The sequence below is a fragment of the Halomonas sp. OfavH-34-E genome, from assembly GCF_024124525.1.
Lineage (GTDB): Bacteria > Pseudomonadota > Gammaproteobacteria > Pseudomonadales > Halomonadaceae > Halomonas > Halomonas litopenaei.
Genome location: NZ_JAMXRY010000034.1, coordinates 1 through 56,418 on the forward strand (window position 1 = coordinate 1; position 56,418 = coordinate 56,418).

A 56,418-nucleotide genomic window follows, 5' to 3' on the forward strand; every position below is an offset into this window, starting at 1 on the left:
GCCACCCAGCGACAGCACCAGTCCCGCCAGGCCCAGCCCGTCCGGGCGCTCGCCGAACAGCGAAAGCGTCATCAACAGCGTCACCGCCGGGGTCAGCGCGATCAGCGCCGAGGTCGGGGTCACCCCGAAGCGCCCCAGGCACGCCACGAAGAAGCCGTAGCCACCGAAGGTGGCCAGCACCACCAGCCAGCCAATGGTCAGCCAGGCGTCCAGCGTCGCCGGAGGCAGCGCCGGCAGGCCTGGTTCGAGCATCACCGCCGCCAGCATGAACACCAGCGTTGCCGCGCTCAGCTGCAGCGCCAGGCGGGTGATCAGTGACAGCGGCACCACACCGCCATTCTCCTCGCCGGGCCTGGCGGTCGCCGGCGGCGTCAGGATGCTGCCGATCGATACCGCGGCGACCGCGACCAGCGGCAGCAGGTAGGCCCACCAGGGGGCGCCGCCGACGCTGCGCATGTCGCCAGCGATCATCGCCATAGCGCCGAGCGTCGCTACCCCCATGCCCCACCATTGTGCGCTGTCGCTGCGCTCCTTGAGCAGGTGCCGTGCCAGCAGGGCCGCCGCCAGCGGCTGCAGCGCGCCGATCAGCGCCGCCACCGAGGCGCTCACACCTTCGGCCACCGCCACCAGCATCGTCAGCAGGTAGACGCCCACCGTCAGACCACCGGTGAGCAACTCGTGGCCTGCCTGGCGCCAGCTCGGGCGATGCCCCGGATGGCCCAGACGACAGACCACCAGCGCCCAGGCCAGCAGGGTCGCCAGGGCAAAGCGCCAGGCGTAGAGCCCCATCACCGGCACGTCCAGGTCCACCGCCATGCGACTGCCGACGAAACCGCTGCTCCAGCAGACCACGAAGCCCGTGGCGACCATCAGGGCACCCGAGTGCTTGCCCAGCTGCCGGGGAAGCTGGTGTAGCAGGGGGATCAGGCGGGGTAGCAGCGTCTGCATGGGGCCTCCTTGAGCACGGGTGGATGACGGCAGCGCTGGATAGAGGAAGCGCTGGATGAGCAGTCTGCCGTGGTGCTAGCCTTTCGAGTAGCGAAACGTTTTTCACGCTGACTTAAATAATATTGAAGTCTTCGGGTAGGGTGGTCTGGCGCCATAGGGGGGAGCAACGATGACCGAGAACACGGGAGCGGCGCTGGATCTGGAGGCGCTGCGCAGCTTTGTGACGGTGGCCCAGCAGGGCAGTCTGGCGGCGGCGGCGGAGTTGCGACACCGCACCGTCAGTGCCTTGAGCATGCAGATCAAGCGCCTCGAGCAGCGTCTCGACGCGCGCCTGCTGATCCGTGGGCCACGCGGAGTGTCGCCGTCGCCGGCCGGCGAGGCCTTGCTGCAGGAGGCGCGTGAGCTGCTGCGCCAGCACGACGGCCTGGTGGCGCGACTGACCGGACAGGGACTCAGCGGGCGGGTGCGCTTCGGCATGCCGGAGGGCTACGCCCCGCATCTGGTCGAGCAGGTGCTGCCTGACTTTCTGGCCAGCCACCCCAATGTGCTGCTGGAGGCGGTCACGGCGCCCAGCGGAGAGCTGGCCCGGCGCCTGGAGCGCGGTGAGCTGTCGCTGGCGGTAGCGCTGGACCGTCCGCATCAGCTGACCAATGGCGAAACGCTGTGGCAGACCTCGCCGGTGTGGGCGGCGTCTCGTGAGTTTCGCATCGCCGACGAGGCGCCGTTGCCGCTGGCGCTGCATCCGCTGGACTGCCCATTCCGATCGCTCGGGGTCGAGGCCCTGGAGAGTCAGGGGCGCGACTGGTACGCGGTCTTCACCAGTACCAGCATCCATGCGGTGGAAAAGGCCGTGGAAGTCGGCCTGGCCGTGAGCATCCTCGATCGCCAGCGGCTGACGCCGCGCATGCGCGTGCTGGATGAGGCCGAGGGGCTGCCCCACCTGGGTACCAGCGACGCCTGCCTGTACTTCAGCCGGCGCATCGCCGCAGCCTCATGGCCGGCGGTGGAAGCCCTGGCTGGGCTCTTGCGCCAGCGTCTGAGCGGTGCAGGCCCCTGGGCTGCGAATAGCCGCGAGGCCAGGCCGCTGGCACTGGGGTGAGATGAACGAGAGCGGTGAGACGCAGGGAGCGGTGCGACGAACAGGAGCCAACGCCTTGGGGCAAGGTTGACCAGAAGCCTCGATGGCCAGAAAAAAGAAAACCGCTCCCGGGGGAGCGGTGAAAGGACCGTGACTAGCAATGAGGAGGAGAAACCAGATAGCGACTGGCAATGTCTGGTATCTGGTGTCGGCGGCTCATCAACGCCGACAACCTCAGCGTAAATCATTCTCATTTTCTTCGTCAAGCGTAACGAGAATATTTTTTATTAAGGCGGTGTGTCCGCTCACACTCGCTGGCTTTCTGCCAAGGGGAACGCATGCGAGGGGCGGCGCCAAGACAGCAGGCGAAACCGGGCGGAGGCTCGGGATGGCGGAATCAAGCGGTGGCAGGACGTCGTGGGCAACGAGGCGAAGGAGCGCTGGCCGCGGGACCGAACCAAGCGGCCATGAAAAAGCCGCTTCCAGAGGGAAGCGGCGAAAGGACCGTGACTAGCAATGAGGAGGAGAAACCAGATAGCGACTGGCAATGTCTGGTATCTGGCGCCGGCGACTCATCAACGCCGACAACCTCAGCGTAAATCATTCTCATTTGTTTCGTCAACACAAACGAGAATCTTTTTTAATAAAGCCTCGCCTGGCCCCTCAGGTCAGCTGCATCCACAGCGGCAGGCTGATCATCGCCGCCAGGGTCTGGGCGGTGATCAGTCCGGCCATCAGCTCAGCGTCTCCGCCCAGCTGGCGTGCCAGAATATAGGCGGAGGTGGCGGTGGGCAGGGCGGCGTACAGCAGCGCCACATCCTGGCTGACAGGGTCGAGGCCCAGCAACCACGCCAGCACCAGCACCAGCGCCGGCATCAGCACCAGCTTGACCAGGCTCGAGACCCACAGGCCAAGATCGCGCCTCAGCAGGGCCTGGGGTCGCAGTGCCACCCCTACGGCCACCAGCCCCAGCGGCAGCGCCGCTCGTCCCAGCAGCTCCAGGGTTCCCGCCGACCAGCCCGGCAGGCCGACCCCCGAGAGATTGAGCCCGATGCCGATCAGGCAGGCGAGGATCAGCGGGTTCTGGGCCAGGGCGAGCAGTGAGCGCCACAGACCCGAGCGGCCGAGGGTGCCCGCGGCGATAAAGGTCAGCACGCACAGCACATTGACCGTGGGAATCATCAGCGCCAGGGCCACCGCTGCCACCGTGGCGCCCTGGGGACCGTGCAGCGCAGCGGCGCCGGCGACGCCGACATAGGTGTTGAAGCGCACCGCGCCCTGGAAGACAGAGGTAAAGGCGGCGGCGTCGAGATTCAAACGGGGCTTGAGCCACCACAGCAGGGCGGAGAGCACCAGCATGGTGCCCAGCAGCACCAGGGCGAGCCTGGCCACCGGTACCTGGCTGATGTCCGCCCTGGCCAGGGTCGCCACCAGCATGGCGGGAAACAGCAGAAAGTAGATCAGGCGCTCCATGCGCGCCCAGAAGTCCCCGCCGGGGATGCGTCCGACACCCAGCACGGCGCCAAGCAGGATAAGCAGAAAAAGCGGGCCCAGGGCCGCAGTGATGGAGGCCATGTACGTTCCTTGTCCGGGCGAGGCCGGTGGCAGAATAGTGCGCCGTCGAGCGTGAGCAAGCGCGCGTTGACGGCTGCGACATTGTCGCGCAGGGGGCGTCGGAGTTTTGCTGATAAGCTTACCCTACGCCCATTCCCTTTGGAGGCCGCCCTCCGACATGCATTCGCGCCAGTCCCCAGCCTCGCGCGGCGCCCGTCGTCCTCGGCTTCGCCTGCTGATCACAGTAACCGTGGTCACCTTGCTGATCGCCCTATGGTACCTGCTGCGCTACGAGCTTGGCGATCACCAGGAGACGACCTGGTATCCGGCCGCGCCCGGCTGCGATCTGCACCAGGGGCCCTGCGGCGTCGGCCTCGAGGAGGATGAGCGGCTGACCCTGGCGATCCCGGTGGAGGGCGACATTCGCCCGCTGGAGTCGTTGCCCCTCGAAGTGCGCGTCGACGGCGTGGAAGCGCAGAACGTACGGGTGGTGTTCGAAGGGGTCGGCATGGACATGGGCGAGCATCGTTTCCACCTCGACGCCGTGCAAGGCGGCGAACCGGGCCGCTTTCAGGGGGTGGGACAGCTCGGCATCTGCACCCGTGAGCGCATGACCTGGCGTGCCCGGGTCAGCTTCGATGCGCCGCGTGGGCGTCTCGGAAGTACCTTCGATCTGGACGTGGAGCGAAGCCTGCCATGACCCGACGGCAACGACAGCAGCAACGACGACACGGCTTCGATCGACGGACCCTGGGGCTGGTCCTGGCGGCGGTGGTGATGCTGGCGGCGGCCCTGTTGTGGACCTTCAAGCCCTGGCAGCCTGCCGAGCAGGACGGGCTGGTCGCTGGTGAGATACGCCTGGCGTCGACCGTGGGCGACTTTGCGCTGAGTGATCTCGATGATGACCAGCTGGCGGTGATCTTCTTCGGCTACACCTGGTGTCCCGACGTCTGCCCCATGAGCCTGGCGGTGGTGCGCCAGGCGCGCCAGGCACTGCCCGAAGAGCAGCGTCGGCGGGTGGTGCCGTTGATGATTTCGGTGGACCCCGAGCGTGACACCCTGGAGCGGTTGTCGGAGTACCTTGAGGCCTTCGGCGACGACTTCATCGGCGCCACCGGTAGCCAGGCCGAGCTTGCCGATATCGGCAAGCGCTACGACGTCGTCTGGCGCAAGGTCGAGACGCCGGAATCCGCCGTGGAGTATCTGGTGGATCACTCGGCCTCGCTCTATCTGGTGGACGCCAGCGGCGAAATCATCGAGCGGGTATTGCACGCCCCGACCCCGGGGCCGCTCTCGGCGGCGCTGGATCGGGCGTTGAACTAACTTCCTGCCAAGCCTAGGCCTCTAGGCAAGCAGGCGCCTCAGGGCGCCTGCTGTAGCCTGTCGAGGGCGCTCAACCTGCCCGCGCTCTTGGCAAATCCCTTGCCACGCCTCAGGGCGCTTCCTGCAGTCTATCGACCATTTGCATCAGGGCGCTGACCTGACGGCCGTCCCGGCTGTCATGCAAAGGGTCGCGCTGCCAGGTACTCTCGCTGAACCCCCACCAGTCCCAGCATCCCTTGGGATTGGCCAGGCTGGCCTCGGCCTGGGGGTAGAGCACCACCAGGTCGTTGCTCTCGGCGTAACGGTTCAGGCCGCTTGCCCGAGTGAATGGCGTCGCCGCGCCTTCATCGTCATCCACGCCCATCTGGCAGCCATGCAGCGCCACCACCAGTGCGCAGTCGCCGCTCTCGCACTGCTTCGGCAGATAGACAAAGCCGGTGTCGGCGAGTCCCTTGGCGTCGAACTCGCTCTGGTCGAAGGCCAGCAGGCGCTGGTCGTCGGCCTCGCCGGCGGGCGCCAGATCGTCCCACCACCAGCCCAGCGCCTCGCCGGCCAGGTCCAGGCCGCAGTCGAGCAGGAAGGGCGCACCGCCCTCTTCGCAGTCGGCCAGGTCCGCCTCGCCAGCGGCGTCCAGCGCCGGCCAGCCGTGCCCCGCGCCGTCCTGAAACACCGCCTTCAGTTGATCATCGTCGGCGAGCCAGTCACGCCATTGTCGAGCGGCGGCGTGTCCGACGTCGGGATCGATGGTGCCATCGTCCTCACCGTGCCAGAGATACACCTTGAGGTCGTCGAGCGATTCAGCGCTACCCGCGCGATCAAGCTCGCGGTAGTCCGCAAGGCGGCTGTCGATCGCCGCCAGGTCGGGGTCGCCAAGGCGAGTGAACATGCACTGACCCAGCGCCACTCCCAGCTCGCCCCGGGCACAGCCCCAGGGGCCGGCGGCGACCAGCCCGAGCGCATCGAAGCGCTCGGGCCAGGCCACCGCCAGCTGCGCGGCCATGTAGCCGCCGGACGAGACACCGATGGTGGCCAGACGGTCCTTCGAGAGACCCAGCGCGGGCAGGGCGTCGGGGGAGTCGGCCGTGGCCTGAGGTGCCAGCACGAAAAACGCCAGCCCCGCGAGGAGGCTGGCGTTGGCACGACTAAGGTGAGTCATCGACTCAGCCTTCGTCGCTGGGGTTCACGTCAAGCAGCTCGACCTTGAAGATCAGGGTCTCGTTGGGGCCGATGGGGCCCTGGCCACGCGCGCCGTAGCCCAGCTCCGGCGGAATCACGACTTCCCAGGTGTCGCCCACGTTCATCATCTTCAGGGCTTCCTGCCAGCCCTCGATGACCTGGCCCACCTGGAAGGATACCGGCTCGCCGCGCTCGTAGGAGCTGTCGAACACGGTGCCATCGATCAGCTTGCCTTCGTAGTTGACCTGCACGGTGTCGCCGGCCTCGGGGGAGGCGCCGTCACCTTCCTCGAGCTCCTTGTACTGCAGTCCGGAGTCAGTAGTGGTGACGCCGTCCTTGTCGGCGTTTTCGGCCATGTAGGCCTCGCCTTCCTGCTTGTTGGCGTCCGCCTGCTGGGCCATCTCTTCGGCACGTTGCTGCTGTTCTTCAGCGCGCTTGGCCATGGCCTCTTCCTGGAACTTGGTCAGGGCGGCGGCGATCTCCTCGTCGGTCATGTCGAGGCCGTCGTCGGCGAACACGTCCTTGATCGCCTCGCTGAAGGCATCCGTGTCGAGGTCTTCCACGTCTTGCTTGATGCTCTGGCCCAGGGTCACACCCAGGCTGTAGCTAAGCTTTTCCTGGTCGCTCTCGGGGGCGGAGAAGGCCATGGGAGCGGCGCCCAGCAGGGCGATCAGGGAGGCGGAAGTCAGCAGTGTCTTCATGGAAATCCTTGGCTGGCGCGTTGGCCGTAGTGTGAATGTCGTTGTTGTGACTGTAACAGGGGCAAAAGGGTTCCGCACCCGCCGCGCGTTACCCCCTACGAGGCAGGCCCGGGCATGACCCGGGCCTGTGGTTGCGGCTGCGTCTGTGCTAGCCGTGATGAGTGTGGCGCTAGACCACCAGGGTCGGACACTGCGCCGACCCCGACACCCGCTGGGCGACACTGCCCAGGATCAGGCTGGCGTCGCCGTTGGTGCCCTGGGCGCCGATCACGATCAGGTCGCACTCGCGCTTGCGAGCGAAGCGCACGATAGTGCGCGAGGGGCGGCCTCCCTTGACGAAGGCGCGCACCTTTTCCAGCGGCACCCCCAGTTCCACCGCGTGGTTCTTGGCGTGCACGGCGATCTCCGAGGCGTACTCCTTGAGGGCATCGTCGGGCAGGTCCAGCTTGTCCGGGCGAACCATCGACAGGGAGGCCTCGAGCAGACTGTGGTGCTTGAACACGCATAGGATGTAGAGCTCGGCGCCGGTCAGGTACTGCAGCCCCACGGCCTTCTCCAGCGCCTTGAGGGCGCCCTTGGAGCCGTCCACCGCCACCAGGATTCGATTGAACATCGGTCTCTCCTCAAGCTTGGTCTCCGCGCAGCTGACAGACGCCGCCTAGCGGAAGGCGACGTCGCGCAGGAACAACGCAATCTGCGGGAACATGATCAGCAGAGCCGCGGCCAGGATCAGCAGGAACACGAACGGAGGTGTGCCCTTGATCACGTCCAGATAGGGCCGCTTGAAGATCGCGATGGCGGTGAAGATGTCGCAGCCGAAGGGTGGCGTCGCCGAGCCGATGGCCACTTGCAGGGTGATCAGGATACCCACCAGTACCGGGTCGAGTCCGGTGGCCTCGATGGCCGGCGCGAAGATCGGCGTCAGCACCAGGATGACCACGATTGGGTCGACGAACATGCAGGCGACGAAGAAGGCGATGCAGATGGCGATCAGCACGCCCGTGGGACCCGCTTCGTTGATCCCGGCCGCCTCGAGCATGGCCTGCGGGATCTGGGCGAAGGAGATGATCCACGAGAAGCCGTTGCCCACGGCGACCAGGATGAACACCACTGCGGTGATCAGGCCGGTGGACTTGGCGATGGCGTAGATGTCGTTCATCTTCAGCGATCGGAACACCACGAACTCCAGCAGCACCGCATAGAGCACGCAGGCCGCGGCGGCCTCGGTGGGGCTGAAGATGCCGCCGTAGATGCCGCCGACGATGATCACCGGGAAGCCCAGCGGCCACAGCGCCTGACGCACCGCGGAGAGACGCTCGCTCCAGGACGCCTTGGGCTCGGTGGGGACGTCGCGGATCACCGCGTAGAGCACGCAGTAGATGGAGAACATCAGCAGGATCAGCAGGCCTGGCCCGATGCCGGCGATGAACAGCTCGCCGATGGAGGTGCCCGAGATCACGCCATAGATGATCATGCCGATGCTGGGCGGGATCAGAAAGGCGATGTCACTCGAGTTGATGATCAACGCCAGGGTGAAGGAGTCGGAGTAGCCGGCCTTGAGCATGCGCGGGCGCAGCGGCGAGCCCACCGCTACCACGGTGGCCTGGGTCGAGCCGGACACGGCGCCGAACAGGGTGCAGGAGGCCGCGGTGGATACCGCCAGGCCGCCCTTCACGTGGCCGATGAAGGCCATGACCATGTTGATCAGGCGCTCTGCCGACTGGCCGCGGGTCATGATGTCGGCGGCGAGGATGAACATCGGCACGGCGATCAGCGAGGCCGGCCGGATGCCCGCCATCATCTGCTGGATCAGCGTGTCCATCTGGTCCAGGCCGTTGAACATCATGAAGAAACCGATGACCGCCGCGGTGATCAGCGGGATCATCATGGGGAAGCCCAGCAACAGCAGGGCGATCATGGTGGTGACCATTATGGTTGTCATTGGGGCTGTCCTCCTGCTGCCACCGTCGCGTCACTCATACTTCGGTCTCCGTATCCTTGTAGCCATCCAGCACGCCGGTCGACAGGTAGACGTCGCGGGAGGTCAGGTTCTTGATGGCGGTGAGCAGGTACTGAATACCGGTGATCAGAAAGCCCAGCGGTACCCACAGGTAGATCCAGAAGATCGGGATGCCAAGGGCGGGCAGAATGCGTCCCTTGTCATACAGGTCGACGATGTAGATCACCGAGTAGTACAGCAGGAAGAACATCACCAGAGAGGTAAACAGGGAGATGAAGATCATCAATGCCTTGCGGCCACCTACCGGCAGGGCATCGTAGATCGCCGACATGCGAATATGGCGCCCGTGGCGCGCCGCATAGCCGATACCGGCAAAGGTGATCATGATGATCAGAATGCGGTTGATCTCGCCGCTGAAGAAGATGCTCTCGCCGAGCACGAAGCGGCCAACGACGTTGGCGATGGTATTGGCCGCCATCAGCAGCACACCCACTGCAAGAATGATGGCTTCCAGCTTGCTGATCCACGTATCGATGGTGCCCAGAAAACCAGGCAACCCCGAGTGGTAGTGCTGTTCGGATTCTTCTTCGGTCATGATGGGATCCTTGGTCGGGAATTCCGGGAGAAACGCACGTACCTGTATCGCAGCGTACGCCCTCTGGGTCGCGGTTCGCAGCCATCTGGTCAACGCTGGATGCACGCAGCGCGCCTGGCGTGGCGGCGACTGTCGGGTCGCTATTCAGGGCTCTGGAAACACAAAAGGGGCAGCCGGGTAGGGCTGCCCCTTTCGGGAGCGATGGCTCAGACGAGGATTACTCCTCGCCGGACTGAACCGCTTCCAGGTCAGCCTTGAACTGGTCGAGCAGTTCCTGACCGCCTTCACCGGTCATCTCGATGAACTTCTCCTCGACCTGCGGAGCGCGATCCTTGAAGGCCTGGATCTGTTCGTCGTCCAGGCGAGTCACGGTGACCTCGTCAGACGCTTCCTGGATCTTGCCGAGTGCTTCTTCGGCGAGGCCCTGGATGTGCTCGATGGTGGTGTCGTAGGCGGAGTCGGTGGCGTCCTGGACGAGTTGCTTGTCCTCGTCGGACAGGCCGTCATAGAAGTCCTGGTTGGCCATCATGGCGGTGGTGAACCAGCCGTGGCCGGTGAAGGTCAGGTTCGGGGAGACCTCGTACAGACCGCCGGACTCGATCCAGAAGATCGGGTTTTCCTGACCGTCGATGATGCCGGTCTGCAGACCGCCGTAGACCTCACCCCAGGGCAGCGGCGTGGGGGTCGCGCCGAAGGCGTCGTAGGTCTCCGCCAGCAGCGGGTTGGTCATGGTGCGGATCTTCTTGTTGTCGAAGTCCTCCGGCGAGGTGATCGGCTCGTCGGCGGTGACCACCATTTCCCCTTCCGGGTACATCTGCATCAGCTTCAGCCCGTGCTCGGCGTAGAGCTCGGGGAACATCTCGTTGATCGCCTTGCTCTCGTCGAAGAACTTCAGCACGGTTTCTTCGTCGGTGGGCAGCAGGTAGGGAATGAAGAAGATCTGGGCTTCGGGAATCAGCGCGCCGGTGAAGCCGGGAGACTGGTTGACGAACTGCAGGATGCCGTTCTGGGTCTGCTCCATGATGTCGTCGGATTCGCCCAGTTCGCCGAAGCGGTAGACCTGGACGGAATGGTCGGAATTCTCCTCGACGTACTGCTTGAACGCCTGGGCAAAGACGTCCTGGACATCGCCCTCGTACTCTTCGTGGGCGTAGCGCCAGTTGTCGGCCATGGCGGTGGAGGAAAGGCCCAGCATCAGGGCGCCGATGCTGGCGGTGGTCAGCAGCTGTGTTGCCTTCATTCTTGTGGTTCCTCTGCAGGTGTTGGAGCTATGGGCGGATCGCGCTCGCCTGTTGTATTGCTTCGTGTCTCGCTTCGGAATCTCGGACCTTGTGCTATTGGCGCGAACAAGATCGATCATGCAAAAAATGCAGGAATTCTCATGCAGTTAACGTCAGGCTAGCGCGCTGCCGGAAGAGGGTCAAGCTGGCTTTCCACGCTTCTTATGGCCATAAGTTGCGTTTTTTTCTGCCGTTGTTGGCTAGAAAGCAGCACATTTTCTAGACCTTGGAGTCTGGCGGGTATCGGCGAGAAAGCCAGTTCGTTCAGGCTAATTTTCATGAGCATCTGCAGGCATTGTTGCTCGGCTTCGAGCTCCGCCTGCTTGATCCGCGAGCGAACGCTCGCCACCTGCGGGTCGGCTTGCGCCTGGGGCTTCAGATCCCTGCGCAGTCGGCGCAGAGGCTGGGTGACCTCGCGCTGCCAGGCGGCGACCTGCGACGGCAGTGCACCGGCCTGGGCGCCCTGTTGATACAGCCAGCAACGCCACAGCAGTTCACACACATCCCAGCCGTGCTCATCCTGCAGCGTCAGGCAGGCTTGCTCGACGCCTGGCCGGGCATAGATTGCCAGGGCGAAGTCCCATAGCGGCGAAGTCGCCAGGCGAGGGCGCAGGCGAGCGGTGAATTCGGTAGAATCGGGGTCCAAGACGATATCCTTCTTTTATTAGAGAAGCTCGCGGGTGCCCGGCCCGGCGGGCTCATCCCGATGGAGCCGTGATGATTGCACTGCGCCAAGTAACCTTGCAACGCGGCGCCGAGCCGTTGTTCGAGGGTGCCGACCTGACCCTGCACGCCGGCCACAAGGCCGGTATCGTGGGCCCCAATGGCGCCGGCAAGTCCAGTCTGTTTGGCCTGATCCTCGGCGAGATCGGCGCCGACAAGGGCGCGGTCGAGATGAGTGGCGGCCAGCGCATTGCCCATATGGCGCAGGAAGTCGAGGCGCTGTCTCGCCCCATCATCGAGTACGTGCTCGACGGGGATGCGGAACTAAGGCGTACCGAGGCTGCCCTCGCCTCTGCCCAGGCCGACGGTGACCACCACCGTGAGGCCGAACTTCACGGCGCCATCGAGGCGCTGGACGGCTACAGCGCGCCAGCCCGCGCGGCCCAGTTGCTGGTCGGGCTGGGCTTCGCCCAGCACGATCTGGACAAGCCGCTGTCGGCGTTCTCCGGTGGTTGGCGCATGCGAGCCAACCTGGCGCGTACCCTGTTCATGCCCTCCGACGTGCTGCTGCTCGACGAGCCGACCAACCACCTGGACCTGGACGCGCTGCTGTGGCTAGAGCAGTGGCTGACGCGCTATCCCGGCACCCTGTTGCTGATCTCCCACGACCGCGACTTTCTCGATGCGGTGTGTGACCACATCGTGCACTTCGATCGTCGCAGCCTGGTGCTCTATCGGGGCAACTACACCACCTTCGAGCGGACTCGGGCCGAGAAGCTGGCGCTGCAGCAGGCCCAGGCCGAGAAGCAGCAGGCGCGTCGCGAGGAAATCGAGAAGTTTGTCGCCCGCTTTCGCTACAAGGCGACCAAGGCGCGCCAGGCCCAGAGCCGACTGAAGATGCTCGAGCGCATGGGCGACATCGCCCTGGCCCACGTCGATTCCCCCTTTCACTTTACCCTGCCGGCGGCGGACAAGACGTCTCATCCGCTGCTGGTGATCGATGACGCCAGCCTGGGCTATCGTCGCGAGGACGGCAGCGAGCGCACCCAGCTGTCCGACGTGAAGCTGACTCTGCTGCCGGGACAGCGCATCGGTCTGCTCGGTCCCAATGGCGCGGGCAAGTCGACCCTGATCAAGTCGCTGACCGGCGATCTGCCGTTGCTCTCTGGCCGTCGGGTGCCCGGCGAGCACCTGGCGGTGGGCTACTTCGCCCAGCACCAGCTCGAAGGGCTCGATCTCAAGGCGACCCCCTTCACCCACGTGCAGCGCCTGTCGCCCCAGGCCGCCGAAAGCGATATCCGCAACTTCCTGGGTGGCTTCGGCTTTCCGGGAGACGACGTGTTTGCCCGGGTCGAGCTGTTCTCCGGCGGCGAGAAGGCACGCCTGGCGCTGGCCCTGATTGCCTGGCAGAAGCCCAACCTGCTGCTCCTCGACGAGCCGACCAACCACCTGGACCTGGAGATGCGCGAGGCGCTGACCGAGGCGTTGGCGTCGTTCGAAGGGACGGTGATCGTGGTATCCCACGACCGCCACCTGCTCAAGGCCACCGTCGACGAGTTCTGGAAGGTCGCCGACCATCGGGTCGAACCCTTCGATGGCGACCTGGAGGATTACCGGGCCTGGCTCAAGTCACGCCTGGAAAGCGATCGTCGCGCGGCCAGGGAAGACAAGGCCGACAGGGCCGAGGCTGGCCAGGCCGCCCCGCGGGAGGATCGCAAGGCCTCGCGCCGCGCCGCCGCCGAGCTGCGCGAGAAGCTCAGGCCCTTGAAGCGCGAGCGGGACAAGGCCGAAAAGGCCATGGAGAAGGTCCAGGCTGAACTCGGCGAGGTGGAAGCGCAGCTCGGCGACGCTGAGCTCTACACTGACGCGGCGCGCAAGCAGGAACTGACCGACTGTCTGGCGCGCCAGGGCGAGCTCAAGGCGCGCCTCGAGGAGCTGGAGGCCGACTGGCTCGCCGCCGAAGAGGCGCTCGAGGAAATGAACGAGGCGCTGTCGGGCTGAGCCACGCTCGGTTCGATAGCGCCTCGGGTCGCTGGGTCGCCCGATAGCCGGGGCGAGTGGGCGTGGCGAACGGCTATTGCGAGTCGCACCGGGATGAGGCGGGCACGCTTGCGGGAGCCGTGTCGCTGGCTTCCATGCGCGCGGCCAGTCGCTCGCGCTCGGCCTGCTCGTCGGCCAGGCTCTTGTGAGGCAGCAGCAGATTGAGCAGCACGGCGGTGAGCGCCGCCACCACCACGGGTGATCCACCGATCGCCATCTCGATCGTGTCCGGCAGCGCGGCGATGGCCTGCGGCGCCGCGGCGAGCCCGAGGCCCAGCGCCAGCGCCAGGCTGGCGATGGTCATGTTGCGCCCGGACAGCTCGTCGCGGGTCAGCAGCTGGATACCGGTCATGGTGATCATGCCGAACACCGTGATGGTGGCGCCACCGAGCACCGGATAGGGAATGGTGGTCATCAGCGCGCCGAACTTCGGCATCAGTCCCGCCGCCAGCAGAAACAGCGCCGCCAGTGCCAGCACCGAACGACTGATGACCTTGGTCATGGCGACGATACCGACGTTCTGGCTGAACGACGCCGTCGGCAGAGCCGCGAACAGGGCACCGACCAGAGTGCACAGGCCGTTGCCCAGCAAGCCCCCGGACAGCTCCCGATGGCCCAGCTCGCGATTCATGCCACCGATGGTGGTAGCGGATAGATCACCGATGGTCTGCACCGAATTGACCACGCAGATGATCACCATGGACAGGATCGCCACCGGCGCGAATTCGAGCGTCACGGGGAGCGGGCGCGGCGCACTGAACCAGGCAGCCTGATGCACCGCAGTGAAGTCCACCATGCCCAGCGCGAGTGCCAGCGCGTAGCCCACCACGATGCCGCAGATGATCGCGGCGAGCTTGATGAAGCCCCGCCCGAACTGGGAAATCGCCAGCACCACGGCCAGAGTGACCAGTGCCACCAGCCACTGCCTGCCGCCACCGTAGCCAGCGCTGCCCTTGCCCCCGGCCATGTAGTGGATGGCGATGTCGTAGAGCGACAGGCCGATCACCAGCACCACCACCCCCGCCACCACCGGCGGAAACAGGTGACGCAGCGGGCGTATACCGAACCCGACCAGCAGCATCGCCGTGCCGCCGATCAACTGGGCGCCGAGGATGCCGCCGAGGCCATACTGGGCGCCCACGGCGGTCAGGGTGGGCACGTAGGCAAAGCCGACACCGAAGATGGTCGGCAGGCGAGCACCGAAGCGCCAGACGCCGAACAGCTGGATCAGCGTCGACAGCGCCGAGGCCACCAGCGAAATCTGGATCAGCAGCAGGGTTTCGGCGGTGGAGGCGCCGATGGCACCGGAGACGATGATCGGCACCGTGATGGTACCCATGATCATGGCGAGGAGGTGTTGCAGCGACAGTGGCAGGGCACGGCTCAGCGGTGGCCGGCCGTGGAAGTCGAAGACCGAGACGCTGACGGGGTAGCGGGCGTTGCTCATGGATACGATCACCGGTTGTTTTTGTATACAGGTGATTGTGGTAAATGTTTCCATAAACATCAAGGTGAGACGAGATTAGACGAGAGAGCCTGGTTTACCGCCCCGCCGACATCGCGTTGCGATCGGGCTTCCAAAGATCTCAAAGGTGGCAGGACGCCGCGTTCGCTGCCTATTGGCACCCGGCTCTCGGCTGTCGGTGTCAGCTTTCGAGCAGAAAGGTCACCGGCCCGTCGTTGATTAATCGTCCTGAAGGTGAGCTGCATGTTGGCGCTCGGCGCCAGGAGGGGGCTCTCAGCTCTCCAGGAGAAAGGTCACCGGCCCGTCGTTGATTAGTGCCACCTGCATATTGGCGCCGAACTCGCCGCTGGCCACCGGCGCATGGCGCTGGCGGGCCTGATCGAGCAGGTAGTGAAACAGACGATCGCCTTCGGCCGGCGGCGCCGCGCTGGAGAAGCTGGGACGCAGCCCCTTGCGGGTATCCGCGGCCAGGGTGAACTGGGATACCAGCAAGAGGCCACCGCCGGCCTGCTGCACATTGAGATTCATCTTGTCCTGGTCATCGGCGAACACGCGATAGTGCAGCAGCTTGTGCAGCAGGCGGTCGGCCGAGGCCTCGTCATCGCCTTTTTCCACCCCGACCAGGGCCAGCAGGCCGTGGTCGATGGCGCCGACGGTGCGATCCTCGACCTCGACACTGGCACGGCGGACACGTTGGATCAGGGCTTTCATGCAGGGCTTCCTCTGGCAATAGGTGGGGGGTTACACACAGCAGGGCCCGCTAGCCTAGCACGGGCCTGCCTGGCCAGGCGTCAGCGCCCTAGCAGAGCGTCGCGGAAGTCGCGGTCCAGGGGATCTTCACCGAGCCAGATGGCGAACATGGCGTTGGCAAGCGCCTTGTCGTTGGAGCGGTACAGCGGGGCACCATTGAGCGCCAGGATCAGGCTCTCGCCATCCCAGGTCAGCGAATAGCGGTCGCCCGGCGTGACGGAGCGATAGCTGTCGACCAGCGCGGTCAGCGGGCGGCGAATCGACGGAAAGTCCACGGCGCCGACCTGCTCGCGTACGGTATCGAGGGTGGTGCTGGCGAAGTCATCGGCCTCGATGGCATGGAAGTAGTGCAGCACCAGCCGGCGCGGGACGTCGGATTCGGGAGCGGGGCGGGGGTACCCCGCGGCCTGGTAGTAGGCGCCGGCGTAGGCGTCCCACACCAGATAGGTGAAGAGCCCGTGGCCGATCATCTCGTAGCGCCGGCCGTCGTCGATCTGGGTGGCAAAGCTAGCGCTCTTGACGCTGACCTGCTGCGTCGACGTCTGGGCGTTGGCCTCGGGGGGCGCGGCCATGGTCAGGGTCAGACAGGTGATCAGGCTGACGGCGGCAAGCAGCCGAACCAGCGGGTGCTGTCGGGGTTGTCGCGAAGGCATGATGAAACTCCCGTGACATGATGTTGTACACATCATGGCGCGAGATATGACTTATGTACAGTTTTTGTAGAGTGTTCTTCCCGTGACTACCAGGCGCGGCACAGCATGATGTCGCAACGGGGCTCCGCCAGCAGACGCTTGGTGATCTGACTGCGTCGGCCCGCCTGACTGCGGTTGCCCAGCGCCAGCAGATCGGGAGGCTGACGGCGCAGATGGGCGATCAACACGTCCAGGGGGTCGCCCTGTTCCAGCACCAGTTCCAGTTCCGGCACCCGATCGAATTCCGCCATCAGGTGGTCGATCTCCTGTTCGAGCTGCTGTCTAAGTCGGATGACCTCACGATCGCGCCACTGGGCGAAGTCGGTATCGGAGCCGAGTTCGCGCTCGCCCGGCACGTCCCAGGCGTGGAGCAGCTCGAGGCGGGATTCCGGAAAGTGTCGCAGGGTCTCGCGCAGGGTGCGACGGCAGGTCAGGGAGAAGTCCACCGGGACCAGGATGTCGTTCCACGGCTCTGCGGGGGGCTGGCTGACGGTCAGCACCGGACAGGGGGCGCTCAACAGCACCCGGGCCAGGGTGGTGCCGCCGATCAGGTCAGGGTGTCCGCGCTTGCGATGGGTGCCGAGGATGATCATCTCGGCGTTGCGATCGTGGGCCTCACGGATGATCTCGGCGTAGGGGGCGCCGGTCACCGTCTGCACCAGCAGCGGCGGTTCGGCCAGTGCGTAGTCCTCGCGCAGGTCGGTGGCGATGGCGTGGATGTCATCTACTACCGCACCTTCCAGGTCGCGCAGCACCCGGTGGGGCAGGTAGGGATCCAGCACGTGCAGTACATCGAGACGGGCGCCCATCTCGTTGGCCAGGCGGATGGCGCGGCCGAAGGCGGAACGGTTTTCTGCCGACAGGTCACAGGCAAACAGCAGGGTGCGAGTCATGGCTCTGCCCTCACGACGCCAGTGGGTGAACCTTCAGCATGGGCGGACGTGCCGATTCGCGCAAGCGACGGTGTCGTCAGTCCCTGTCAGTGCACGATAGCGCCCGTCCTGCGCTCGGATCAGATCAGACTGGGCATTTCGTGCCCTCTACTGCCCGCCAACGCCAGCCACTGCCTCCTGCCGCTACCACCAGGCGTGGAAGTGATGCACCGGGCCGCGCCCCTGGCCCACCGACAGCCGCCGGCTGGCGTCGAGCGCCTGGTGCAGCCAGCGCTTGGCGTCGCCGATGGCGTCGATGACCTGCGCCTCGTCGGCGTCCTGGGGCAGATGGGCCAGCTTGGCGGCGATCGCCGAGGACAGGGCACAACCGGTACCATGCAGGTTCTGGGTATCGATGCGCGGCGCCGGCAGCCAGCGATCGCCACCGGGCGAGGCCAGCAGGTCGGGACAGCTATCACCATCGAGATGGCCACCCTTGAGCAGCACATAGGGGGCTGACAGTTGCTTGAGCGCGGGCAGCATTGCCTCCATGGCATCGGCGCTGGTGGGCGGCTCGACCCCCAGCAGTACCGCCGCCTCGGGCAGGTTGGGGGTGATCACGTCGGCCAGCGGCACCAGCACATCACGTACCGCGCTGATCCCGGCTTCATCGACCAGGATGTCGCCGCTCTTGGCTACCATCACCGGATCGAGCACGATCCAGCGGGGACGCCTGGCCTCGAGCGCTTCACGCAGGGTCTCGGCGACCTCGCGGCTAGCGACCATGCCGATCTTCACCGCGTCGATGCGCACGTCGTCGAGCAGGTGATCGAGCTGCACCCGGATGCTCTCTGCAGCCACCGGGTGCACCTCGCGTACCCCACAGGTATTCTGCGCGATCACCGCGGTGATGACGTTGGTGGCATAGGTGCCCAGGGCAGACAGCGTCTTGAGGTCGCCCTGGAGGCCGGCGCCGCCAGAAGGGTCGGAGCCGGCGATGGTCAGCGTGTGAGGGATGGATACGGCGTGGGACATGAAAGACACCCGAAAGTCAGCAGAAGACACAGAATACAAGAGGCGGCGCTGAGAGAGCCAATGTCGAGCGCATCATGCTGAGTCTGTTTGTCATGGCGTTTGCCAGCGCCACCCTGCTGCCCGGAGGGTCCGAGCTATGGCTGGCCGGGCTGTGGTGCCGGGGCGAAGCGCCGCTGGCACTGTGGCTGGTGGCCACCCTGGGCAATACCCTGGGCAGTCTGGTCAATGTCGCCCTGGGCCGCTACGCCACCCAGTATGTCGATCGTCGCTGGTTTCCCGCCTCCCGGGCGGGACTGGCACGAGCCCAGCGCTGGTATCGCAAGGGCGGAGAAGCGAGTCTGCTGCTGGCCTGGCTGCCGGTGGTGGGGGATCCGCTGACGGTACTCGCGGGAATCGCCCGGCTGCCGTGGTGGCGTGCCACGCTGTGGATCGTCGTCAGCAAGGGCGGGCGCTACGCGGTGCTGCTGTGGTTTGCCGAACGCTATTTCAGCTGCGGCTGATCACTGCTCGAGAGTCGACACGATGTCCGCCTGTGCCCCGAAAACGGACAGGGGCCGCGCGAGGCGGCCCCTGGGTGCTTGTGTCGGCAATGCTCGACACCTTCTGGATGGGTTACTCCTGGCCGAAGTCAGTGCCGCCGTCCGGGTTGCGGGCGTTGTAGTAGGCCTGCTCGGAGATGGCGTGGTAGTTCACCACCTTGTCCTGGAAGTCGCGGTACGACTCGTAGATGCGACCGGCGATATCGCTGGAGTCAGCCAGTTCCTGCACCACCTCGGCGGAGATCTCTTGAGCCTGGGCGAGCACGTCGTCGGGCAGCTTGCGCAGCTGGACGTCGTGTTCGTTGATCAGGGTGGCCAGGGCATCGTTGTTGCGCGCGGTGTACTCGTCCAGCACGTCCTGGTTCACGTCGCGCACCGCGGTGCGCAGGATCGCCTGAAGGTCGGCGGGCAGCTCGGCCAGGGCCTCATCGTTGACGATGGCCTCGAACATCACCGTCGGCTCATGCCAGCCCGGGTAGTAGTAGTACTCGGCGGCCTGATGCAGGCCGAAGGCCAGGTCGTTGTACGGGCCGATCCACTCGGTGGCATCGATGGCGCCGGACTGCAGCGAGGTGAAGATCTCGCCGCCGGGCATATTGACGATGGCCACGCCCATGCGGTTCATGACCTCACCACCGAGGCCCGGCATGCGCATCTTGAGGCCGTCCAGGTCGTCGACCGAATTGATTTCCTGGTTGTACCAGCCGCCCATCTGTACGCCGGAGGCGCCGGCGGTCATGACCTCGACGCCGAAGTCATCGTAGAGCTCGTTCCACAGCTCCAGGCCGCCACCATAGTGCAGCCAGGCGTTCATTTCCTGGGCGTTCATGCCGAAGGGCACGGCGGCGAAGAACTGGGCGGCGGGCGCCTTGCCCTTCCAGTAGTAGGAGGCAGAGTGGCCCATCTGGGCGGTGCCTTCGGCGACGGCGTCGAAGACCTCGAAGCCCGGTACCAGCTGGCCGGCACCGAACACCTCGATCGTCAGGCGGCCGTCGGACATTTCCTCGACCAGCTTGGCCAGACGCTCGGGACCCTGGCCGACACCGGGGAAGTTCTTCGGCCAGGAGGTGACCAGCTTCCACTCGAAGGTGTCCTGGGCCTGGGCCTGGGCTCCGACCAGCAGTAGACCGGAGGCACCGGCGAGGGTAATGGCCTTGGCGATTGAGCTGCGTTGCATGTAAGTCCCCTTTGTATGGTATTGGCGTTGTCGGGACCTGCCGGCCAGGGTAGGGCCGGCGGGTAGTTGGCGTCTCGCGGGATGGCCCGAGACGCCGTGAAGCGGGCGATGGCTCGTCGGGCAACTATAGACGCCGGGGGCACCCCCCGGCGTGGGCTGCCGTCCACGCATCGCCAACGCGCCGGGTCAGAACGGCTCCGGCAGCCAGGTGGCGAGCTGCGGGCCAGCGTCGAGAGTGACAGGGCCCAGCGTTGAGGTTTTCGGCATCAGAACTGCTCAGGCAGCCAGGTGGCCAGTTCCGGGAAGAACGAAAGGGCCAGCAGCATGCCGAGCTGAAGCACGATGAACGGAATGACGCCTCGGTAGATCGCGGACGTCGGTACCGACTCCGGGGCCACCCCGCGCAGGTAGAACAGGGCGAAGCCGAAGGGAGGCGTCAGGAAGGACGTCTGCAGGTTGATCGCGATCATGATGCCCAGCCAGATCGGATCCAGGCCCATGGCCAGCAGAATCGGACCGACGATCGGCACCACCACGAAGGTGATCTCGATGAAGTCGAGAATAAAGCCGAGCAGGAAGATCACCAGCATCACGATGATGGTGGCGCCGACTACCCCGCCAGGCATGTTCTCGAACAGATGGGTGACCAGCTCTTCACCGCCGTAGGCGCGGAACACCAGTGAAAACAACGCCGCGCCGATCAGGATCAGGAACACCATGGTGGTGACGTGGGTGGTGGAGCGCAGCACGTCCTTGAGCGTGGCCAGATCGAGGCGACGATAGGCCAGAGCCAGCACTAGGGCGCCGAAGGCACCCACCGCGGAGGCTTCGGTGGGGGTGGCCAGTCCGGCCAGGATCGAGCCGAGCACCGCGACGATCAGCACGATGGGCGGCACCAGGCCCTTGAGCAGCAACAGGCCGATGCCCGAGGTGTGGCCCAGCTCGGCCATCAGTTCCTGGCGATCGGCGGCAGGAGCGGCGCTGGGCTTGAACAGCGCCACCAGGCTGACGTAGACGATATACACCAGCACCAGGATCAGGCCCGGGACCAGCGCCCCCATGAACAGATCACCCACCGACACCGTCTTGGGGCTGAAGATGCCCATGGACAGCTGGGCCTGCTGGTAGGCGCTGGACAGCACGTCACCAAGCAGCACCAGAGCGATGGACGGCGGGATGATCTGACCCAGGGTGCCGGTGGCGCAGATGGTGCCGGTGGCCAGCGACTGGCTGTAGCCGCGCTTGAGCATGGTCGGCAGCGACATCAGGCCCATGGTGACCACGGTGGCGCCGACGATGCCGGTGGAAGCGGCCAGCATCATGCCGACGAGGGTCACCGAGATGCCGAGTCCGCCGCGCAGCGAGCCGAACAGCAGGGCCATGGCGTCGAGCAGGGTTTCGGCGACCTTGGACTTCTCGAGCAGCACGCCCATCAGCACGAACAAGGGCACCGCCAGCAGGGTGGTGTTGGTCATGATGCCGTAGAGGCGATTGGGGAAGGCGTTGAGGTAGCTGCCGTCGAAGTTGGCATCGATGCCGAGGGACTCCAGGCCGTAGCCGAGCCCGGCAAAGGCCAGGGCGGTACCGGCCAGCGACAGCGCGACCGGAAAACCGAACATCAATACCGTACAGATGACACCGAACAGCACCAGGGGCATGAACTCCAGCATTTACAGGTGCTCCTCGTCGGCGTCATGGGGAAGGGCGTTGGGGTCGAGACGTCCCTTTAAAATCAGGATATTGCGGTAGATCTCGACGAGGCCCTGGACAATCATCAGCACGGCGAAGGCCGGTATCAGCGTCTTCAGCAGGAACACCCCGGGGATGCCGCCGGCGTCGGGTGAGCCCTCGAAGATGGCCCAGGACTTGCCGACGTAGCCGAGGCTGGTGGCGATCACGAAGCCCATCACCGGCAGCAGCAGCAGCAGGGTGCCGAGCAGGTCGACCAGCGCCTTGCGCCTGGGCGACATCGCTCGATAGAAGATGTCGACGCGCACGTGCCCGCCGTGCTTCAGGGTGTAGGCCGCCGCCAGCATGAACACGGCGGCGTGCATGTACATCACCGATTCCTGCATGGGGATGCTGTTGACGCTGAAGGCATAGCGCAGCACCACGATCAGGAACTGGATGATCATCATCGCCAGGATCAGCCAGGAAAGGCCCCTGCCAAGGCGTTCGGAGAAGGCGTCCAGGGCCGCCAGTGGCCCCGGCAAGCCGGAAGATGTAGACATTAGGAACTCGCTGGTGGTGTCAGGGCGATCATTGTCCAGGCTGGCGCCCGGGCACGCCGTCGCCAGGGCAGGACGTCGGCTTGCCGGGGGGACCTGGCGTCATGGATAGTGTGGCACGCGGAGACATTAGCGAATCTCGGTGCACGTCAACGCTGACTATACGGCAGTCGAGGTAGCACTGTCATGACACCAAAAGTCGAGGTCCGCTGGCGTGGCGTCCGCCGCCGACAGGATGGCTCAGGCGGGTGGGTCGGGCGTGTGGCTCAGGCGGGTAGCTCAGACGGGAAGCTCAGGTGGGAAGGTCAGGTGGGAAATTCAGGTGAGCGGTTCAGGCAGGTTGCTCGGGCTGATCGGCCTGGATGGCGGCGAGGCAGGGCTGGGGCAGGCGAATATCGACGGCCACCGGCAGGTGGTCCGAAAACAGTCGGTCGAGGACTTCGGCCTCATCGGCCTCCAGCGACGACGACAGCAGGATATGGTCCAGCGCTCGGCTGGGGCGCCAGGACGGGTAGCTCAGTGCCGGTCGCACCGGATGCAGCGGCAACGAGGCGCAGAAGCGGTCGTGGGCGTGCAGGCGGTCCGGGGTGCAGTTCAGGTCCCCCATCACCACCACGTGCTTGAGTGGCTGGATCAGCTCGCTGAGGTAGTCGAGCTGCAGGTTCTGGGTGCGCTGGCCCAGCGCCAGGTGGGCGACGAACAGGTGCAGGGCCTCGGGGCCCTGGCCGAAGCGCGCATGGATGGCGCCCCGGCCGGGCAGGGTTCCCGGCAGGCGGTGCTCCTCGATGCGGCTGGGTGCCAGCCGGGAGAGCAGGCCATTGCTGTGCTGGGCAAGTCGACCGAGGTTGCGGTTGAGCTGCTGATAGTGGTGGGGGAAGCCGCCTTGCATGGCCAGGTACTCGAGCTGATTGACCTGGTTCGAGCGAAAGCTGCCGCCGTCCACCTCCTGTAGCCCCACCATGTCGAAGTGCGACAGCACCTCGGCGATCATGTCCAGACGTCGTTGCCGACGCGGGTGAGGCAACAGGTGCTGCCAGCTACGGGTGAGGTAGTGGTGGTAGGCCGAGGTCTGGATACCCACCTGCAGGTTGAAGGTCACCAGCCTCAGGTGACCTCTGTCCAGCGTGGGGTGGCGTTCCTCGGCCAGTGACGTCATTGGGCTCCAGACTCCTGTTCGCTGCGGATCTGCTCCACCAGCGCCTCGGCGATGCGCGGCATGTTGTCGAGGCTGCCGGCGGTGCTCGGCGAGACGATGTAGCGACCATCGACGATCAGCGCGGGGACGCCCATCAGTTCGAGGTTGCGCATGGTGGCGCTGGCGCGATTGATCTGGGACTTCACGCCGAAGCCATCCAGCGCCTTGAGCGCCTGCTCTTCGCTGACACCGTAGTCGCTGAAGAAGGCGGCGATGTCTGCTGGCTCGGTAAGCTGCTCGCCTTCCTGGTGGATGGCGTCGAAGAAGTCCTCGTGCACCTCGTCGAGGATCTCGAGCTGCTGGGCGGCATAGAAGGCCTTGGCGTGCTTGACCCAGGTCTCGCCCAGGGTTGCCGGCATGCGTTCGAACTCGACGTCATCGGGCAGCTCGGCGACCCAGGCATTGAGCGGATCTTCCAGCGAGTAGCAGTGCGGGCAGCCATACCAGAACACTTCGGTCACGTTGATCTTGCCATCGTCGCTGCCCAGCTCGACCTGATTGGGGGCGACGGTGTAGTCCTCGCCCTCGGTGATCGAGGCGGCGACCGCCATGGTCGACAGGCTAAGGCCAGCGAGGCCCATCATCAGTGACTTCAGCATAGAATGTTTTCTCCTTGATTGAGGCGGGCATGCCATGGCGGCGCGAGGGCGCGACGAACCTGGAGCCGCAAAGCGAACGCTGTTTTGAGTCTACAACGTTCGAAGGGTTCCCGAATATCCCGATTGGGCAGACGTCGCATGTCTATCTTTGCTGGTAAACGCAACGGGGCGGCCACAAGGGCCGCCCCGCGGGACGCATCGAAAGGTGAATCGATCAGTGCAGGCCCTGGACGTAGTTGGCCACGGCTTCCATGTCGGCATCGCTCATCTTGGCGGCGATGTCGGCCATCACGCCACCGGGGCTGTTGGCGCGGGCGCCGGAGGCGAATGCCTGGAGAGTGCTGACCACATAGCCGGCGTGCTGGCCGGAAAGCCCCGGATAGACCGCCGAGCCGATGCCGCTGCCGGTCGGGCCATGGCAGGCGCTGCAGGCCGGGATGCCCTTGGCCAGGTCGCCAGCGCGGTAGAGCGCCTCGCCGCGCTCGAGCAACGCCTCGTCATCCTTGGCCTGCCCCACCACCGGGTCCTGGCCGGCGAAGAAGGCGGCCACGTCCCAGGCGTCCTGGTCGCTGAAGTTGTCCACCTGCCCCGCCATCTGCGGCACCGGACGGGTGCCGTCACGGATGTCGATGATCTGCTTGGCCAGGTAGGAGGCCTGCTGGCCGGCCAGGTTGGGGAAGGTCGGCGCGATACTGGCGCCGGTCTGGCCGTGACAGGCGGCGCAGGCGGTGGCCTTGTCGCGTCCTGCGGCGGCGTCTGCGTCACTCTGGAGGTCGGCATGGGCGGCGCCGACGACGCCGATGGAGATTGCCAGGCTTGCCAGTAACTGTCTCATCGCTAGTTCACTTATGCCGTTTTTAATGTTTTCACGGTCCCGCGGAAGGCGTGGCCTTCACAGCAGGGGGAAGCGCCCGCGCTGAGGCCGGTCGCTGGCGACAGCGGCACAATGTTATGATGATTCCCCGGGTCGCAGCCGCCTCAAAGCTTACTATAACCAAACACCCCGGGGGCGGGAATGCCAGGGCCCTCGACCCTACCTTTGATCACCGTCAGGATTTCTTCCATCTCATGGCTTTCAACTACTCCTTGGCCCGATTCCTCACCAGTGCGCCGACGCTGGCCCGATGCCCCGAAGACAGTGGTGTCGAGGTCGCCTTTGCCGGACGTTCCAATGCCGGAAAGTCCAGCGCGATCAACACCATCACCCAACAGAAGGCGCTCGCGCGTACCTCCAAGACGCCGGGTCGCACCCAGCTCATCAACGTCTTTTCGCTGGGCGAGGACAGCGAGCGCCGGCTGGTGGACCTGCCCGGCTACGGCTACGCCAAGGTGCCCGAAAAGGTCAAATTGGAGTGGCAGCGCCACCTGGCCGAATACCTCCAGAAGCGAGCTTCGCTCAAGGGGCTGGTGCTGGTGATGGACGTGCGTCACCCATTGACCGAGTTCGACCTGGCGCTGCTGGATGTGGCCGATGAGCGCGACCTGCCGGTGCATATCCTGCTGACCAAGGCCGACAAGCTGAAGCAGGGCGCGGCCAAGGATGCCCTGCAGCAGGTGCGCTCGCGGCTGCGTGAGTGGGAGGACCTGGTCAGCGTGCAGCTTTTCTCGGCGCTCAAGCGCCAGGGCGTCGACGAGGCCCATCGGCGCCTGGACGGCTGGCTTGCGCACGAAGGCTAGCCAGCCTGACGAGCCCTAGCCAGCCTGACGAGCCCGCCGGCTACTTGTACGTAGCGGTGACCTCCAGCAGCCCCTTGACGCGCCCACCGGATGCCTGCTCGGCATAGCGGTAGTAGCTGACGCGTAACGGAACCCTGGGCGCCTCCCCCATCAGGCCAACCGCTCGCGAGCCAGACAGGTCCACGGGGTCGAAGTCATGGGCTGAAAAAGCGTCGATTTCCAGCGCCAGCCCGATGCCCTTGGCGCCGTCACCCGAGCTGTCGGCGTTGCCGAGGATGCCTTGGCGGGCGTTGATGACGCTGGCGCCGCCCGAGCGTATGGACAAATCCGCCATGTTGACCTCATCGCAGTTGTTGAAGTTCAGGTAGGCGGTGGTGGTGCCGCCCCGAGATCCTGCTCCTGGCAGCTCGCTGAGGTCGATATCGGGCAGGATGATGTAGGGGGTCCACATCTTGCAGGTGCTCTCGATCACGGTGACGTAAGCGCCGCCAACTCCGACTACCGTACCGGTATAGTTGTCGCTGGCGCCGGTGCTGGTCGCCACGTGGGTATGAGGTGAGTAGGTAAACTGGCTGTAGGAGCCCGGTTCGGTATCGCCATGGCGCACGATCGGGATCTCCTTCGCGACGCTGCCGGACACGCAGCCAGATGCGTGGTTGGCGGTGCGCAGGGAGGCGACCAGGGTCTGGTGGTGATGGCCGCCCATGCTGGTGTCGGCCTTGTCGAAGTAGAAGCCCTGCACTGAGCTTTCGGCGTCACCGGTGGCGCTGTCGTAGGCCCCCTGGGTGTCGAGCAGGATATAGACACGACCGTCGCTGCCGGTCTGGCAGGCGTAGGTGGTGTGGAAGGAGGCTATCCCGGCGGTGTCGCCTTCCGGCGTGGTGCCGGACAAGGTCGAGGGGTAGGACATGCCGGTGCTGAAGAGGCCGCAGGTACCGGGCGGACGCACGGTGTCGCAGGTAGGGCGTGCCGCCAGGGCTGGCGCGATGCCCAGGGGCAGGGAGAGAGCGGGCCCAAGTCCTGAAACACGCCCCGAAAGCAGTCCTGAAGACAGTCCCGAAGACAGCCCCGAAACAAGCCCCAGTCCCGAAACCAGGGCAAACGCCAGCCCGAGCTTGAGCACTCGTCGCAGGTGACGCCAGGTCGGCGGGGATGAAGCGAGGGGGCGATAGAGCGGGCGGGGCATAGCGGCAGGCACTCAGGGAACAGGTGCCTGCCGGTTTACCACGTGGCGCCGGCGGTCGCCGGGGTTTTTCTCGCTTTATTGATCCTGATGCTCACCGAGCAGGGCTGCCAGCTCGGTCACCCGAGACAGTCGGGTCACGCCGCGTGGCAAGGGAGCCGTCTCGGCCTCTGGCGGCGCGATCCAGATCGCCCGCAAGCCCAGGCGAATCGCCGGCAGCACGTCTTCCTCCCAGGAATCGCCCACGTGCAGGGTCTCGCAGGCCTTGACCTGAAGCCGTGCCAGCATCGCCAGAAAGGGCCGTGGATCGGGCTTGGGTGCGAACATCTCGCCGGCAGCGATACGCGCCTGGAAGTGGCGGGCCAGCGGCAGACGGTGGAAGGCCACGTTGCCGTTGGTGATGCTGCCGAGACGATAGCGGCCCTTCAGTCTTTCCAGCATGGCGTCGGTGTCGGGGAAGGGCGTGACCAGGATACGCAGCGAGTGAAAACGCTGCATCGCCAGCGCCGCCCACCAGTGAGCCGCCGCCCGGTTGACGCCGCTTTCCTCCAGCAGCTGGATCAGGGTGCGCTCACGCAGCCAGCTGAAGTCGCCGCGCCGCGACCAGCTACGCCTGGCCAGAGCCTGGCGTTCACGCAGGTAGTCCGCGAGCGCGATGGGGGGCGTCAACGGCTCCTCGCGGCCGCGCTGCCAGGCGCCGAGCTGTTCGGTCAGCCAGTCGACGTGGCCCTGCTCGGTGCGCTGCATGACGCCGCTGTTGTCCCACAGGGTGTCGTCCAGATCGAAGGTGATGGCCTTGAGTCGGCTGAAGTCGTCCGCTGTCGCGTGGTCGATCAAGGGGTGTCTCCGGGATGGCTGTCGTCGCTCCGGCTGCGCCGCGCGCGGGGGTGGGCCTTGTCGTAGCTCTCGGCCAGGTGCTGCCAGTCCAGCCGGGTATAGACCTGGGTGGTGGACAGGTTGGCGTGGCCCAGCAGCTCCTGGACGGCGCGCAGGTCCTGGCTCGATTCCAGCAGGTGGCTGGCGAAGGAGTGGCGCAGGCGGTGGGGATGCAGGTGCTCCGGCAGGCCGCGCCGGCGGGCCTGGGTGACCAGGCGTGCCTGGATGGCACGATGGCCCAGCCGGTGGCCCTGCTGGCCGACGAACAGCGCTGTTTCGCCGTCGGTGGCCAGCACCGAGCGCACGCCGAGCCACTGGTCGATGGCCTGGCGCGCACGCGAGCCCACCGGCACCTGGCGCGGCTTGTTGCCCTTGCCGAGGACCCGCACCCGGCCGCCGTGAAGGTCGGGGAGATCCAGCGCCGCCAGCTCCGCCAGCCGTAGCCCGCTGGAATAGAGCAGCTCCAGCATCGCCTGGTCGCGTACCGACAGCGGCGAGCCGTCGTGGGGGGTGTCGAGAAAGCGCGCCAGCAGGTCCACGTCCACCGGCCGCGGTAGATCCTTCGGCGCCCGGGGGCCGCGGCTCAAGCCGACCGGGTTGTAGTCGAGTCGGCCAGCCGCCACCAGGTGTTCACACAGTCGCGACAGGGCGGCGCGGCGGCGCTTCAGGCTGCGCGGTGCCATGCCTCGGCTGCGTTCGGCGGCCAGAAAACGCCTGAGCGTGTGGGACGTCAGGGCCTGATCATCCGGCAGCCTGGCGTCGGTGTCATTGGCCTGGGCGTTCCACCAGTTCTCGAAGGTGGCCAGGTCACGCCGGTAGGCGTCGACGGTGGCAGGACTGGCGGTGCGACCCAGCTCATCGAGAAAGTCCGCTACCGCGCCGGCAAGCTGCCACTTGGGCGTCGTCTCAGCCGTCGTCTCAGCCACCTTTTCAGCCATCATCACGCTCGCACAGGCGCACGCTCAGGCGCACCAGTACCTCGGCCAGGTACTCGGTAAACAGGGTGTCCATGCTGGCACGGAAGTGGTCGGGATCAGGGCTTGCCAGCACCACAAAGCCCTGGGGCTCGCCCAGGGTCATGCGGGCGATGGCGCAGGAGCCCGACTTGGTCGGCGCCTTGGCGTGGGGCAGCAGGCGCTTCCAGTCGGTGGGGGTAAGACGGGTACAGCGGCTGGCGCGCCCATCGAGCAGCGCGGTCAGGCGCTGGCCGGTGTGGTCGTCGAGCACGTGACGCGGGGCCTGGGGCGGTCTGGGGTCGCGATCGGTCAGGCTGGCGGGGCACCACAGCGACACCGCTGGCGTCTGGAAGCGCTCGCTTAGCTGGGTGGCCAGGGCCTGGCCCAGGGCGTCGTTGTCCTGGGCTTCCAGCAGTGCCAGCACCAGCTCGCGGGTGCGCCGATACTGCGCCTCGTTGTGGCGGGCCGAGTCGAGCAGTTGCTCGAGCCGCAGTTCCGCGCCTTCGGCGCGCTTGCGCAGGTCATGGACCAGCCGTTCCAGCAGCGAGGTGGCGCCCTGGGTCTCCGGGTGGGGAATCGTGAGGCTCTGCAGCAGGCCTTCGCGACCGACGAAGAAGTCCGGGTGGCGTGCCAGCCATTCGGCGACGCGGTCCGGGTCGAGCGTCTTGCGGGGCTCTGGGGCGGCTTGAGGCATGCGCGTCTTCCTGTTGGAGTTCAATGTCTAGGCTGGATCGAGTTTCCGGGAAAGCGAGGGACCGGTACCTTGCTGGCAGCTTAGCCCAGTCCCGTCGAGTCCTGTGCGCCTGGGGTCAACGCAGCGGAATTCGTCCATCGAACACCCGCTCGGCGGGGCCGGTCATGATCAAGGGGCGCTCGCCACCTTCCCAGCGGATCGTCAGGCTGCCGCCGGGCAGGTGGACGGTCACCGGGCTTTCGAGCAGGCCCTGGCGAATGCCGCAGGCCACCGCAGCGCAGGCGCCGGTGCCGCATGCCAGGGTCTCGCCGCTGCCGCGCTCGAACACCCGTAGGCGAATCTCGTGGCTGGAGACCACCTGCATGAAGCCCACGTTGACCCGCTTGGGAAAGCGCGGGTGGTGTTCGACCAGCGGTCCCAGGCGCTCCACCGGCGCCTGGTCGACGCTGTCGACCTTGACCACCGCGTGGGGGTTGCCCATGGAGGCGACGGCGATCTCGAGGGTCTCGCCGTCGACCTCGAGGGTGTGACGCAGGCGGTCCTCGTCGGCCTCGAAGGGCAGGCTCGGCGGGGCGAAGCGCGGGGCGCCCATGTCGACGCTGACCTGCTCGTCGTCATGCACATCCAGCACCAGCGGGCCGCCGGCGGTCTCGACCCGGATCTGGCGCTTGTGGGTCAGCCGCTTGTCACGCACGAAGCGGGCAAAGCAGCGCGCACCATTGCCGCAATTCTCGACCTCGCTGCCGTCGGCGTTGTAGATCCGGTAGCGAAAGTCCATGTCCGGGTCCCGCGGCGGTTCCACCACCAGCAGCTGATCGAAACCGATGCCGAAGCGCCGGTCGGCCAGACGGCGGATTTCCTCGGCCTCGATGCGGGCCCGCTGGGTGACCAGATCGACCACCATGAAGTCGTTGCCCAGGCCATGCATCTTGGTGAAGTGCAGAAGCATCAGCGCGGTGCTCCTGACGTCGATCCCGATGCCGATCCCGGTTGCGATTCGCCGGGCAGCGACTCACCGGCCCAGAGGTCCTCGAGGGTCTCGCGTCGGCGCACCACCTGATAGCTGTCGCCGTCCACCAGTACCTCCGCCGGACGCGGGCGGCTGTTGTAGTTGGAGGCCATCACGAAGCCGTAGGCGCCTGCCGAGCGCACCGCCAGCAGGTCGCTGGGGGCCACCGCCAGTTGACGCTCCTTGCCGAGGAAGTCGCCGGTCTCGCACACCGGGCCGACCACGTCGTAGACGTCGCTTGCGCGGTCCAGGCGAGTGTCGACTTCGATGATGGCCTGCCAGGCCTGGTATAGCGAGGGCCGAATCAGGTCGTTCATGGCCGCGTCGACGATGGCGAAGTTCTTGGTTTCGCCGGGCTTCACGTAGGTCAGCCGGGTCAGCATGACGCCGGCGTTGGCGGCGATCGAGCGGCCCGGCTCGAACAGCAGCGTCAGGCGCTCGCCGCCGTCCCAGCGCGACAGGCGCTCGAGCAGCTTCGAGGCGTAGTCGAACGGGGCCGGCGGCGTCTCGTCCCTGTAGGGCACGCCGAGGCCGCCGCCCAGGTCGAGGTGCGAGACCTCGATTTTCTCCTCGCGCAGGCGGTCGAGCAGCACCAGCAGACGCTCCAGGGCGTCGAGGAAGGGAGCGATCTCGGTGAGCTGCGAGCCGATATGGCAGTCGAGCCCGGTGACCTTGAGGTGCGGCAGTTCGGCGGCCAGGCGGTAGACCTCCAGCGCCTCGTCCACCGGGATACCGAACTTGTTGTCCTTGAGCCCGGTGGAGATATACGGATGGGTGCCCGCGTCGACGTCGGGATTGACCCGCAATGACACCGGCGCCACCTTGCCCAGGCGGCCGGCCACTTCATTGAGCACTTCAAGCTCTGGGCGCGACTCCACGTTGAAGCACTTGATGCCGACCTCGAGCGCGCGCGCCATCTCGTCGGGGCGCTTGGCGACACCGGAGAACACCACCTTGGCCGGGTCACCCCCGGCGGTCAGCACCCGCTCGAGCTCGCCCTGAGACACGATGTCGAAACCGGCCCCCTGGCGCGCCAGTACGTTGAGCACCGCCAGGTTGCTGTTGGCCTTGACCGCGTAGCAGATCAGATGCGGGTGGCTACCCAGCGCCTCGCGGTAGGCCTGGAAGTGGCGCTCCAGGGTGGCACGTGAATAGACGTAGCAGGGGGTGCCCACCGCCTCGGCGATGCGGGCCAGAGGCACTTCTTCGGCGTACAGCTCGCCGTCTCGGTAGTTGAAGTGATCCATGCTCAGCTCTCGTCCTCGGTCGCGCTCTGGTCGCTTTCCTGGCTGTCCTCTTCGCCCTGTTCGTCCTCGACGGTTTCGCGGGGGCCGTAGCGCTCCGCCGCTTCTTCGTCACCGGGCAGGTACAGGGGGCCTTTCTGGCCGCAGCCCGCCAGGGCCATCAGGGCCAGCAGCAGGGCCGGCAACAGGGCGGGTCGCAGCACCTTGACGAGGCGGTTCATTGGGCGCCTCCCTGGCCGGTCGCAAGGGTCTTGAGGGCCTCACGGGCGCGCTGGGCAGCGGCGCGCACCTGGTCGGGGGCGGTGCCACCGATATGGTTGCGGGCGGCCACCGAGCCTTCCAGGGTCAGCACCTCGAACACGTCCTCGCCGATGACGTCGGAGAACTGGCGCAGTTCGTCGAGGCTCATGTCCGACAGATCCTTGCCGCTCTCGATGCCGTAGGCCACGGACTGACCGACGATTTCATGGGCGTCACGGAAGGCCACGCCCTTGCGTACCAGATAGTCGGCAAGGTCGGTGGCGGTGGAGAAGCCCTTGCGAGCGGCCTCGCGCATGGAATCGCCCTTGGAGACGATGGCCGGGACCATGTCGGCGAAGGCGCGCAGGCACCCCTTGACGGTATCCAGGGTGTCGAGCAGCGGTTCCTTGTCTTCCTGGTTGTCCTTGTTGTAGGCCAGCGGCTGCGACTTCATCAGCGTCAGCAGGCCCATCAGGTGACCGTAGACGCGGCCGGTCTTGCCGCGCACCAGCTCGGGCACGTCCGGGTTCTTCTTCTGCGGCATGATCGAGGAGCCGGTGCAGAAGCGGTCGGGCAGGTCGATGAAGTCGAACTGGGCGCTGGTCCACAGCACCAGCTCCTCGCTCATCCGCGACAGGTGCATCAGCAGCAGGCTCGCGAAGGCGGTGAACTCGATCGCGAAGTCCCGATCGCTGACCGCGTCGAGGCTGTTCTCGGCGGGGCGCTCGAAGCCGAGCAGCTCGGCGGTCAGGTGACGATCGATGGGGTAGGTGGTGCCGGCCAGGGCGGCGGCGCCCAGCGGCAGCACGTTGACCCGCTTGCGGCAGTCCAGCAGGCGTTCATGGTCGCGGGCCAGCATCTCCTGCCAGGCCAGCAGGTGGTGGCCGAAGGTCACCGGTTGAGCGGTCTGCAGGTGGGTGAAGCCCGGCATGATGGTGTCGGCCTCACCCTCGGCCAGCTCGATCAGGCCGGCACGCAGCCGCGCCAGTTCGCTGGCGACCAGGTCGATCTCCTCGCGCAGGTAGAGGCGAATATCGGTGGCCACCTGGTCGTTGCGCGAGCGCCCGGTGTGCAGCTTCTTGCCGGTGATGCCGATCTTCTGGGTCAGCCGTGCCTCGATGTTCATGTGCACGTCTTCCAGCGCCACCGACCACTCGAAGCGCCCTTCGGCGATCTCCGTCTCGATCTCCTTGAGCCCGGTCAGGATGGCGTCACGTTCCTCTTCGCTCAGCACGCCAACCTGGGCGAGCATGGTGGCATGCGCGATGGAGCCCTGGATGTCATGGCGGGCCAGGCGCTGGTCGAAATCGACCGAGGCGGTGAAACGAGCGACGAAGGCGTCGGTGGGTTCGCTGAAGCGGCCGCCCCAGGACTGGTTGGTGGTCTGGCTCATTGAATGGACTTCCTGAATGACGATGCGATGGCGACGTGATCGGTGGCCGGCGCCGAGGGCGCTGACGGAGCCGGCAGCCGTTGTCGTTGGTATGCCCAAAGTGTACCAGAGTCGGCCCTTGAGGCGAGGGTGCAGCGGGCCGGCAAGGAAGGTGCGGCATCAGCCCCTGAAGCGAGGGTGGCAGCGGGCGCTTCTGGCAGGCGCGGCAACGGGTCCCGTCGCCGTCGATTTTACTGACGGAGACCGTGCTTTATGATGACGCCATTCATTTAACATGGCGGACGCGGCGATTTGGTCGCAAGCCCGACCAGGGAGAGCAACGTGCAACAGATGTCCAGGCTGCGTATCGCGACGCGCAAGAGCCAGTTGGCCCTATGGCAGGCCGAACATGTTCGCGATCGTCTGATGGCGATTCACCCCGGGCTCGAGGTCGAGCTGGTACCGATGTCGACCCGCGGTGACAAGATTCTCGACACGCCCTTGGCCAAGGTTGGCGGCAAGGGGCTGTTCGTCAAGGAACTCGAGGAGGCGATGCTCGACGGCCGCGCCGATATCGCGGTGCACTCCATGAAGGATGTGCCGATGCAGTTTCCCGAGAGCCTGGGGCTTTCGGTGATCCTGGAAGGCGCCGAGCCCACCGACGCCTTCGTCTCCAATGACTATGCTCGCTTCGAGGACCTGCCCGAGGGCGCCCGTCTGGGTACCTCCAGCCTGCGCCGCGGACTGCAGATGCGCGAGGCCCGTCCGGATCTCGAGGTCATCAGTCTGCGTGGCAATGTCCAGACACGCCTGGCCAAGCTCGACGCTGGCGAATTCGATGCCATCCTGCTGGCCACCTCCGGGCTCAAGCGGCTGGGGCTGGGTGAACGTATCGCCCAGGAGCTGCCGCCGGAGATCTGCCTGCCGGCCTGTGGTCAGGGCGCGCTTGGCATCGAATGCCGCATGCACGACACCGAGCTGGTGTCGCTGCTGGCACCGCTCGACGATATCGAGACGGCGACCAGAGTGCGTGCCGAACGGGCCATGAATACACGTCTGGAAGGCGGCTGCCAGGTGCCCATCGGTGGGCACGCCATCTATCAGGACGATGGCAGAACCCTGTGGTTGAGAGCCCTTGTCGGCACGCCCGACGGTTCCCGCGTGCTGCGTGCCGAAGGGCGTGGTTCGGTGGACGAACCCGAGGCGCTGGGGATCCGCGTCGCCGAGCAGCTGCTGGAGCAGGGCGCCGGGGATATCCTGGCCGAGGTCTACGGGCCGCGTTGATGGGCACTCCGGTACTGATCACCCGGCCCGGCGAACGCGCCCAAGCGCTGGCCGAGGCCATCGAAAGCAAGGGGTTCAGCACCGAGCGGCTCGAGGTGATGCGGCAGGAAACTGTGCCAGAGACGGCAGATGTGCGCTCGGCCTGGCTCGACATCGACCACTTTCATAAGGTGGTAGTCATCAGTCCCGCTGCCGCCGAGCGGTTGGTCGAGGCGCTGGATCGCTACTGGCCACAGCTGCCCCAGGGGCTTGAACTGTACGCCGTCGGGCAGGCCACGGCGATGGTCTTGCACCAGGCGCTGGGGCTAAAGGTGAGGGTGCCTGCCCCCGCCGCCGGAGAAGAGACCAGCGAGGCCTTGCTGGCGCTGGCCTCGCTGCAGCGCCTGGAGCACCAGCGAGTGCTGCTGGTGGCGGGCGAAGGTGGCCGCCCGCTGCTGGGCGACACCCTGGGGCAGAGGGGCGCGCGTGTCACGCGTCTCGAGGTGTATCGACGCCGCCTGATCACTCCCGACGCCGGGGCCAGAACATGGCTCGAACAAGGGGGCTATCAGGCGTTGGTGGTCAGTAGCGGAGAAATCCTTGAACATCTGGCAAGATGGTGTTCAGAGGCCGCCTTTCAACAACCGCTTGTCGTATCCAGCCAGCGGTTGGCTACACTGGCGAAAACGCTGGGATTTCGCATCCCGGTCGTGGCGTCTGGCGCGTCTCCTGCGGCGCTGGCGGCCGCGGTGGCAAGGACCTGCGACCCAGAGGATGGCGAATGAAGATCTCTAAAAGGGCTAGCGACAGATGAGCAACCAACAGCACGATCAGGACGAGCAGCAGACCCCGTCCGCTTCCGGCCAGCAGGGCACAGGAAGCGCGACCTCAGGCACGGACGCCTCGAAGGGCGGCGCGGGCAAGGGGGGCTCCCAGCGGCGGTCGCGGCGTCGCGACAAGAGTGGCAGCAGCTCGACCGGATCCACTTCGTCCAGTGCCAGCGCGGCATCCTCCACACCCGCTGCGGCGACGGGCGGCTCATCGCCTGCCGGCGCCACATCGTCGAGCGCAGGCACCGCCAAGGCCACGCCGAGTGACGCCGCTCCGGTTGCAGCGAAGGGCACCGCCGGGGACAGTGCCAGCAAGCCAAGTGCCAGCAAGCCCAGCGACAGCAAGCCCAGTGCAAGCAAGCCCGACAATAGCGGCAAGGCCAGTGCCGGCAAGCCCGGCGATGGCAAGCCCGGCGATGGCAAGCCCAGTGACACCAAGGCCAGTGGCGCTAAAGCCAGTGACAACAAGGCCAGTGACAACAAGCCCAGCCCAGCGGCAGGCAAGGGTGGTAACGGTGGGGCTTCTGCCGGCGCCGGCGGTGCCGCGACTTCGTCTTCCGGCGGCTCTGGTGGCGGCTCTGGTGGAGGGAAGGCCGGCGTCGTGGCCCTGGTGCTGGTGCTCATCCTGATCGCCGGCGTGGCCTTTGTCGGCTGGAAGGGCTGGCAGCTGCAGCAGGCCATGTCCGCGCGCATCGACCAGCTCAAGCAGAACAGCCCCAGCGTGGCCGAGGTCCAGGAGCTGTCGTCCCAGCTGGAAAGCGGCCTTGCCGAGCGTCGCGAGACCATGGGCCAGGCGGTGGACGGCATCAAGAGCGACTTCGACGCCTACAAGTCCGACGTCAACCAGACCCTGGATCGGGTACTGGCCGAGCTGTCCAAGGAACAGAACGCCGACGAGCGTGACTGGCTGCACGCCGAGGCCGCCTATCTGCTGCGTCTGGCCAATCAGCGCCTGCAGCTCGAGCGTGATGTCGAAGGTGCTGCGGCGCTGCTGCGCACCGCCGACGCTCGCCTGGAAGAGGCCAACAATCCGGCACTGGTCCCGGTACGCCGCGCCATCGCCGAGGAGCTTGCCGCCCTGCAGACGGTGCCCAAGGTTGACCGGACTGGCCTCTACCTGGCCCTGAACGCCCAGCAGGAGCAGATCGCCGGCCTGCCGCTGGCCCAGGACATCGAGCAGTTCACCGCCGATACCACCATCGAGGAGGCTCCTTCCGGTGCCTGGCAGGAGCAGCTGGCACGGGTCGGTGAAGAGCTCAAGGAGCTGGTGACGGTACGCCACCACGACCAGGCGCTGGAAGCCCTGATCACCCCGGAGCAGGAGTCCTATCTGCGTCAGAGCCTGCGCCTGGTGCTGGAGCAGTCCCAGCTGGCCCTGCTCAAGGAAGAGACCGGCCTGTACGAGGCCAGCCTCGACAAGGCCATCACCCTGCTTGAAGGCTACTACGACGTCGACGACGAGTCGGTGCAGTCGGTGATCGCTCGTCTGGGCGAGCTCAAGGGCAAGTCCATCCGCCCGGAGCTTCCCGATATCAGCGCTTCCCAGCAGGCGCTGGCCCGGTTCATCGAGCAGCGCTTCGAAGCGGGCGCTTCCGGCCAGGGAGATAACGCATGAGAAAGCTGATCCTGCTCATTGTCGTTGGCCTCGCGCTCGGGGCGCTGTTCGGTCAGCTGATGATGTCGGTGCCCGGCTACTGGCTGGTGCGGGTGGGCGACACCTCCTTCCAGACTTCGTTCTGGTTCGGCCTGGTGATCCTGCTGGCCCTGTTCATGGTGCTGCACTTTGCCCTGCGCGTGCTGTTCCGCCTGAGCCGTCCGGTCAGCCGCTTCAAGGTGTGGAACTCGCGGGCACGCAATCGCACCGCGATGAAGCGCACCGTGCGCGGCCTGGTGGCATTGGCCGAAGGTCGCTGGAAGCGCGCCGAGAAGGCCCTGGTCAAGGCCGCCGATGACTCCAGCACCCCGCTGGTCAACTACCTGTCTGCCGCCCTGGCGGCCCACTACCAGGGCCGCTATGACCAGGCCGACACCCTGCTGAAGCGGGCCCACATCTCCACCGACGGCGCCGATCCCGCGGTGGGCATGATGCAGGCCCAGCTGATGCTGGACCGCCAGCAGTACGAGGAAGCGCTGGCGATCCTGACCCGTCTGGACCGTCATCTGCCGCGCCATCCCCAGGTGCTCAAGCAGCTCAAGGCCGCCTATATCAGCGTCAGCGACTGGGATGGCCTGCGTCGCCTGCTGCCGCGTCTGGCCGACCAGCAGCTGATCGCCCGGGAAGAGCGTGAACAGCTCGAGCTGCAGGCCTACCGCGAGCTGATCCTGCAGGAGACGCGCAATCCCGAGGATATCGAGCGGGTGCGCAACCTGTGGTCCGACATGCCCGAGTACCTGCGCACCAACATCGACCTGCTGGTGCTCTACGTCGAGACGCTGGTGCGCTGCGACGAACAGGTGATCGCCGAGAAACTGCTGCGCCACTCGCTCAAGACCAACTGGGACAGCCGTCTGGTGCTGCGCTATGGCCTGCTCGGGGTGGACGCTTCACGTCAGCTGGTGACCGCCGAGAAGTGGCTGCAGGAGCGTCCCAACGATCCCGACCTGCTGTTGACCCTGGGTCGCCTGGCGCTGCGCAACGCCTACTGGGGCAAGGCCCAGGAGTACTTCGAGGCGAGCCAGCGTCAACGTCCCAGCGGAGTGGTCTGTGCCGAACTGGCGCGGCTCTACGCCAACCTGGGCGAGCACAACAAGAGCCAGCTCTACTATCGCCAGAGCGTCGAGCTGCTCGACAAGTCGCTGCCCTCGTTGCCGCAGCCGAGCGACGCTCAGCAGGCCTGAGCCAGGCGTTCGATCTACTAAGCAGTACCCACAAACGCCACGGGCGGGGCCGAAGCCCCGCCCGTGGCGTTTGTGGTCCTGGTGGATGGGTCTCGTGCGCCGCGCCAGCCAAGGGCCGGCGGCGTGGCGTCACCATGCTGAAGGCGAGAACAGGCCCGGCGTGCAGCTGCCGCCACGCCTGTGTTGTCAGAGTTGTGGCGCCACGCCTGTGTCGTCCGGGCTGTGGCGTCAGGGCTCGGCACCCTGGCGATTCGATCAATAAAAAGGGGCGGCCCGTAGGCCGCCCCAGAAGCGTTGCAGGTAAGGTCTGTCAGTTGCCGTCGGGGTCGTAGTCGCCCCTGAACTTGGCGTTGGTCTCGGCATCCTCGCGGGTCTCGTGCTCGCGGGGCGAGTCGATACTGCCGTCCTCGCCGGGCAGCGGTGCGGTGTCCCTGGCTTCGCCGGTGGCCACCACGTCCTTCTCGACCAGGCGCAGGTTGGCGGCTGGCGCCTGGCCTTGCTTGTCTTCGCCAAAGAAGATCGTGGTGTGCGGGAAGGGGATCTCGATGCCCGCCTCGTCCAGGTGCAGCTTGACCAGACGGTTGTAGGCACGGCCCACCGCCCACTGGTTGCCGGGGGTGGTCTTGATGCGCACCCTGATGTTGACCGAGCTGTCGGCCAGGGCGATGACACCGGCCACCTCGAGGGGTTCGAGGATCTCGGACTTGAGGTCCTCGTCGGAGGACAGTTCGTCGAAGGCGTTGCGCAGGGCGACGATCGCCTCGTCCACGTTCTCGCGGTAGGCGACGCCGTATTCGCCCACATGGTAGCCGAAGCCACGCATGTAGTTGGAGACCACATCGACGCTGGAGAACGGCACCAGATGGTAGGTGCCGTGCAGGTCACGGATACCCACCGAGCGGATGCTGAGCTTCTCGGCGGTGCCGGTGATGCCGCCCAGGGTCACCACGTCGCCGGTATTCATGGCGTTTTCCACCTGGATGAAGATACCGGTGATGATGTCCTGCACCAGCTTCTGGGCGCCGAAACCGATGGCCAGACCGAGCACACCGGCACCGGCGATCAGCGGTCCGATGTTGATGCCGATTTCCGACAGCACGATCATCGCCGTCATGGTGACGATGGCGATGGCCAGAGCATTGCGGAACAGCGACAGCAGCGTCTGGGCCCGGGCCGAGGGCATGCCGCGGCCGGTGGTCGGATTCAGCTTGTGTTCGATCAGGCTGGCAAGGCCGATCCAGACCGCCGCGGCGACGATCAGGATGATGGCCACGTTGATCACCTGGCTGACCAGCACGCGACCCGCTTCGGAGGCGTACCAGGTGGCCATGTCGAACACGCCCCAGGCGTTGAGCAGGGCCATGGCGGCGACGATCAGGATCAGCACGTTGAAGGCGCGCAGCATCGTCGGGACATAGGAGTTGAGGCGTGCCTCGAGCAACGGCAGCTTCTTGCGCAGCTCTCCGGACAGGGTGATGCGACGACCGATGGCCTGGGCCAGCAGGCGCGACACCAGCATGGCAGCCAGCACGATACCGAGGGTCTTGAGGGTCGCGATCAGCACGAACGGCAGGGCGTCCTCGGGGCGTGTCAGGGTCAGCACCAGTACCACGGTGAAGTAGGTGATCGCCAAAAGATGCCAGATGCGGCCGAGCAGGCGCAGCGCGACACGGGAGGCCGACAGGCTGGACCTGACAGCGGCATCGAACAGCCCATCGCGCAGGCGGCTGCGATTGATCAGCACCACGGTGATGGCGTACAGGTAGGCGCCGATCATGATCAGAGCGCCGATGCCCTCACCGACACGGTAAGACAGGTAGGTGTTGATCAACGGGACCACCACCATCAGGCCGTAGCCGGTAAGGCCAATCAGCCGGGCGATCCAGCGATTCCAGTAGGACGCGCTGGGAGCGGTGATGGGCAGCAGTCGCAGGCCCTCGTAGCGTGAGGCGAACAGCATGCGCACGGCCGCCTTCAACAGCTCGATGACCAGGAAGGCATTGAGGAACAGCGACGCCCGGGTCGACAGGCTGCCCGTCTCACCGATGGCGAAGGTGGCGGCCAGGTTGCCGCCGACGTAGGCAAGACCCACCACGGCGGCGTCCACGATCACCGCCAGCACCACGCACAGCACCAGGCGGATGGTGGGGTTGAGGTTCTGACCGTTCTGCGAATATTGGCTCAACCGCGTGAACAGTGGCCTGACCAGACGCCTGATGATCACGAACAGCACAAAGGTCGCCAGAATCACCAGGCCGAGGTTGATCGCCGCCTGGGTGAACAGATCGAAGTTGAGTTCGCCTTCGGTCAGGGCGCCGTCGATCATGCCACCGAAGATGGCGGCGAGATTCTCGAACTGATTGCCGAACTCGCTGACCACTCGGCTGGTCATGTCCGCCAGTTGCTTGGGCAGGGTGGCCTCGGCGGCGCTGTCGACGGCCTGTTCACCGGCGGCCTGGGCCTGCTCGGGGGCGTTTTCCGCCATCTGTCGCAGTTGCTCGATCAGCTGGCTGCGGGCCTGTTCGTTTTCCAGCAGGTCGGCCAGGGTCGAGTAGGCCGGACCGTCACTGGAGGAACCGCCAGAGCCGCTGGCGTCACCGCCCTGCTGGGCGATGGCAGGTCCCGCGAGCAGCACGAGCGCGAGCATCAGCACGCTGAAGAGTCGAGAGCAGAGTCGTGATCGCATCACGCAAACCTTCTCCTTTGATGGGTGGGGCCCGTCGGGGCAGAGGGGCGTCCTTGGACGAATCTGTCGCAGGCTAACATGCCCGTTTGCCGCTTGTACGCAATCAAGGATGTACAAAAGTTGTACGGATTGCCAATTCTGTGCCATATTGATCGTGAACGCATCCCATGCGCTTCATCCCTGCTAGGCAAGCACAACTTCGCCGCCCCCTCGGGCGGCGTTTTTTTTTAGATTTTCAGCACCTTCAGCGCCTTTGATCTCCCGCCTTCCGAGGCTCGGCATTGTCTGTGCCTTGTCGCTTTACGGGCCATCTGCGATCAGCCCGTTTCGCCGCGCCGAGGGCGAGGTCCAGCGGTATTGCCACCGGTCACGACATCGCCCAGGTATTTGCATACCATGGCGGTTTTGGCCGAGGCGATTGGTGATGGAGTGGTGGACGCTGGCAGCGGTAGCGCTGGGGGGCGCCGCAGGAGGCATGGGGCGACTGTTCGTCAGTCGTCGGGCAGCGGCCGCCTGGGGAGTGCGCTTCCCCTGGGGGACCCTGATCGTCAATCTGCTGGGAGCCTTTGTTATCGGCCTGCTGGCCAGTCGCCTGGTGGCAGGCTCGACCGCGGCACTCATGCTGCTGAGCGGGGTGATGGGCGGCTTCACCACGGTGTCCTCCTTCAGTCTGCAGACTCTGGACCTGATGCGCGAAGGTCGTCATGCAGCGGCGGCGCTCAACGTCTCGTTGACCCTGCTGGCCGGCCTGGCCGCCGTGGTGGCGGGGCTTGCCCTCGGGGGTGGCCTGTGAGGTGTCGGCAGAGGGGAGAAGCATGAGTCAGGCAACAAGCGTCTGGCGGCTCTATCTGGCGGTGGGCCTTGGCAGCGCCCTGGGATCGGTGTGTCGCCTCTTGACCGGCGTCGCGGTCTCGGGCCTGGTGGCGTCGTCCTTTCCCTGGGCGACCCTGCTGGTCAACGTGCTGGGATCCTGGTTGATTGCCCGCTTTGCTACCCATGCGGCCCTGAGCGACAGCCCTCGGCTGGCGAGCCTTCATCCGCTTGTCGTGGCGGGCTTCTGTGGAGGTTTCACCACCTTCTCGCTGTTCAGCCTCGAAGCGGCCCGCCTGGCCACCGGCGGCAGCCCCTGGCTGGCGCTGGCCTATGTGGTGCTAAGCGTGCCGCTATGGCTGGCGGCGGCCTGGGCCGGTGACGTCAGCGCACGGCGGGCCCTGGTCAGAGGCTCGTCCGAGTAGCCCAGACGCTCGTCAGAGTCGTCAAGGCCTCGTCTCGGCAAGCCAGGCGCTCGTGTCAGACGCTCACGCCAGGCGCAATCCCGCTATTCCGGCCCCCGCGAGCCAGCGGAAAGCAGGCCAGACCAGCGCGAGCCAGAACAGTGCGAGCCAGAACAGTGCGAGCCAGAACAGTGCGAGCCAGAACAGTGCGAGCCAGAACAGTGCGAGCCAGAACAGTGCGAGCCAGACCAAGGCGGGCCACCCTGGAGCGCAGACTCCGGGGTGGCCCGTTGGTCATTCTCGATCTTTTCTTGCCTGTCGCTGGGTGCCCGCCATGGCGGGCCCGTGCCGAGCACTCGGTGCTCGGCACCTTCCGCCTCCGCCCCGCTTACTTGGCCTTGGCGTCCTTGCCGGCGGGCTTGGCGGTCTTCTTCGCTGCCTTTTCGGCGGCCTTTTCCACGCTCTTGCCGGGCGCCTGGAAGTGCTCCCGCACCAGGCCCAGCAGTCCCTGGGTCGAGGCGTCGAAGTCCTGGCTGCGCTCGTCGATCTTCTCGCTGATCTCGCCGGCGATGCGCTTGCCCAGCTGGACACCCCACTGATCGAAGGAGTTGATGTTCCAGATCACCCCCTGGACGAACACCTTGTGCTCGTAGAGCGCGATCAGCGCGCCCAGGTTGCGCGGTGTCAGTTCGTCGAGCAGCAGCACGCTGGAGGGGCGGTTGCCGGGGCAGCTGTAGGGGTCCAGGTCGCCGCCCTTGCTGCTGCCTTCCATGAAGGCGTTGGCCTGGGCCAGCATGTTGGTGAGCAGGGCGAAGTGGTGGTCCTCGACGCCGGGCTCGGGCTTCAGCGAGGCGATGAAGTCGATGGGCACGTAGCGGGTGCCCTGGTGCAACAGCTGGAAGAAGGCGTGCTGGCCGTTGGAGCCGGTCTGCCCCCACACGATGGGGCCGGTCTTGTAGTCCACCGGGCGACCGAAGATATCGACCGACTTGCCATTGGACTCCATGTCGAGCTGCTGCAGGAAGGCCGGCAGCTGATGCAGGGCCTGGTCGTAGGGCACGATGGCCTGGGTCTCGGCACCGACGAAGTTGATGTACCAGATACCGATCAGCGCCATCAGCACCGGCATGTTCTCGCCGAGCGGGGCGTTCTGGAAGTGCTGGTCCATCTCGTAGGCGCCTTCGAGCATCTCGATGAAGCCTTCATAGCCAATCGCCAGGGCGATGGGCAGGCCGATCGAGGACCACATCGAATAGCGACCGCCGACCCAGGCCCAGAATTCGAACACGTTCTCCTCGCGGATGCCGAACTCCATGGCGGCCTTGCGGTTGGTCGAGGCGGCGATGAAGTGAGCGCCGATGTCGGCGTCATCGCCGGCGTTCTCGATGAACCAGCGCCGTGCGGTGCGGGCGTTGAGCAGCGTCTCCTGGGTGGAAAACGTCTTGGTCGAGACGATGAACAGGGTGGTGGCCGGGTCGAGGCGGCTCAGCACCTTCTGGATATGCGCGCCGTCCACGTTGGAGACGAAGTGGAAGTTCAGGTCCGCCTGGCGGTACTTGAGCAGGGCGCGGCTGGCCATGTTGGGGCCGAGGTCGGAGCCACCGATGCCGATGTTGACCACGTCGCGAATACGCTCGCCGCTGTAGCCCTTCCAGTTGCCACTGCGGACCTCTTCGGAGAAGCGCTTGATCTGCTCGCGGGTGGCGTGGATCTCCGGCATCACGTCCTTGCCATCGGCGATGACCGGGCTGTCCCCCAGATTGCGCAGCGCCGTGTGTAGTACCGGCCGGTCCTCGGTGACGTTGATGATGTCGCCGGAGAACATCTGGGCGCGACGCTGGACCAGCGCCGAGTGTTCGGCCAGCTCGACCAGCTTCTCCAGCACCGCGTCGGAGATCTGGTGTTTGGAGTAGTCCAGAAAAAGCCCGCCCACGCGCAGGCTCATCTTGTCGAACCGCTTCGGATCCTTGGCAAAGTAGTCGCGAATCCGGTCGTCGGCGGTCTCGTCGCGAAGCTTCAACAGCGACTGCCAGGTCACGCTTCGGGTCAGCTGGAACACGGGAGAATCCTCGATATTGGTCAGTTGTTATCGCTGCGAGAGGAAATCCAGGCGTTGGCATCCGGGATCTGCATCTCGTAGTCCTGGCCGAGCCAGGGCGAGCTCATCATGAAGTCGGCGCTGGAGGGGTTGCAGGCCACCGGCACATTCCACAGGGCGGCCAGGCGCAGCAGCGCCTTGACGTCCGGGTCGTGGGGCTGGGGGGCGAAGGGGTCCCAGAAGAAGATCAGCAGATCGAGTCGTTGCTCGGTGATGCGAGCACCGATCTGCTGGTCGCCTCCCAGCGGACCGCTCATCAGGCCTTCCACCTCCAGCCCCAGGGTGCGGCTGAGCCGCGCGGCGGTGGTGCCGGTGCCGAGCAGCTGGTGAGCGATCAGGGTGTCCTTCCAGCGGGAGGCCCACTCCATCAGTTCCTGCTTCTTGCCGTCGTGGGCGACCAGGGCGATGCGCTTGCGAGCCGGCAGAATGCGGCTGACTTCCTTGGCGGGTTGGGGCATGGGGCCTCCGGGATAAAAGGCGTGGTGAATGGTGTCACCGGGATGAGGGATACCTTAGAGCGTTGAAGGTAATATTACTACGGCTTGGCGCTGCGACTAAGGTCTAGCGCTGGCCTTCATAGAGAAGGCGCGGGCAGTAAGTTGTCGAAATTTCGTGCTTATTAGAGTGTCCTTCATCAATGTTTTTGGAGAAATGTTGTAAGTTTAACAAAATAGTGCTTGAGTCCCGGCGCTGTCTGTACCACATTGGTGCCCACTGACGACGTCCTTGCGGGGGATTTGCATCTTTAGTGAATCCGCCTACCGTCGACTCACCAGCTTTCACGCAAGAACGCTTTCGCCGCTCAGGGGGATATTCGCTATGACGCTCAAGGTTGCCATCAACGGTTTCGGACGTATCGGTCGCAACGTGCTGCGCGCACTGTACGAGAACGGTTACCGGGACCGGATTGAGGTAGTTGCCATCAACGATCTCGGTGATCCTTCGCTCAACGCCCACCTGCTGCGCCATGACACCGCTCACGGTCACTTTCCCTTCAAGGTAGAACATGACGAGGAGAGTCTGAGCGTCGATGGCGACCGTATCGCTATTCTGTCCGAGCGTGACCCGGCCAGCCTGCCCTGGGCGAAGCTCGGCGTGGACATCGTGATGGAGTGCACGGGCCTGTTCACCACGCGCGCCGACGCCGGCAAGCACGTCGAGGCCGGTGCCGCCAAGGTGCTGGTCTCCGCGCCTAGCCCCGACGGCGACGCCACCATCGTGTTCGGCGTCAACGACGGCGTGCTCAAGGCCAGCGATACCATCGTCTCCAACGGCTCCTGCACCACCAACTGCCTGGCGCCGGTGGCCAAGGCGCTCAACGACGCCGTCGGTATCGAGAATGGCCTGATGACCACGGTCCATGCCTACACCAACGACCAGAACCTGTCTGACGTGTACCACAAGGACCCGTACCGCGCGCGTAGCGCCACCCACTCCATGATCCCGACCAAGACCGGCGCTGCCGCTGCCGTGGGCAAGGTGCTGCCGGAGCTCAACGGCAAGCTGGATGGCCTGGCCGTGCGCGTGCCGGTGATCAACGTCTCGCTGGTGGATCTGGTGTTCAACGCCTCGCGCGACACCACCAAGGAAGAGATCAACGAGATCGTGGCCAAGGCGGCGGAGAATTCTCCGGTGCTCAACGTCAACGCCCAGCCGCTGGTGTCCATCGACTTCAACCACGATCCGGCCTCCTCGACCTTCGACGCCAACCACACCCGCGTCAACGGTCGCCTGGTCAAGGTCATGGCCTGGTACGACAACGAGTGGGGCTTCTCCAACCGTATGCTGGATACCGCCCTGGCCATGCAGGCCGCCAAGTAAGCCAATAGCCCCCGCCCGCTGCCATCGGCGGGCTTGGTGTGGCACTCTGATGGTCGGGGCGATTCGCCGCCCTCATCATTGGTACAGACGCCGAAGCAGTCACTGCTTCGGCGTCTTTGCGCGCAAGGAATGCCATGCTGCCCGAATACTCCTGGCTCGCCTGGGGCCTGATCATCCTCTCCACCTACCTGACCGGCATCTCCAAGGGCGGCTTCGCCGGGGGCTTCGGTACCCTGTCGGTGCCGCTGATGGCGCTGGCGATAGATCCTATCGCCGCCGCTGGCCTGTTATTGCCCTTGCTGCTGGTGATGGACGTTCTGGCGGTCAAGGCCTGGTGGGGGCATCAGGACATGGCTGAGGTGAAGCGATTGATCCCCGGCATGGCGATCGGCGTGGTGGTGGCTACCCTGGTGGCGGGCAGCCTCGACGAGGACCACGTCAGGCTGCTGCTGGGGGTGATCTCGCTGTTGTTTGTCGCCTACATGATCGTGAAGCCGGCGGCCTCCCAGCCGATCGCCTCTTTCTGGGCCTGGCCCGCGGGCATCGCCACCGGTATCACCAGCTTTATCGCCCACGCCGGCGCCCCGCCGATGAACCTCTACCTGGTGCCCAGGCGCCTACCCAAGACCACCTTCATCGCCACCACCACCCTGGTGTTCGCCGCGGTCAATACCATGAAGCTGCCGCCTTACCTGTGGCTTGGCGAGATCAACCTGACCAGTATCTGGGCGTCGCTGGCGCTGGTGCCGGTGGCCTGGTTCGGCATCAGGTCCGGCCTGTGGCTGCAGCACCGGGTCAACGAGCGGTTGTTCTACCGGCTGGTGATTCTGGCCATGGCGGTGGTCGGGGTACAGTTGATCATCAAGGCTCTCGCCTAGGGCTCGCCTGAAAAGTGCCTGCGCTCGGTAATACGGCGTTAAAAATCGGATCAAAATGCTCATTTACACCCTGTAAACTGCGCTTTCTCACCGATTTTTGCCTTGTCTAACCTTCGCTCGTCGACTTTTCGGACAGAGCCGAGTGACGGGCTGTAGCGGGCTCACGCCGACATGAAGTCGTTCCAGCGCCGCACCAGGTAGTTGTGCTCGTCCATCACCGTGTTCCACACCGCGATGCGGCTCATGCGCGTCATGTAGTCGCCGCCGTCGCGTACCTCACCCTTGTGAATCATGCCGCAGGGGCCTGACGGTCCGGCGAGTTCCTCCGCCGCGGGCTTGCCGGCGTACCAGTAGTCCCATTCCGCCGCAGACAGGTGAGGGCGGGTCAATTCCGGGGTCGAGATGTAGTAGCCCTGTCGCGCCATGACGGCGCCGGGCCAGCCCGAGATCCACCAGTTGAGATACTCATAGGCGACGTCCAGGCTGCGGCCTTCGATGCTGCGTGACAGCGACATGCCGCCGTACCAGGCGCGATAGCCTTCCCTTGGTGCGGCCATGCGCACCTTGAGCTGGCGCTGCTTGAGGTCGGTCATCGCCGGTGACCACAGGCTCTCGATGCCGACGCGACCGCGCAGCATGTCCGAAGAGGCCTGGTCCTGGTTGCTCCAGAAGGTGCGGAAGTGCTGAGCCCGCTTGAGCTCGATCAGGCAGTCGATCAGGCAGTCGATCTCAGCGACGCTCAGGTTGCCCAGGTCCTCGAACTGCACCAGGCCCGCGGCCTTGGCGGCAAGCGCTGCGTCGATGGCGCCGATGGCGCTGTCGTTCTGCAGGCTGACCATGCCGCGCCAGCGCGGGTCCAAAAGCCAGCCCCAGCTTTCCTGCTCGCTGTCGAGGCCGTGGGGCAGCATGTCCAGGCGGTAGCCGAAGCTGTCCACGTTGTGGCTGACCGGCAGCATGGTGATGCGCTCGCTGGGACGGGCGCCGCAGCTGCCGTCGGCCTGGATATAGAGCCGGTCGACCGGATTACCACCGGCACCGAGCGGCGCGTGGGGCGTCAGTCGGCCGATCTTCGGCAGGTCGTTGATCGCATCCCAGTGGTGGATGCGCGAAAGCTCGATGGGCTGGATGGCCCCGGCCGGCCACACGAAATCGACGTTGTGAAACCACTGGTCGTAGATGTCGAAGCTGTCCGGCGCCAGCACTCCCGCACGCTGTGCCGCCACCCCGTCCATGACGGTGAATTCCAGGCGCAGGCCCAGGTCCTCGCGAGCGCGCTGGCGAATGCTCTCCAGCAGTGTCACCGAGGTGCCCAGCACCCGCAGGGTGACCGGACTGCGCTGGACAAAGGGGGCGCTGGGCTTGGCGGTGTCAGGCATGCAGGATCCTTGGGCTGGGATGGTCGCTGACCTTGTCCATGAAGGTCGCAAGCGATTGTGTCACGCGCTCGGCGTCGATGTCCCGAGTGATGAAGATCAGCTCCGAGCGGCGGTCGTCCGAAGGCCAGGCCTCCACGTGCTCCGGCGGGTGGATGGTGTGCTGGACACCGTGGAGTACCACCGGTCGATCGTCGCCCTGGACGTGGAGCACGCCCTTGACCCTGAGGATATCGCTGCCATGGCGGTTGAGCAGCATCGACAGCCAGATGCCGAGGCAGGTCCAGTCGACCTCGCCCTCGAGGCCGAGGCGGAAGGAGCGAATGTCGCCGAGATGGTCCGGATCATGCTGAGGCGGCTTGCGCCAGGGGCCGAGCCAGGACTTCACCTGGCCGGGGGTGAAACGCTGCAGGTGCGGTCCGCTGGCGAACAGCTCATCACTGGGCTGACGTAGCGCCTCGGCGCCCAGCCGCTGGGCCGCCGGGTTGATCGTATCCAGCATGGCCTCGAGCCCTGCCAGGGTGTCTTCCTCGACCAGGTCGGCCTTGCTGATCACCAGCTTGTCGGCCACCGCCACCTGGGCCTCCCAGACGGGGTGCTGGGCGCGACTGTCGACGGCGTTGAGCGCGTCGACCAGGGTCAGGTTGGTGCCGGGGCGCAGGTGGTGGCGCAGTACCGGGTCGGCGGTGATGGTCGAGGCGATCGGGCCCGGATCGGCGAGCCCGGTGGTCTCCAGCACGATCCGCTTGAACGCCGGGATCTCACCGTCCTGGCGTCGGGACAGCAGGCGCCTGAGTGCCTCTGACAGTTCGCCGCGGATGGTGCAGCAGACGCAGCCGCTGGACAGCAGCACCGCATCCTCGGCGATCTCGCCGAGCAGGCGGTCGTCGAGACCGACGTCGCCGAACTCGTTGATCAGTACCGCACTGTCGCCGAAGGCTTCGCTGGCCAGCACCGACTTGAGCAGGGTGGTCTTGCCGGCGCCCAGAAAGCCCGAGATCACGTGCACCGGCACCAAGGGTGTCGTCTCGTTCATGGTGGTGTCCTCGTCGTGGCGGTCTGGCGTCATTGCAGCGAGGCCAGGAAGGCGGGATCGAGCGGGTCGAGTTCATGACCGCCCATGCGTTCTGCCTGCAGCCATACGCCGCCCAGATCCTGCACGATCTCGCGCTTGCCGGTGGCGGTGGCGAGCACGAAGCTCGCTGCCTGGAAGTCCTCGATGGTGATCCGGCGGGGGCTCAGCACGCGATTGATCAGGGTGACCCGGTAGGCGCGGGCGCGCCTGCGCGCGAAGTGGGCCTGCTCGGGGTCCTCGATGTTGGTGCTCCAGTGGCTTTCGCCGCCGAGTGCGCCGCACAGTCCGCACATGCCAACCTCCGATGGCGCCGTCGGCGCCGAATGAATGTGAGTTATGCCGTCAGCGCCGAGCTGGCGCCAAGGGCCACCCGCAGCAGCGCTTCGTCCTCGCCACAGGGGCCGCTCAGCTGCAGGCTGGTGTGCTGACGGTCGTCGTCGCGCCCACTGGGCAGGGCCACCGCCGGCGAGTCGAGCAGGCTCGCCACCATGCTCAGGCGCAGCGTCGCCAGATTGACCTCGGCGAAGTGCTCGGGGTCGGCTTCCAGCGGCGCGAGCAAGGGCGCCACATGCGCCACCGTGGGCGTCAGCAGGGTCGCCCCGGCGAGCTCCTCGCGCAGCCGCGTCTTGAGCGCCTGACGCAGGCGATACAGGCTGACCACGCTGTCCGGGGGCATCTGGCGGGCGGCCTCCAGGCGCTTGCGTACCCTGGGGTCCATGGCCTCGGCATCGGGGCCTTCCAGCAGGGCGCGGTACTCGGTGTAGGCCTCCGCCGCGCCCAGCCAGCCGTGGCGGGTGATGGCCTCCAGGGTGTCGGCGACGCTCGCCACGCGGCGACGGACGATGTGGAAGCCGGCGGCCTCGAGACGGCTGGCGCAGGCCACCAGATTGTCGCCCACGGCGCGGGATACCCTCGGGTCGTCGAGGCAGCCTGCATCGAGTACGATCACCGACTGTTCGGGCACGGCGGCGGCACGAACCAGCGGCGCGCTGCCGCGCATCGTGTCGTCGATGGCCAGGCAGTCCTCGAGGGTGCTGGCGATGACGCCGATGGTGTCCAGACTGTCGGCCAGCGGTGTCACTCCCTGGCGCGAGTGGCGGGCCTGGGAGGGGCGATAGGACACCAGCCCATTGAAGGCCGCGGGGACGCGCAGCGAGCCGGCGGTGTCGGTGCCGATGGCGGCCGGCACGATGCCTTGGGCGACCGCCACCGCGGAGCCGGAGCTGGACCCGCCGGGGGCCCTGGGCGCGTTCTCGTTTCTGCTTTCGTGCTCGCTCGAGGTGGGGGGAGGGGTATGGTGCGGCGTACCGTAGTGGGGGTTGAGGCCAAGCCCCGAGTAGGCGATCTCGGTGAGGTTGGTCTTGCCGATGCAGACCATGCCCGCGCCGGCTGTGTGGCGTACCGCCTCGGCGTCGCGCTCGGCCGGCGTCTTGCCCAGCACCTTGCCGCCGGCGGTGGTGGCGGTACCGGCGATGTCGAACAGATCCTTCCAGGCCAGCGGCACGCCGTCCAGCGGCCTGCGCAGGGTGCCCGAGCGCTGACGCTCGGCACAGGCCTCGGCCTCGACCAGGGCGCGTTGTTCGGTCAGCGAGATAAAGACGGCGTCACTGTCGGTGGCCCGGGTCAGGCATTGGCGGGTCAACGCGACCGGATCGAGTTCGCCGCGTCGGATGGCCTCGCCGATGGCCAGGGCGGTGAAGGGTTGTGCAGGCATGCACGTCTCCTGTAGCGGGTGGTGGGCGCCGCCGCGGGCGGCGCCAGGCGACGACTCAGCGATCCTCGCGCTTGAGCGCGGAGTCGGGGATGTCACCGGTTTCCAGGCGTTCGAAGCGTCCCTTTTCGGTGTAGACCCAGTTGCGGCCCACCGAGGTGGCGAGGAATCGGTCGTCGTAGCCGGAGGTGATCTCCTCCTGAGGATAGCGCCGCAGCACCCAGACTTTCATCAGTACGATATAGACCACCAGGGCCGAGCCGAAGCCTACCGCGTAGGCGTACTCGAGGAAGATCAGCGCCAGGCCGCCGCCGATGATCCAGGCGATGAGGCCGGCGGGGTTGAAGCCGCCGCTGAAGCGGAACTGGCCGTTGGGATCGTACAGCGCCGGAACGTTGAGGCGACGCCGACGCAGCAGGTAGTAGTCGGCCACCATGATGCCGCCCACCGCCGACAGCACGGCGCCGTAGTAGCTGAGGAAGGTGAACAGGTTGTTGAGGATCAGCCAGGGCATCGAGGCGGTGCCGATGATGCCGGCGATGACCAGGGCGACCGGGTAGCTGACCCTTGGCGCGCCGGCGTTGACGAAGGTCAGCGCCGCCGGGATCAGGTTGGCCGCGTTGTTGGTCGACCACTGGGCCAGGATCACCATCGCCAGCAGTGCGATCAGGGTAAGGCCGCCGCCCTGTCCCTGGATGACGGTGACCGGATTCCAGTCACCGGCGGCGATGAAGGACACGCCGCCGATCAGCGCGATCCAGGCCTGGGTGGCCGGCAGCGCCAGAAACTGGGCGACGAAGACGTTCTTGTTGCGCTGAAAGAAACTGCGCTCGCCACCTTTTGTCTTGAGGAAGCGGGTCAGGTTGGGGATATCCACCGCCAGCGCCGACCAGAACGCCATGTTGGCGAAGAACAGGCCGAGCGCGGCCACATTCTGGTCGCCGACGAAGGTCCAGATATTGATGCCCTGGGTCTCGGCGAGCACGTCGAGGGTGAAGTACATCCACACCGAGATGGCCACGATGCAGGGGGCGGCGATCGACGCCAGCAGCTCCACCGCGCGGATGCCCAGGGCGGTGTTGACGATCTGGACCACGGCAAACAGCACATACCACAGGATCCAGTTGTCCAGGCCCCACAGGTACTCGACGATGCCGTTCAGGGCCAGCGCACCCAGGTAGGTCTGCACGCCGAACCAGATGGCCGCCACCACCCCGCGGGATACCGCCGGTAGGTGGGTGCCCTTGAGGCCGAAGGGCGCGCGCAGGTAGACCGCGAACGACAGTCCATGTTCGGTACCGATGTCGGCGGTCAGGCTCATCACCACGCCGAGTACCAGATTGGCCAGAAAGATGATGGCGACGACCTGAATCAGCGGGAGTCCGGCGACCCCGCCGGCACCCAGTTGGAAGGTGGCGATGATCACCGCCATGCCGATCCACAGCCAGATGAAACCGAAAAAGCCGATGGTGCGTTGATTCAGCCAGACCGGCAGGATCGCCGCTTCCAGCAGGTGGTCGCCGCTGTTGCGGGCTGCCGCCGAAGTGGCGGGGGTGGGGGCGTCTTGTGGTGTAGCCACGGGAGCGCTCCTTGAATGTCGTTGGTTGTTGTTGGAGGCGATAGCGACGTCGGACGAAGAGATATCTCCGTTTCGCATAAATGCAGTATGGATACAAAAATCATTTTTTGGCAAGGGCCGTCCTGCGCCTTAAGCCGCATAGGGGCCGAGGACAATCTGTAATAGGCTGTTTTCCGGTAAAAAGGCCTTTTCCTGTTCGTGTTGACGGGCATGGATCTTGTGAAGTTGGCAACAAACGTCATTTCCGAGTGGCTCGAAAGGGTCCTGAAGAGGTGTCAAGATGGGCGCTTGTTGCCCGGCTGCCGGGCCTTGGATCGTGGCTGCCGGACATCGGTGGCGTGTAAGCGAGAGGTCAGGTGATTGGACGTCAGGGAGGAACGGGTGCTGAGTACGCCAGCTAGGTCGAGGCAGGAGGGCAGTCGCGCCCCCCGCTACGCGCTGATCCAGGATTCACTGCGAGAAGCCATCGAGTCGGGGCGGGTGCCGCCCAATCAGGTGTTGCTGGAAGGGCCTATCGCACGGCTGTTCGGCACCAGTCGTGGGCCGGTGCGCAAGGCGCTGGAGCTTTTGCACCAGCAGGGCCTGATCAGCCGCTTTGAAGGGCGCGGCTTTCTCGCGACACCCGATCCCGAGGCGGTAGAGCCGGCGCGGGAGGCGCTGACCCCTGAGCGTCTTGGTCTCGGCGTCGATGAGTCACCGGTGGTGGATGCCCGGCCGGCGGCCGAGCGCATCCACGCCGAGGTCGAGGAGGCGGTGGCCACCTGTCTGGCGTTTGGTCACTTCCGTATCGTCGAGACCAGTCTCAGCGATTACTACGGTGTCAGTCGCACCGTGGCGCGAGAGGTGCTGGGACGGCTGCGCAGCCAACGGCTGATCGAGAAGGATCGCCACTCCCATTGGCTGGCGGGGCCGCTGACCGCCCAGGCGGTGGCCGAGGACTACGAGATTCGAGTGCTGCTGGAGCCGGCGGCGCTCAAGGCCTCCGGCCCGCTGATCGAGCGCGAGGAGCTCGAGCTGATGCGCGACCGGGTGCAGCGACTGATCGACCACCCCGAGCAGCAGTCTGCCGCGACCATCGCTCGACTCGAACGTGACCTGCACCAGGGTTGCCTGCGCCACTACCGCAATCGCAAGGCCGGCGAGATGATTGCCCAGAGCCAGTTGCCGGTCATCGTCAATCGCATGTTCTTCCAGACGCTGGGGGTTCCTCGGGACGAGCCCCTGTTGATGGAGCACAAGCTGGTGATCGATCACCTGCTGTTTGGCGCCTTCGACGCCGCCGCCTCGAGTCTGCAGTCCCACCTCCAGGCGGCTGCCGAGCGCACCCGCCGGCGGCTCAAGGTGCTGTCGGTGTTCCCCGAACCCGACCTTCCCCCCTACCTTCAGCGTATCGTCTGACGCCAGCGCAGGGCGCAAGGCGAGCGTCAGCGCCGCCTTGCCCTCCGTCCTCGGTATGTTCCTTTGTTTCCGGTCTCTTGCCTTTTGCGTCCTTTCCTCAAGTCTAGCGGTCGGCCTGCCACAGGCCGGTGTGCTGTCCTGTCCCCCCCCCTGGTCTAGAAGTAAAAAATGTCAGTTGGATACCGCGCCCATAAAAAATGACGTTTTATTCGATCGGCATTTTTAGGACTCGTCTGTTCTCACCCATTGGTCGAAGAAGGTTTGCACTTTTGGCTGTTGCTGAAAGCCTGAATGGTCGGCCTTGTATCGCCAGCCTTGCCTGTAACCGGGCCTGATTCGCAGGTTTTGGTCATTGGCGAGCGTCGCGGCGCGCTGCTCTACGCCTGAAATCTCCGTCTTGACAAAAATGACCTTTGTATCCAGTCTTCAATTGATGGCGGTCGACACAACCGCTGACGCCGCAGGACCGATGGCACGTCGGTAGTCCAGCAAGCGCACGACCGACACCAGGGCCAGTGGCGCCACCGCAAGCCCCAACAAGACCAAGCAACAAGACGAGGTGTTCAAGATGGCGAAGAAAGAGATTCTCTGTGCATTTGGTGTCGACGTGGACGCCGTGGCCGGCTGGCTCGGTTCCTACGGTGGCGAGGACTCCCCCGACGATATCTCCCGCGGCCTGTTCGCCGGCGAGGTCGGTGCACCGCGCCTGCTCAAGCTGTTCGAGCGCTACAACCTGAAGACCACCTGGTTCATTCCTGGCCACAGCATCGAGACCTTTCCCGAGCAGATGAAGGCGGTGGTCGACGCCGGTCACGAGGTCGGGGTCCACGGCTACAGCCACGAGAACCCCATCGCCATGACCCGCGAGCAGGAACGCGACGTGCTCGACTACAACATCGAGCTGGTGACCCAGCTGTCGGGCAAGCGGCCGACCGGCTATGTGGCGCCCTGGTGGGAATTCAGCCCGGTGACCAACGAGCTGCTGCTCGAGCGTGGCATCAAGTACGACCACAGCCTGATGCACAACGACTTCCACCCCTACTATGTGCGCGTCGGTGACTCCTGGACCAAGATCGACTACTCCAAGCCGGCCAAGGAGTGGATGAAGCCGCTGGTACGCGGCGAAGAGACCGACCTGATCGAGATCCCGGCCAACTGGTACCTCGACGACCTGCCGCCGATGATGTTCATCAAGAAGTCCCCCAACAGTCATGGCTTCGTCAGTCCGCGCCAGCTGGGCGAGATGTGGCAGGACCAGTTCGACTGGGTCTACCGCGAGAACGACTACGCGGTGTTCACCATGACCATCCACCCCGACGTCTCCGGCCGTCCTCAGGTGCTGATGATGCTCGAGCGACTGATCGAGCATATGCAGAGCCACGAAGGCGTGCGTTTCTGCACCTTCGACGAGATCGCCGACGATTTCGCCAGCCGCCATCCACGCGGCTGAACGCGCCATCGCGCCTCCCCTGACAACCACACCACAACGATAACGAAAGAGGGTGACGTCAATGACCGAGCCAACCCAAACCGCGCCCTCCGGGGCCCGTCCCGACGCGGACGAGCCCTGGAACGCTGTCATCACCAAGAAACAGATCGGCTACGCCTCGCTGGTCTGCTTTATCGCCTGGGTGGCGTCGGTCTACGACTACACCCTGTTCGGCACCCTGTTGCCGGTCATCGCCGAAGACTTCGGCTGGACCACCGCCAAGGCCACCGCGGTCAACACCTGGGCCACCATCGGGGTGTTCCTGGTGTCGCTGGTGGTCGGCACCATGCTCGATCGCTTCGGCCGCAAGAAGACGCTGATCCTGCTGGTGATCGGCGGCGCCGTCAGTTCCGGCCTGTCCGGTATCGCCATCGGCGCCGCTTCCATGGTGATCATTCGCGCCTTCTCCGGCTTTGCGGTCTCCGAAGAGGTGGTCAACGCCGTCTATCTCAACGAGATCTACAAGAAGGCCAAGGGCCGCGGCTTCATGTACAGCCTGGTGCAGAGTGGCTGGCCGGTCGGTGCCCTGCTGGCCGCCGGCATGACCTCGCTGCTGCTGCCGATCGTCGGCTGGCGCGGCAGCTTCTTCGTCGCCGCCTGCGCCTCGATCATCGTCATCGTGATGGCGGTCCGGCTGCCCGAGTCGCCGGTCTTCGCCGCCATCAAGGAGGTCGAGCGGCGGCGCAAGGCGGGTGACGCCGAGGGCGCGGCCCAGCTTGCCGCCGAGCACGATGTCGAGGTCAACACCGGCAGCAACCTGGGGCTCAAGGGCGTGTTCACGCCGGAACTGCGTCGTCACACCATCTCGCTGTCGCTGGTCTGGCTGTTCAGCTGGATGGCGATCCAGGTGTTTGCGGTGCTGGGCACCACGGTGCTGGTGGAGGCCAAGGGTGTCAGCTTCGAAAGCTCGCTGTACGTGCTGATCCTGGCCAACGCGGTGGGCTTTGTCGGTTACCTCAGCCACGGCTGGCTGGGCGACCGCATCGGTCGGCGCAACACCGTGCTGATGGGCTTTTTGCTCGGCGGCGTCGCCAGCATCCTGAT

The 56,418-nt window shown here is 65.7% G+C and carries 54 protein-coding genes (1 of these 54 only partly in view); 17 read left to right on the forward strand and 37 right to left on the reverse strand.

Annotated features, from left to right (window positions below; genetic code table 11):
- The coding region (locus NH448_RS14965; protein WP_253028946.1) for a DMT family transporter at positions 1–948 on the reverse strand (948 nt) is incomplete at its 3' end.
- A gap of 169 nt (positions 949–1,117) precedes the next feature.
- Here NH448_RS14965 and NH448_RS14970 point away from each other — a divergent pair.
- The gene (locus tag NH448_RS14970; RefSeq protein ID WP_222516218.1) at positions 1,118–2,047 is read left to right on the forward strand and encodes a LysR substrate-binding domain-containing protein; all 930 of its coding nucleotides are present in this window, start codon (positions 1,118–1,120) and stop codon (positions 2,045–2,047) included.
- Between the two features lie 642 nt (positions 2,048–2,689).
- Here NH448_RS14970 and NH448_RS14975 read toward each other — a convergent pair.
- The gene (locus tag NH448_RS14975) at positions 2,690–3,601 is read right to left on the reverse strand and encodes an AEC family transporter (protein ID WP_253028947.1); all 912 of its coding nucleotides are present in this window, start codon (positions 3,599–3,601) and stop codon (positions 2,690–2,692) included.
- 157 nt (positions 3,602–3,758) lie between these two features.
- Between NH448_RS14975 and NH448_RS14980 the strand changes: the two genes are divergently transcribed.
- Complete coding sequence (locus NH448_RS14980; RefSeq protein WP_124805042.1) at positions 3,759–4,280, forward strand: hypothetical protein; 522 nt, start codon at positions 3,759–3,761, stop codon at positions 4,278–4,280.
- Positions 4,277–4,903 (forward strand): SCO family protein, encoded by a 627-nt coding sequence (locus NH448_RS14985; RefSeq protein ID WP_253028948.1) that lies wholly within the window; start codon positions 4,277–4,279, stop codon positions 4,901–4,903. Before NH448_RS14980 ends, NH448_RS14985 begins: the two co-directional genes overlap by 4 nt.
- A 109-nt stretch (positions 4,904–5,012) precedes the next feature.
- On the opposite strand, the gene NH448_RS14990 is transcribed toward NH448_RS14985, so the two are convergent.
- From NH448_RS14990 to NH448_RS15020, 7 genes are all read right to left on the reverse strand, one after another.
- The gene (locus tag NH448_RS14990; RefSeq protein WP_253028949.1) at positions 5,013–6,059 is read right to left on the reverse strand and encodes a PHB depolymerase family esterase; all 1,047 of its coding nucleotides are present in this window, start codon (positions 6,057–6,059) and stop codon (positions 5,013–5,015) included.
- A gap of 4 nt (positions 6,060–6,063) precedes the next feature.
- Complete coding sequence (locus NH448_RS14995; protein WP_045993921.1) at positions 6,064–6,780, reverse strand: FKBP-type peptidyl-prolyl cis-trans isomerase; 717 nt, start codon at positions 6,778–6,780, stop codon at positions 6,064–6,066.
- 169 nt (positions 6,781–6,949) lie between these two features.
- Positions 6,950–7,393 (reverse strand): universal stress protein, encoded by a 444-nt coding sequence (locus NH448_RS15000; protein WP_045993922.1) that lies wholly within the window; start codon positions 7,391–7,393, stop codon positions 6,950–6,952.
- 45 nt (positions 7,394–7,438) lie between these two features.
- On the reverse strand, positions 7,439–8,722 hold the full coding sequence (locus tag NH448_RS15005) for a TRAP transporter large permease (RefSeq protein WP_045993923.1): 1,284 nt from the start codon (positions 8,720–8,722) through the stop codon (positions 7,439–7,441).
- A gap of 34 nt (positions 8,723–8,756) precedes the next feature.
- Positions 8,757–9,335 (reverse strand): TRAP transporter small permease, encoded by a 579-nt coding sequence (locus tag NH448_RS15010; RefSeq protein ID WP_045993924.1) that lies wholly within the window; start codon positions 9,333–9,335, stop codon positions 8,757–8,759.
- 217 nt (positions 9,336–9,552) lie between these two features.
- Positions 9,553–10,575, reverse strand: a complete 1,023-nt coding sequence (gene dctP / locus NH448_RS15015) for a TRAP transporter substrate-binding protein DctP (protein ID WP_108131873.1) — start codon at positions 10,573–10,575, stop codon at positions 9,553–9,555.
- 158 nt (positions 10,576–10,733) lie between these two features.
- A complete protein-coding gene (locus NH448_RS15020) occupies positions 10,734–11,261 on the reverse strand; it encodes a TIGR02444 family protein (RefSeq protein ID WP_253028950.1) in 528 nt (175 codons plus the stop codon).
- Between the two features lie 71 nt (positions 11,262–11,332).
- Here NH448_RS15020 and NH448_RS15025 point away from each other — a divergent pair, with 71 nt between their 5' ends.
- A complete protein-coding gene (locus NH448_RS15025; protein ID WP_253028951.1) occupies positions 11,333–13,279 on the forward strand; it encodes an ATP-binding cassette domain-containing protein in 1,947 nt (648 codons plus the stop codon).
- 73 nt (positions 13,280–13,352) lie between these two features.
- Here NH448_RS15025 and NH448_RS15030 read toward each other — a convergent pair whose 3' ends face one another.
- The 5 genes from NH448_RS15030 to thiD all read right to left on the reverse strand — a co-directional run bounded on the left by NH448_RS15030 (position 13,353) and on the right by thiD (position 18,132).
- Positions 13,353–14,765, reverse strand: a complete 1,413-nt coding sequence (locus tag NH448_RS15030) for a solute carrier family 23 protein (RefSeq protein WP_253028952.1) — start codon at positions 14,763–14,765, stop codon at positions 13,353–13,355.
- Between the two features lie 291 nt (positions 14,766–15,056).
- Entirely contained in the window at positions 15,057–15,494 is a 438-nt protein-coding gene (dtd, locus tag NH448_RS15035; RefSeq protein WP_045993928.1) for a D-aminoacyl-tRNA deacylase, read from the reverse strand.
- A gap of 80 nt (positions 15,495–15,574) precedes the next feature.
- Positions 15,575–16,186 carry a chalcone isomerase family protein gene (locus NH448_RS15040; RefSeq protein WP_253028953.1) on the reverse strand — a complete coding sequence of 204 codons (612 nt, stop codon included), beginning with the start codon at positions 16,184–16,186 and terminating at the stop codon, positions 15,575–15,577.
- 86 nt (positions 16,187–16,272) lie between these two features.
- Positions 16,273–17,118, reverse strand: coding sequence for a universal stress protein (locus NH448_RS15045; RefSeq protein ID WP_045993929.1), 846 nt, complete (start codon positions 17,116–17,118; stop codon positions 16,273–16,275).
- Between the two features lie 183 nt (positions 17,119–17,301).
- Positions 17,302–18,132 carry a bifunctional hydroxymethylpyrimidine kinase/phosphomethylpyrimidine kinase gene (gene thiD, locus NH448_RS15050; RefSeq protein ID WP_124805046.1) on the reverse strand — a complete coding sequence of 277 codons (831 nt, stop codon included), beginning with the start codon at positions 18,130–18,132 and terminating at the stop codon, positions 17,302–17,304.
- A gap of 74 nt (positions 18,133–18,206) precedes the next feature.
- Here thiD and NH448_RS15055 point away from each other — a divergent pair, with 74 nt between their 5' ends.
- Complete coding sequence (locus NH448_RS15055) at positions 18,207–18,632, forward strand: YqaA family protein (protein WP_045993931.1); 426 nt, start codon at positions 18,207–18,209, stop codon at positions 18,630–18,632.
- Positions 18,633–18,744: 112 nt separating this feature from the next.
- On the opposite strand, the gene NH448_RS15060 is transcribed toward NH448_RS15055, so the two are convergent.
- The 6 genes from NH448_RS15060 to NH448_RS15085 all read right to left on the reverse strand — a co-directional run bounded on the left by NH448_RS15060 (position 18,745) and on the right by NH448_RS15085 (position 24,705).
- Positions 18,745–19,848, reverse strand: a complete 1,104-nt coding sequence (locus NH448_RS15060; RefSeq protein WP_045993932.1) for a TRAP transporter substrate-binding protein — start codon at positions 19,846–19,848, stop codon at positions 18,745–18,747.
- Positions 19,849–20,114: 266 nt separating this feature from the next.
- Entirely contained in the window at positions 20,115–21,518 is a 1,404-nt protein-coding gene (locus NH448_RS15065) for a TRAP transporter large permease subunit (protein WP_108131869.1), read from the reverse strand.
- A complete protein-coding gene (locus NH448_RS15070) occupies positions 21,519–22,079 on the reverse strand; it encodes a TRAP transporter small permease subunit (RefSeq protein ID WP_124805047.1) in 561 nt (186 codons plus the stop codon).
- Positions 22,080–22,407: 328 nt separating this feature from the next.
- A complete protein-coding gene (locus NH448_RS15075) occupies positions 22,408–23,232 on the reverse strand; it encodes an endonuclease/exonuclease/phosphatase family protein (RefSeq protein WP_045993935.1) in 825 nt (274 codons plus the stop codon).
- Positions 23,229–23,870, reverse strand: a complete 642-nt coding sequence (locus NH448_RS15080; RefSeq protein ID WP_045993936.1) for a thiol:disulfide interchange protein DsbA/DsbL — start codon at positions 23,868–23,870, stop codon at positions 23,229–23,231. The genes NH448_RS15075 and NH448_RS15080 overlap by 4 nt, the downstream gene beginning before the upstream one ends.
- 214 nt (positions 23,871–24,084) lie before the next feature.
- Positions 24,085–24,705 (reverse strand): c-type cytochrome, encoded by a 621-nt coding sequence (locus NH448_RS15085; RefSeq protein WP_045993937.1) that lies wholly within the window; start codon positions 24,703–24,705, stop codon positions 24,085–24,087.
- Between the two features lie 233 nt (positions 24,706–24,938).
- Here NH448_RS15085 and yihA point away from each other — a divergent pair, with 233 nt between their 5' ends.
- Positions 24,939–25,547, forward strand: a complete 609-nt coding sequence (gene yihA / locus NH448_RS15090) for a ribosome biogenesis GTP-binding protein YihA/YsxC (protein WP_253028954.1) — start codon at positions 24,939–24,941, stop codon at positions 25,545–25,547.
- A 40-nt stretch (positions 25,548–25,587) separates the two neighbouring features.
- Here yihA and NH448_RS15095 read toward each other — a convergent pair whose 3' ends face one another.
- From NH448_RS15095 to argH, 8 genes are all read right to left on the reverse strand, one after another.
- Entirely contained in the window at positions 25,588–26,733 is a 1,146-nt protein-coding gene (locus NH448_RS15095) for a hypothetical protein (RefSeq protein WP_253028955.1), read from the reverse strand.
- Positions 26,734–26,808: 75 nt separating this feature from the next.
- Complete coding sequence (locus NH448_RS15100; RefSeq protein WP_253028956.1) at positions 26,809–27,567, reverse strand: HAD family hydrolase; 759 nt, start codon at positions 27,565–27,567, stop codon at positions 26,809–26,811.
- Positions 27,564–28,460 carry a tyrosine-type recombinase/integrase gene (locus tag NH448_RS15105; RefSeq protein WP_253028968.1) on the reverse strand — a complete coding sequence of 299 codons (897 nt, stop codon included), beginning with the start codon at positions 28,458–28,460 and terminating at the stop codon, positions 27,564–27,566. The genes NH448_RS15100 and NH448_RS15105 overlap by 4 nt, the downstream gene beginning before the upstream one ends.
- Before the next feature lie 76 nt (positions 28,461–28,536).
- On the reverse strand, positions 28,537–29,256 hold the full coding sequence (locus NH448_RS15110; protein ID WP_045993941.1) for a DUF484 family protein: 720 nt from the start codon (positions 29,254–29,256) through the stop codon (positions 28,537–28,539).
- Positions 29,257–29,371: 115 nt separating this feature from the next.
- Positions 29,372–30,205: a diaminopimelate epimerase gene (gene dapF / locus NH448_RS15115; RefSeq protein WP_253028957.1), complete on the reverse strand. Its 834-nt coding sequence runs from the start codon at positions 30,203–30,205 to the stop codon at positions 29,372–29,374.
- Positions 30,205–31,512 carry a diaminopimelate decarboxylase gene (gene lysA / locus NH448_RS15120; RefSeq protein WP_253028958.1) on the reverse strand — a complete coding sequence of 436 codons (1,308 nt, stop codon included), beginning with the start codon at positions 31,510–31,512 and terminating at the stop codon, positions 30,205–30,207. Before lysA ends, dapF begins: the two co-directional genes overlap by 1 nt.
- Positions 31,513–31,514: 2 nt before the next feature.
- A complete protein-coding gene (locus NH448_RS15125; protein ID WP_253028959.1) occupies positions 31,515–31,730 on the reverse strand; it encodes a lipoprotein in 216 nt (71 codons plus the stop codon).
- Positions 31,727–33,142 carry an argininosuccinate lyase gene (argH, locus tag NH448_RS15130; protein ID WP_045993945.1) on the reverse strand — a complete coding sequence of 472 codons (1,416 nt, stop codon included), beginning with the start codon at positions 33,140–33,142 and terminating at the stop codon, positions 31,727–31,729. The genes NH448_RS15125 and argH overlap by 4 nt, the downstream gene beginning before the upstream one ends.
- Positions 33,143–33,463: 321 nt before the next feature.
- Here argH and hemC point away from each other — a divergent pair, with 321 nt between their 5' ends.
- The 4 genes from hemC to NH448_RS15150 are packed head-to-tail and all read left to right on the forward strand — an operon-like array spanning position 33,464 to position 38,052.
- Positions 33,464–34,405: a hydroxymethylbilane synthase gene (hemC, locus tag NH448_RS15135; RefSeq protein WP_108131862.1), complete on the forward strand. Its 942-nt coding sequence runs from the start codon at positions 33,464–33,466 to the stop codon at positions 34,403–34,405.
- Positions 34,405–35,169 (forward strand): uroporphyrinogen-III synthase, encoded by a 765-nt coding sequence (locus NH448_RS15140; RefSeq protein WP_045993947.1) that lies wholly within the window; start codon positions 34,405–34,407, stop codon positions 35,167–35,169. Before hemC ends, NH448_RS15140 begins: the two co-directional genes overlap by 1 nt.
- A 25-nt stretch (positions 35,170–35,194) precedes the next feature.
- Positions 35,195–36,829 carry a uroporphyrinogen-III C-methyltransferase gene (locus tag NH448_RS15145; protein ID WP_253028960.1) on the forward strand — a complete coding sequence of 545 codons (1,635 nt, stop codon included), beginning with the start codon at positions 35,195–35,197 and terminating at the stop codon, positions 36,827–36,829.
- Positions 36,826–38,052, forward strand: a complete 1,227-nt coding sequence (locus tag NH448_RS15150) for a heme biosynthesis HemY N-terminal domain-containing protein (protein WP_045993949.1) — start codon at positions 36,826–36,828, stop codon at positions 38,050–38,052. Before NH448_RS15145 ends, NH448_RS15150 begins: the two co-directional genes overlap by 4 nt.
- A gap of 310 nt (positions 38,053–38,362) precedes the next feature.
- On the opposite strand, the gene ybiO is transcribed toward NH448_RS15150, so the two are convergent.
- Positions 38,363–40,738 carry a mechanosensitive channel protein gene (ybiO, locus tag NH448_RS15155; RefSeq protein WP_045993124.1) on the reverse strand — a complete coding sequence of 792 codons (2,376 nt, stop codon included), beginning with the start codon at positions 40,736–40,738 and terminating at the stop codon, positions 38,363–38,365.
- Positions 40,739–41,162: 424 nt separating this feature from the next.
- Here ybiO and NH448_RS15160 point away from each other — a divergent pair, with 424 nt between their 5' ends.
- Together NH448_RS15160 and NH448_RS15165 are read left to right on the forward strand one after the other, a co-directional pair.
- Positions 41,163–41,531 (forward strand): CrcB family protein, encoded by a 369-nt coding sequence (locus NH448_RS15160; protein ID WP_045993125.1) that lies wholly within the window; start codon positions 41,163–41,165, stop codon positions 41,529–41,531.
- 22 nt (positions 41,532–41,553) lie between these two features.
- Positions 41,554–41,973 (forward strand): CrcB family protein, encoded by a 420-nt coding sequence (locus tag NH448_RS15165; RefSeq protein WP_108131859.1) that lies wholly within the window; start codon positions 41,554–41,556, stop codon positions 41,971–41,973.
- 63 nt (positions 41,974–42,036) lie between these two features.
- Here NH448_RS15165 and NH448_RS15170 read toward each other — a convergent pair whose 3' ends face one another.
- The 3 genes from NH448_RS15170 to NH448_RS15180 all read right to left on the reverse strand — a co-directional run bounded on the left by NH448_RS15170 (position 42,037) and on the right by NH448_RS15180 (position 44,508).
- Complete coding sequence (locus tag NH448_RS15170; protein WP_253028961.1) at positions 42,037–42,204, reverse strand: hypothetical protein; 168 nt, start codon at positions 42,202–42,204, stop codon at positions 42,037–42,039.
- 136 nt (positions 42,205–42,340) lie between these two features.
- Positions 42,341–44,011, reverse strand: a complete 1,671-nt coding sequence (gene pgi / locus NH448_RS15175) for a glucose-6-phosphate isomerase (protein ID WP_253028962.1) — start codon at positions 44,009–44,011, stop codon at positions 42,341–42,343.
- 20 nt (positions 44,012–44,031) lie between these two features.
- Positions 44,032–44,508, reverse strand: a complete 477-nt coding sequence (locus tag NH448_RS15180) for a methylglyoxal synthase (RefSeq protein ID WP_108131858.1) — start codon at positions 44,506–44,508, stop codon at positions 44,032–44,034.
- A 361-nt stretch (positions 44,509–44,869) separates the two neighbouring features.
- On the opposite strand from NH448_RS15180, the gene gap reads away from it, so the two are divergent.
- Together gap and NH448_RS15190 are read left to right on the forward strand one after the other, a co-directional pair.
- Entirely contained in the window at positions 44,870–45,871 is a 1,002-nt protein-coding gene (gap, locus tag NH448_RS15185; protein ID WP_045993129.1) for a type I glyceraldehyde-3-phosphate dehydrogenase, read from the forward strand.
- Between the two features lie 134 nt (positions 45,872–46,005).
- Complete coding sequence (locus tag NH448_RS15190) at positions 46,006–46,749, forward strand: sulfite exporter TauE/SafE family protein (protein WP_253028963.1); 744 nt, start codon at positions 46,006–46,008, stop codon at positions 46,747–46,749.
- A gap of 161 nt (positions 46,750–46,910) precedes the next feature.
- Here the strand turns inward: NH448_RS15190 and NH448_RS15195 are convergent, their stop codons facing one another.
- Genes NH448_RS15195 through NH448_RS15215 form a run of 5 tightly spaced genes read right to left on the reverse strand, consistent with a single transcriptional unit; the run spans position 46,911 to position 52,487 of the window.
- Positions 46,911–48,125 carry an extracellular solute-binding protein gene (locus NH448_RS15195; RefSeq protein ID WP_253028964.1) on the reverse strand — a complete coding sequence of 405 codons (1,215 nt, stop codon included), beginning with the start codon at positions 48,123–48,125 and terminating at the stop codon, positions 46,911–46,913.
- On the reverse strand, positions 48,118–49,158 hold the full coding sequence (locus tag NH448_RS15200; protein WP_108449500.1) for a GTP-binding protein: 1,041 nt from the start codon (positions 49,156–49,158) through the stop codon (positions 48,118–48,120). The genes NH448_RS15195 and NH448_RS15200 overlap by 8 nt, the downstream gene beginning before the upstream one ends.
- A gap of 29 nt (positions 49,159–49,187) precedes the next feature.
- Positions 49,188–49,490, reverse strand: a complete 303-nt coding sequence (locus NH448_RS15205) for a hypothetical protein (protein ID WP_045993133.1) — start codon at positions 49,488–49,490, stop codon at positions 49,188–49,190.
- A gap of 41 nt (positions 49,491–49,531) precedes the next feature.
- Complete coding sequence (locus tag NH448_RS15210; RefSeq protein ID WP_253028965.1) at positions 49,532–50,911, reverse strand: amidase family protein; 1,380 nt, start codon at positions 50,909–50,911, stop codon at positions 49,532–49,534.
- 55 nt (positions 50,912–50,966) lie between these two features.
- On the reverse strand, positions 50,967–52,487 hold the full coding sequence (locus tag NH448_RS15215; RefSeq protein WP_253028966.1) for an NCS1 family transporter: 1,521 nt from the start codon (positions 52,485–52,487) through the stop codon (positions 50,967–50,969).
- A gap of 360 nt (positions 52,488–52,847) precedes the next feature.
- Here NH448_RS15215 and NH448_RS15220 point away from each other — a divergent pair, with 360 nt between their 5' ends.
- The 3 genes from NH448_RS15220 to NH448_RS15230 all read left to right on the forward strand — a co-directional run.
- Positions 52,848–53,885 carry a GntR family transcriptional regulator gene (locus NH448_RS15220; RefSeq protein WP_253028967.1) on the forward strand — a complete coding sequence of 346 codons (1,038 nt, stop codon included), beginning with the start codon at positions 52,848–52,850 and terminating at the stop codon, positions 53,883–53,885.
- Between the two features lie 568 nt (positions 53,886–54,453).
- Entirely contained in the window at positions 54,454–55,335 is an 882-nt protein-coding gene (locus NH448_RS15225; protein ID WP_045993136.1) for a polysaccharide deacetylase, read from the forward strand.
- A 61-nt stretch (positions 55,336–55,396) separates the two neighbouring features.
- Positions 55,397–56,418, forward strand: partial view of an MFS transporter gene (locus NH448_RS15230; RefSeq protein WP_108449503.1) — the 5' portion only. 337 nt of this gene lie beyond the right edge of the window; the window shows 1,022 of its 1,359 coding nt (coding positions 1–1,022); it begins with the start codon at positions 55,397–55,399; the stop codon falls past the right edge of the window.

Coding starts and splice junctions, on each gene's coding strand:
- NH448_RS15085 (WP_045993937.1), bottom strand. CDS start 24,705: ATGAGACAGTTACTGGCAAGCCTGGCAATCTCCATCGGCGTCGTCGGC.
- NH448_RS15045 (WP_045993929.1), bottom strand. CDS start 17,118: ATGACTCGCACCCTGCTGTTTGCCTGTGACCTGTCGGCAGAAAACCGT.
- NH448_RS14970 (WP_222516218.1), top strand. CDS start 1,118: ATGACCGAGAACACGGGAGCGGCGCTGGATCTGGAGGCGCTGCGCAGC.
- NH448_RS15000 (WP_045993922.1), bottom strand. CDS start 7,393: ATGTTCAATCGAATCCTGGTGGCGGTGGACGGCTCCAAGGGCGCCCTC.
- NH448_RS15095 (WP_253028955.1), bottom strand. CDS start 26,733: ATGCCCCGCCCGCTCTATCGCCCCCTCGCTTCATCCCCGCCGACCTGG.
- NH448_RS15110 (WP_045993941.1), bottom strand. CDS start 29,256: ATGCCTCAAGCCGCCCCAGAGCCCCGCAAGACGCTCGACCCGGACCGC.
- dctP (WP_108131873.1), bottom strand. CDS start 10,575: ATGAAGGCAACACAGCTGCTGACCACCGCCAGCATCGGCGCCCTGATG.
- NH448_RS15180 (WP_108131858.1), bottom strand. CDS start 44,508: ATGCCCCAACCCGCCAAGGAAGTCAGCCGCATTCTGCCGGCTCGCAAG.
- ybiO (WP_045993124.1), bottom strand. CDS start 40,738: ATGCGATCACGACTCTGCTCTCGACTCTTCAGCGTGCTGATGCTCGCG.
- NH448_RS15190 (WP_253028963.1), top strand. CDS start 46,006: ATGCTGCCCGAATACTCCTGGCTCGCCTGGGGCCTGATCATCCTCTCC.
- yihA (WP_253028954.1), top strand. CDS start 24,939: ATGGCTTTCAACTACTCCTTGGCCCGATTCCTCACCAGTGCGCCGACG.
- NH448_RS15160 (WP_045993125.1), top strand. CDS start 41,163: ATGGAGTGGTGGACGCTGGCAGCGGTAGCGCTGGGGGGCGCCGCAGGA.
- NH448_RS15125 (WP_253028959.1), bottom strand. CDS start 31,730: ATGAACCGCCTCGTCAAGGTGCTGCGACCCGCCCTGTTGCCGGCCCTG.
- NH448_RS15065 (WP_108131869.1), bottom strand. CDS start 21,518: ATGCTGGAGTTCATGCCCCTGGTGCTGTTCGGTGTCATCTGTACGGTA.
- dapF (WP_253028957.1), bottom strand. CDS start 30,205: ATGCTTCTGCACTTCACCAAGATGCATGGCCTGGGCAACGACTTCATG.
- NH448_RS15140 (WP_045993947.1), top strand. CDS start 34,405: ATGGGCACTCCGGTACTGATCACCCGGCCCGGCGAACGCGCCCAAGCG.
- NH448_RS15145 (WP_253028960.1), top strand. CDS start 35,195: ATGAGCAACCAACAGCACGATCAGGACGAGCAGCAGACCCCGTCCGCT.
- NH448_RS15080 (WP_045993936.1), bottom strand. CDS start 23,870: ATGCTGAAGTCACTGATGATGGGCCTCGCTGGCCTTAGCCTGTCGACC.
- NH448_RS14985 (WP_253028948.1), top strand. CDS start 4,277: ATGACCCGACGGCAACGACAGCAGCAACGACGACACGGCTTCGATCGA.
- argH (WP_045993945.1), bottom strand. CDS start 33,142: ATGAGCCAGACCACCAACCAGTCCTGGGGCGGCCGCTTCAGCGAACCC.
- thiD (WP_124805046.1), bottom strand. CDS start 18,132: ATGTCCCACGCCGTATCCATCCCTCACACGCTGACCATCGCCGGCTCC.
- NH448_RS15225 (WP_045993136.1), top strand. CDS start 54,454: ATGGCGAAGAAAGAGATTCTCTGTGCATTTGGTGTCGACGTGGACGCC.
- NH448_RS15205 (WP_045993133.1), bottom strand. CDS start 49,490: ATGTGCGGACTGTGCGGCGCACTCGGCGGCGAAAGCCACTGGAGCACC.
- NH448_RS15025 (WP_253028951.1), top strand. CDS start 11,333: ATGATTGCACTGCGCCAAGTAACCTTGCAACGCGGCGCCGAGCCGTTG.
- NH448_RS15075 (WP_045993935.1), bottom strand. CDS start 23,232: ATGACGTCACTGGCCGAGGAACGCCACCCCACGCTGGACAGAGGTCAC.
- NH448_RS15055 (WP_045993931.1), top strand. CDS start 18,207: ATGCTGAGTCTGTTTGTCATGGCGTTTGCCAGCGCCACCCTGCTGCCC.
- lysA (WP_253028958.1), bottom strand. CDS start 31,512: ATGGATCACTTCAACTACCGAGACGGCGAGCTGTACGCCGAAGAAGTG.
- NH448_RS15005 (WP_045993923.1), bottom strand. CDS start 8,722: ATGACAACCATAATGGTCACCACCATGATCGCCCTGCTGTTGCTGGGC.
- NH448_RS14975 (WP_253028947.1), bottom strand. CDS start 3,601: ATGGCCTCCATCACTGCGGCCCTGGGCCCGCTTTTTCTGCTTATCCTG.
- NH448_RS15060 (WP_045993932.1), bottom strand. CDS start 19,848: ATGCAACGCAGCTCAATCGCCAAGGCCATTACCCTCGCCGGTGCCTCC.
- NH448_RS14980 (WP_124805042.1), top strand. CDS start 3,759: ATGCATTCGCGCCAGTCCCCAGCCTCGCGCGGCGCCCGTCGTCCTCGG.
- NH448_RS14995 (WP_045993921.1), bottom strand. CDS start 6,780: ATGAAGACACTGCTGACTTCCGCCTCCCTGATCGCCCTGCTGGGCGCC.
- dtd (WP_045993928.1), bottom strand. CDS start 15,494: ATGAAAGCCCTGATCCAACGTGTCCGCCGTGCCAGTGTCGAGGTCGAG.
- NH448_RS15200 (WP_108449500.1), bottom strand. CDS start 49,158: ATGAACGAGACGACACCCTTGGTGCCGGTGCACGTGATCTCGGGCTTT.
- NH448_RS15070 (WP_124805047.1), bottom strand. CDS start 22,079: ATGTCTACATCTTCCGGCTTGCCGGGGCCACTGGCGGCCCTGGACGCC.
- NH448_RS15040 (WP_253028953.1), bottom strand. CDS start 16,186: ATGCCTTCGCGACAACCCCGACAGCACCCGCTGGTTCGGCTGCTTGCC.
- NH448_RS15165 (WP_108131859.1), top strand. CDS start 41,554: ATGAGTCAGGCAACAAGCGTCTGGCGGCTCTATCTGGCGGTGGGCCTT.
- NH448_RS15150 (WP_045993949.1), top strand. CDS start 36,826: ATGAGAAAGCTGATCCTGCTCATTGTCGTTGGCCTCGCGCTCGGGGCG.
- NH448_RS15195 (WP_253028964.1), bottom strand. CDS start 48,125: ATGCCTGACACCGCCAAGCCCAGCGCCCCCTTTGTCCAGCGCAGTCCG.
- NH448_RS15030 (WP_253028952.1), bottom strand. CDS start 14,765: ATGAGCAACGCCCGCTACCCCGTCAGCGTCTCGGTCTTCGACTTCCAC.
- NH448_RS15210 (WP_253028965.1), bottom strand. CDS start 50,911: ATGCCTGCACAACCCTTCACCGCCCTGGCCATCGGCGAGGCCATCCGA.
- NH448_RS14990 (WP_253028949.1), bottom strand. CDS start 6,059: ATGACTCACCTTAGTCGTGCCAACGCCAGCCTCCTCGCGGGGCTGGCG.
- NH448_RS15010 (WP_045993924.1), bottom strand. CDS start 9,335: ATGACCGAAGAAGAATCCGAACAGCACTACCACTCGGGGTTGCCTGGT.
- gap (WP_045993129.1), top strand. CDS start 44,870: ATGACGCTCAAGGTTGCCATCAACGGTTTCGGACGTATCGGTCGCAAC.